Below are 56,212 nucleotides of genomic sequence, written 5' to 3' on the forward strand. Positions count from 1 at the left end.
CGCTACGCCTTCTGGGCTGCGATGCCGCTGCTGTTCGCGCTGCTGGCCATGCTGCGCGAGCTGCGCCGCTGGCGCGTGGCGGCGCTTGGCGCCGTGCTGCTGGTCCAGGGTGCGGCCATGGCCCACGCCGTACGCTACGAATACAATGAATTCAGCCCGCTGGCGACACTGGTGCTGCGCCACCTGCCCCGGCACTACTACCCCGAGCCGGAAATCTTCGCCGAGCGCATGGCCCACCACGACAACTGGGTCGAGCCCGACCGGGTCCACAGCTTCCATCTGGACGGCTGGCGTTTCCGGACCCTGGTCAACGACAGCGACCCGCATGCGGCGACGAGCCTGTGCGGCCCCGGCGCGCAGCTGGCGCCCGACAACGCGTTCACGCGCAGCTCGCGCGGCTGGCGCTACATCGACGGCCAGGTCGTGTGCCTCGCCAATGGCGTGCGCCAATATACGTGGCTGGTGGACGACATCGTCGCCGGCGGCCCGGTGCAGCTGGGCGCCGGCTGGCGCGGCCGCGAAGCTACGGGAGTCCCGTCCGACGGCGCACGCTCGCAGCTGCGGGTGCGTGCGCCTCAAGGCATCCGGCCCGCTGTCCTGGTATTACGCGGCAGTGGTCGCACGCACGTGACCGCCGGCGGCGTCGACCTCGGCTGGCACGCGCTCGATGCGGCGCCCGTCATCGCTCTGCCCGCGGCCGCGCAAGCCGCCGTACTGGACCTCACGCTCGAACATGAAGCCCCCGGCGCTGTCATCCTGCAGGAAGTCAGCGTCCGGCCATCCACCGGAAGTACCCCATGAACGCACCTTCGACCACCCACATGAACCTGTCCGCCGCCGGCGCCGACGCGAGCCTTGCTGCCCTGGCGGCGGCCGGCGCGATCGCCGTCGTGATCCCGAGCTACAAGGTCACCCGCCACATCCTGGGCGTCATCGCCGGCATCGGCCCGGAAGTCACGCGCATCTATGTGGTCGACGACAAGTGCCCGGACAATAGCGGCGCCTTCGTCCGCGAACACTGCCGCGACCCGCGCGTCGTGGTCCTCGAGCATGCCGAGAACCAGGGCGTGGGTGGCGCCGTGATGACCGGCTACCGCGCCGCGATCGCGGACGGCGCCAAGGTGATGGTCAAGATCGACGGCGACGGCCAGATGGACGGCGCCCTGATCCCGAACTTCGTGGCACCGATCCTGGCCGGCGAAGCCGACTACACCAAGGGCAACCGCTTCTTCAACCTGGAACGCATCGGCAGCATGCCGCCGCTGCGCCTGTTCGGCAACGCGGTGCTGTCCCTGATGACCAAGCTGTCCTCGGGCTACTGGGACCTGTTCGACCCGACCAACGGCTACACCGCGATCCACGCCGACTGCGCCCGCTTCCTGCCCTTCGACAAGATCAGCAAGCGCTACTTCTTCGAATCGGACATGCTGTTCCGCCTGAACATCCTGGGCGCGGTGGTGGCCGACGTACCAATGGACGCCGTTTACGGCGACGAGGTCAGCAACCTGAAGATCTCGAAGATCGTCACCGAATTCCTCAGCAAGCACATCCGCAACTTCGGCAAGCGCATCTTCTACAACTACTACCTGCGCAACATGTCGGTGGCCTCGATCGAGCTGCCGCTGGGCATCCTGCTGACCGCCTTCGGCACCATCTACGGCCTGTCGCACTGGATCGCCTCGGCGCGCTCGGGCGTGGAAACGCCGGCCGGCACCGTGATGCTGGCGGCGCTGCCGGTGATCATGGGCGTGCAGCTGATCCTCGCCTTCCTGGCGCACGACGTGGCGTCGGTGCCGCGCTACCCGCTGCACAAGAAGACCCTGTTCCGCAGCAAGCCGGCCGTGCCTGCGGCGGATCCGGCTGCATGAGCATGTCCGCACTGGCTTCCAAACTGCTCAGCCGCCAGTTCGCCGTCTTCCTCACCGGCGGCCTGCTTTGCGCCCTGACCGACATCGGCCTGATGCAGCTGCTGCTGCAGTACGGCGTGCAGGCCACCGCTGCGGCCAGCGCCGGCTTTGCGGCCGGCCTGCTGGTCAACTACGCCTTCCACAGTCGTGTTACCTTCAATGCTGCGGCCAACCCGGCCAACTTCGCACGCTACCTGTGCGTGGTTGGGGTCAATTATCTGTTGACCATTGCCTGCGTAGCTGGCGCGGAAGCCGCCTTTGCCAACCCGCTGGCCGGGAAGCTGCTGTCGCTGCCGCTGGTGGCGGTCAACGGCTACCTGCTCAGCAAATACTGGATCTTCAAGTGATGCAAGCCCTGCGTTTTGCTCCCGTCCGGAACGACCCCGCCGCCCTGGCCCAGTACGGCGCCCTGTTCGCCGCCTGCTTCCCCGGCACCGACAAGTTCACGCCGGCCTACCTGGACTGGCTGTACGTGGCCAATCCGGATGGCGCCGCCGTCGGCTACGACGCCTGGGACGGCGAGCGCCTGGCCGCGCACTACGTGTGCGTGCCGGCGCGGGCCTGGATCGAAGGGCAGGAAGTGCGGGTGCTGCTGTCGCTGAACACGGCGACCCACCCCGACTACCAGGGCAAGGGCCTGTTCACCAAGCTGGCGGCGATGACCTACGAGGCGGGCCTCGAGAACGGCTTCGACGGCTGCTATGGCGTGGCCAACGCCAACAGCACCCCCGGCTTCGTGCGCAAGCTGGGCTTCCAGCTGGTGCGCCCGCTGGAAGCGCGCGTCGGCCTGGGTGCGCTGCGCCATGCGCCGAAACCGGCGGCGAGCGCGCTCTCGTTCGAGCGCCGCTGGAGCGCGGAAGCCCTGGCCTGGCGCTGCGCCAATCCGCACAACCGCGTCTACCGGGGCCATAGCGGCAGCCGGCTGCAGTTCCACGCCGCCGCCGAGAAGGGCGTGCCGGCCTATGCCGAACTGGACAAGGCAAGCCTCGACCTCCAGCTGGACGGCCGCGACCCATCCGCCTTCCCGCTGCGCCTGTTCATCGGCCTGGCGCCGGACGCGACCAGCAATTACTGGAACTACGCCAGCATCCCGCAGCGCCTGCGTCCCTCGCCGCTGAACCTGATCTGGCGCGCCTTCAATGGCCGCGTGCCCCAGCTCGACCCGGCGCGCATCCAGTTCACCTTCCTCGACTTCGATGCCTACTGACACCGCGCACGCCGCGCTGTTCCTGTTCGCGCACCAGGACGACGAGTTCGGCGTGTTCCAGCGCATCCTGGACTGCCGCCGGCGCGGCCTGCGCGTGGCCTGCGCCTACCTGACCGACGGCCAGACCGCCAGCGCCAGCGCCGCCCAGCGCAACGGGGAGTCGCTCGCGGTGCTGGCGCGCCTGGGCGTGGCGCCGGACGACGTGTTCTTCGCCGGCGCCGAGCTGGGCATCGGCGACGCGCGCCTGCCCCTGCACCTCGGCCGGGCGGCGCAGTGGCTCATGCGCTGGCTGGACCGCTACCCGCTCATCGACTCGCTGCACGTGACGGCCTGGGAAGGCGGCCATCACGACCATGACGCCCTGCACGCGCTGGCCGTGAACATCGCCAGCGAACGCGGCCTGCTGGGCCGCACCCGGCAGTTTTCGCTGTACCAGGCCAAGGGACTGCCGGGCCCGCTGTTCCGGGTGCTGGCGCCGCTGCCGGAAAACGGCCCGGCGGTGGCGATCCGCATCCCCATGCGCGAGCGCCTGCAGCACCTGAAGGCCTGCCTGTCCTATCCGTCGCAGCGCACGACCTGGATCGGCCTGTTCCCTTTCGTGCTGATGCACTACCTGCTGCGCGGCGTCGAGCAGCTGCAGCCGGTGAGCGTGGAGCGCCTGCGGGAACGTCCGCACGCGGGCGCGCTCTACTACGAAAAACGCAAGTTCTTTAGCTGGGACCAGATGAAGCAGGCGCTCGACGCCTGGCGCTGCTCCCCTTCCCTCCAATAATAACGACCCGATGATGAAGACCGACGCATTCATTCACAGCGCCCATAGCGGCGCCGACAGCGCCGACAGCAAACGGCAAAGCCTGTGGCTGGGCGCCCTCCTGGTGGCCGTGCTGGCCTGGCTGCTCTACCGCAACCTGGGCCTGAACCCGGCCATCTTTGCCGACGAGTGGTACTACAGCAAGATGGCGCGCCTGATGCCGCTCAGCGAAGCGATCGTGCCGTCCTACCTCTACCTGTGGCTGGCGCGCGGCTCCCTGTCCTGCGGCACCGAGTTCCTCGACTGCGTGCGCGTCGGCAATGCCGTGTTCTTCGCCGGCGCCGGCGCCTTCCTCTACCTGGTGGCGCGCGCCTACCTGCGCCCGCTGCTGGCCCTGCTGGTGACGGCCATGGCCCTGCTGGCGCCGGTCAACATCTACACCGCCTACTTCATGCCGGAAGCCACCTATTACTTCGGCTTCGCGGTACTGGCCTGGGTCGCGCTGTCGCCGCGTCCCTGGACGCCCTTGCTGCGCGCGCTCATCGCCGGCGTCGTGCTCGGCCTGATGAGCCTGGTGAAGGTGCACGCCCTGTTCCTGATGCCGGCCGCCAGCCTCTACCTGGCCGCGAACGCCTGGATGGCGCGCCGCGACGGCGCCGCCGGTCCGGCGCTCGGCATGGCGCTCGCGTGCGCCGTGCTCGCTCCGGCATTGGCGCTGGGCATCAAGTTCGGCCTCGGCTACCTGATCGCCGGTGAATCGGCACTGAGCCTGTTCGGCAGTTTCTACAACGCCACCGCCGCCGGCAGCGCCCCGCGCTCGCGCCTGGACCTGATCGCGCCCGCCCTCATCAACGGCCGCGGCCACCTGATGGCGCTCGTCATCCTGCTGGCGCTGCCGCTGGCGCTGCTGGCGCACGCCATCGTCAGCCCCACGGCCAGGCGCGAAGCCAGCCCGGCGCTCAAGCGCCTGCAGCTGTTCGCCTTCCTGATGCTGGGCTCGGCCGCCGGCATGACCATCGCCTACACGGCCTCGATCGTGGCCCAGGGCCCGCACGAGATCTTCCGCCTCCACCTGCGCTACTACAGCTTCGCTTTCCCGCTCCTGATCATCCTCGCCGCCACGCTGCTTGGGCGCCCGGCCGGCCAGGCCAGGCCGCCGCTGGGCTGGCTGGTCGCGCTGCCGCTGGCGGCGGTGCTGCTGTTCGCCCTGTCGCGCCTGCCGGGCTTCTCGACCAACCCGGTCGACGGCCCGGAAATCTCGTCCATCAAGCTCAATGAATGGACCGGCTGGCTGGTGATCGGCCTCGACCTGGCGGTGCTGGGCTTGTGGGCGGCCGGCAACCGGCTTGCCGCGCCGCTGTTCGTGTTCCTTGCCGTGCCGCTGATGCTGGTGCTGGGCACCCAGGAGACCAACCGCTTCCTGGCCCAGCTGCGCCCGGGCTGGCCGACCGACCACGGCGCCCGCTTCGCGCGCGACTATGTGCCGAAGGCCGAGCGCAACGACATCACGGTGGCCACCACCGGCATCCAGGAAGTCATGCGTGCGCAGTTCCACATCGACGCGCCGGATACCGCCATGCTCGACCTGCCGGCGGATGCGCCGATTCCGGAATACCAGATCCCCATGCGCAAGAAATGGCTGCTGGTCGTCGGCAACCATGCCCTGCCGCCGGGCCTGAGCCCGGTCAAGCAGGGCGAGGGCTACCTGCTGGTGCGCCTGCCCAACGCCACCGACCGGCCGCTCGGCACCGCGCACCTGTCGCAGCCCTACGGCAGCGGCTTGCTGCGGGACGCCGAAGGCATGTCGGACGCCGAAGGCTTCGGCCGCTGGTCGGACGCCAAGCGCGTGGTGCTGCACCTGAACCGGCCGCTGCCGAAGCAGGCGCGGGTGATGCTGACGGCGATGGCCTACGGCATCAACACCACCCTGCCCTTCACCATGCACGTGGGCGAAGCCAGCAAGGAATTCCGCCTGGGACCGTCGCCGCAGGAAATCAGCCTGCGCTTCGAGACCGACGGCACGCAGCGCAGCCTGGTCATCGACGTCCCGCAGCCGGATTCGCCGTCCACCCGCGGCAGCACCGACAAGCGCAAGCTCGGCATCGGCCTCACCGACATCACCATTGCTGACGTCGGCGCCGCCGAAGCGCCCGCCCCGGTCCAGGTCCAGGCCGCACGCTGATCCACCAAAGGGCTGAGCCGCGTCAAGCGCGGCCAGCCCTGTGTGCGCTCACGAACGGAATCCCGCACGCCATCCCGATACAGTGAATCCCAACGCGGCCGCCATTGCGGCCGCATGATCGGGACACCATGGCAACTGGATCGGAAAAAGACGAACATCTCGACAAACCGCTCGATGTACAGGGCGGCGGCCAGAGCATGGGCGTGCAAGCGGTGGGCGAAGTCGACGGCAACACCGTCTCGCCGACCGGCGGACCTGGTGTCAACCACTGGCAGGCCGGCTACATCGGCCAACGTGGCCTGGACGACCGCGCCAACGTTTTCTTTGCCGCCGTCGAGATGACGCGCATGCCAATGCTGGTCACCGACCCCAACCAGGAAGACGACCCCATCGTGTTCGTCAACGGCGCCTTCCTCGACCTCACCGGTTACGAGGAAAAGGATGTCCTGGGCCGCAACTGCCGTTTCTTGCAGGGACCGGACACCGACCGCGCGACCGTGGACGAGGTCCGCAAGGCCTTGCGCGAACACCGTGCGGTTTCGGTCGACCTGCTCAACTACAAGGCCAACGGCGAGCCCTTCTGGAACGCGCTGTTCATCGGCCCGATCTTCGACCAGGACGGCAAGCTGCTGTATTTCTTCGCTTCGCAGATGGACATCACCGAGCGCCGCAGCATGCTCGAGTCGAACCTGCAAGCACAGAAGATGGAAGCCATCGGCCAGCTGTCGGCGGGAATGGCGCACGATTTCAACAACCTGCTGCAGGTCATCAACGGCAACCTGGAACTGGCCCTGCTCACCGCCGGCAAGCTCCCGGCCGCGGCCGACCCGATCCGCCGCGCCCAGCGCGCGACCATGCAGGCAGGCAAGCTCACCCAGCAACTGCTGAGCTTTGCGCGCAAGCAGCGCCTGGAGCAGAAGCGCGTCAGCCTGAATTCACTGGTGGTGGATTTTTCCGACATGCTGGTGCGCACCCTCGGCGACAAGCTCGAGCTGCGCCTCGACCTGCGCCCCGGCCTGCCCCCGTGCTCGCTCGATCCGACCTATCTGGAGATGGCGCTGCTCAACGTCGTCATCAATGCGCGCGACGCCATGCCGAACGGCGGCACGGTCACCGTCGGCACCGCCGTCGTGAGCGAGGAGCGGCGCCTCGCCAACCGGCTGGCGCCGGGCGAGTATGTCGCCATCTGCGTCAACGACGAAGGCGAAGGCATGCCGCCCGACGTGCTCAAGCGCGCCACCGAACCCTTCTTCACCACCAAGGGCCTCGGCACCGGCCTCGGGCTGGCAATGGTGCACGGCTTCGTCCAGCAGTCACACGGGCGCCTCGACATCGAGAGCGAAGCGGGGCGCGGCACGCGGGTGCGCATGATCTTCCCGGTGGCGCAGCAGCTGCGCGACGAGGCAGGCGGCGCCGACGGCATCGCGGCGGAAGCCGAGGAAGCCGGCCGCAAGTGCCGCATCCTGGTGGTGGAAGACAACGAAGACGTGCGCGAACTGGCCGAGGCCATGCTGGCGGCGGCCGACTACGAAGTGGTATCGGCGCCCAGCGGCGAGCGCGCGCTGGAACTGCTGGAATCGGAAAAGGTGGACCTGCTGTTCACCGACGTGATCATGCCGGGCGGGATGAACGGGCTGCAGCTGATCGAACAGGTGCACGCGCGCCGGCCGGGGATGCCGGTGCTGGTGACCACCGGCTACATGGACGAACTGCCGGCGCGCGGGGCGCGCGACAAGTCGCTGGACGTGCTGGCCAAGCCTTACCAGCACCAGGATTTACTGGATCGGGTGCATGCGGCATTGCATGCAAGACGCGCCGCTTAATCACCGCGTGGGCGGGGGACCCGCCCACCCTACAAAAATCAGTTCGACCGTGGTCCGCCACCGAGCAGGAAGGCCAGCTTCTGCTTGCCCGGCTTGGCTTGGGCCGGCGTCGGCGTCACGGTTTCCTTGCGCGCCGCGCTCGACGGCTCGTAGGGCTTGAGGAACCACGGATCGACCTTCTCGCGGCGCGGCGTCGGGCTGTAGCCGCTGCTGCGGGCCGGGCGCTCGCCGCGTTCGCCACCGCGCGAGCCGCCTTCTTCGCGACGGCCACGGCGTTCGCCGTCGCGGCCGGAGTCGCGGCTGCTTTCGCGTGCGCGCGCGGACGGCGCCACGAAGCCGGCCAGCTCGCCGCGCGGGATGGCCTGCTTGATCAGCTTTTCGATGTCGGCCAGCAGGCGCTCGTCCTTGTCCGAGTACACCGACAGCGCATCGCCCGAGGCGCCGGCGCGGCCGGTACGGCCGATGCGGTGCACGTAGTCTTCGGCGTTGTACGGCAGGTCGTAGTTGATCACGCAGGGCAGGTCCGAGATGTCGAGGCCGCGCGCGGCCACGTCGGTCGCCACCAGCACTTCCACCGCGCCGCCCTTGAAGGCGTCGAGGGCGGCCATGCGCTCCTGCTGGGTCTTGTCGCCGTGGATCGCGGATGCCTTGATGCCCTTCTGTTCGAGGTGGCGCGACAGGCGCGAGGCGCCGATCTTGGTGTTCGAGAACACGATCACCTGCTTCAGGTTGCGCTCGCGGATAATGTGCTCGACCACGTCGCGCTTGAGCTCCTCGTCGACCTTGTAGACGATCTGCGTGACCTTCTCGGCGGTCGCGTTGCTGCGCGCCACTTCGATCAGTACCGGCTGGTTCAGGAAGCTGTTGGCCAGCTTCTTGATCTCCGGCGAGAAGGTGGCCGAGAACATCAGGTTCTGGCGCTGTTTTGGCAGCAGGTTGATGATGCGCTGCAGGTCAGGCAGGAAGCCCATGTCGAGCATGCGGTCGGCTTCGTCCATCACCAGCATCTGCACCTGCGACAGGCTGATGTTCTTCTGCTCGACGTGGTCGAGCAGGCGGCCCGGGGTGGCGATGACGATCTCGACGCCGCCCTTCAGGACCACGGTCTGGCCCTTCATGTCCATGCCGCCGAACACGACGGTGGAGCGCAGCGGCGTGTGCTTGGCATAGGCCTTGACGTTGTCGGCCACCTGCACCGCCAGTTCGCGGGTCGGGGTCAGCACCAGCGCGCGCACCGGGTGGCGCGCCGGCGACATGCTGCTGTTGGCATGCGCCAGCAGCAGCTGGATGATCGGCAGCGAGAAGCCGGCGGTCTTGCCGGTGCCGGTCTGGGCGGCGCCCATCACGTCGCGGCCCTGCAGCACCAGCGGGATCGCCTTGGCCTGGATCGGGGTCGGATGCTCGTAGCCCTGGTCGGACAGCGCGCGCAGGATTTCCGGCGCCAGGCCGAGATCGGTAAAGCGCACGGTCGGCGCTTCATCGGCCTTCACCTGCTCGACCGGTACATTCAGGTCCAGGTCGGCGGTATCGGTGCTGGGAGTATTCTGGATATCAGACATATTCTTGTTGGACAGTATTTCGTTAGCTCTACGGCTGCGCCTGCGGGCACGCATCTGCCTGCACAGGAAGCTTCCAGATGGGACGGCGGGCCGGCAACCGGACCGCAGGGACCGCGGAGAGCGCCGGGCAGCGGCACGGGCAGGGGCGGACGTAGAGGCACTTTAGCGGGCTACACGATACCTGAAATCCACCCCCCTGTATATAAGGGCCTGTTTTCCGGGTATTTTCCCGTGTAAATACCCGGCATCATGCGATTCAGGGTGTCCAGCCGCGCTGCTGGGCCGCCCGTTCGGCTGCCGGGTCGAGGGTGGTGCCGACGATGCGGGCGTCGATCGCGGCCTGCACTGACGGCGGCAGGGTGGCGCCGTCGAGCCAGGCGGTGCCCGCTTGCGGCTGGGCCAGCACGGGAACCGTCCAGCGCCCGCCGCCGCGGCAGGCCAGGCCGGCCGTCGTGTCGACCACGAAGCTGCGGCAATAGCTGCCATCCTTCGACACGAAGGTGACGCCGATGCGCACCCCGGTCTCGGATGGACCGGGACTGGCCAGCTGGCCACCGAGGGCCTCCACCAGGCGCCCGCGCGCCACCAGGGCACCATCGCTGGCTTCGAGCATCACGATGCCCGGCTCGGGCTGCAGCTGCTGCCAGCCGAGCGCGCCGCCGACGGCGCCAAGCACCAGGGCGGCGCCCAGCGCCAGCCAGTGGCGCGGGGTCCAGCCTGCCTCGGCTTTCGCAGGCGGCGGTGGCGGCGGGGCCGTGCGTCCGGGACGGATGGCGTCGAGGTGGACCACCTTGCCGGTGGGTACCGGCGCCTGGCGGTGGCGGCTGCCGCCGTCGTGGCCATTGGCCGAGACGCTGAAGATGTGTGAGCGGCTGTCGCGTCCGGCGCCTTCTCGCCGGTGCTGGGCGATGCGCGCGGCCAGCACCGGATCGGCGCGCATGGCCCGCTCGACCGCTGCGCGCGCCGGCTCGGCCAGCTCACCGTTGATATACGCAATCAGGAGGTCGTCCGAGAATTTCATGCCAGCACTTGATGAGGTCTCAGGAAGTGATCAGGCCGTGTTCGTCCAGGACATCGTGCAGCAGTTCCAGCCGGATCACGGGATTGTCGAGCATGAGCATATGGTGCTTCTGCTGGTTGGGCAAGGGCAGCAGTTCGCACCAGCGGTTCGCCACCCAGCCGCAGTCGTCGAGACGGAACGGCGGCTGCACCGGCCAGCGGTGGCGCGGTACGTCGTGCAGCGAGGACAGCACGCGGTCCAGGGCGTCGGAGGCGCCCTGCAGTTCGGACGGGACGCGCACCTCGTGGTCGTCCTCGACCAGTTCGGCCTCGGCCATCCACAGTCCGTTCAGGCGCTGTTCGGCGGTCACCACCGAAAAGCGCGAGCCGCCGCGGCACAGCACCTGCAGCAGGCCGGGCGAGGTGGTGGTGGTTTCGGTGACGGAAGCGATGGTGCCGGCTGCGGCGAAGCGCTCCGGCTCGCCATCCGGCTGGCGCACCTCATGTCCCTGCGTGAGCAGCACCACCCCGAACGGCGTATCGTCCGTGAGGCAGCGGCTGATCATGTCGAGGTAGCGGACCTCGAACACCTGCAGCGGCAGTACCCCGTCCGGAAACAACACCGTACTGAGCGGGAACAAGGGCATGGTTATCGTGGACATGATGCCCATCATGACAGAATCGAGGGCGAAACGGGAGCACGATTGGGCTACCGCAGCGCCCGTAGGGTGGGCGGATTCCGCCCACGCGGTGATGGTTGACAGCAAGATCATCCGGCACGAAAGCGAAGCCGTTTCGTATCACCGCGTGGGCGTTCGTAATTCCGGGCATTGCCCGAAATTACCCCGCCCACCCTACTCCGGCCCCTGCAGCGGCAGCGTCCGGATCGCATGCGAGAAATTCCCGAGCCGCCAGCGCAGCCGCTCCATTCCCGGATCCGGCATCGGCACCACGCGCAGCCGCAGCACCCCGCCCGGCAGCAGCGGACAGGGAATCGCCTGCTCGCCCGCCGCTTCCACCGGCAGCCTGAACTCGCCGCCCGGCGCCAGCTGCACCGGCCCGAACACGAGAGGCGCGCGCGTCGCGTTGCGCAGCAGCAGCACATCCTGCACGCCCAGGGTCAGGCGCACCGTGGCGGGCGTTTCCGATCCCCGGATTTCCAATAGCAGCTCGTGGCTGGCGCCCCGCAGCGGCGCAAGCATGCCCCACAGCAGGACCAGCAGGATGGCGCCGCTCAGGGCCGCCAGCGGCCAGTGGCGGCGCAGGACCAGTGGGAAAGCGTGGGAATGTTGCATGAAATAAATTTTAAGCGATAATGCTGTTGTCAGACGCGCATGGTGGCGTGCGCCCCAGCACAGCAAGGATGCGTATCCTACCTTCTTCCGCGCGTTTCCGATCAACCAGCCTTCCGGCGCTCCGCGCGACTTACCCGATGCCGCAGTCCCAGCCCGCCCGCCCGTCCAGCCGCCTGCCCCTGCCCGATTCCGGACAGATGCCGCTGCTGCTGGCGATGCTGGTGCTGCTGGCGACCCTGGTGGTGACCTTTACCGCCTGGAGCAGCGCCAAACGCAGCGCCGAAAGCCAGCTGCTCGAGACCTTCGACTACCGCACGCGCGACATGGTGTACAGCATCAGCCGGCGCATGGCGATCTACGAACAGGTGCTGCGCGGCGCGCGCGGCTACCTGCGCGGCTCGGTCGAGCTCGAGCGGCGCGACTGGGAAGAATACTATCGCGTGCTGCGCCTGGACCAGTCCTTCCCCGGCATGGAAGCGCTCGGCATCGCCAGCATCGTGCCCCCAAGCGAGGTGGCCAGGCACGAAGCCCTCATGCGGCGCCGCGGCCATCCCGACTACACGCTGCACCCGCCCGGCCCGCGCGAGCTGTACACGGCAATCACCCACATCGAACCTTTCGGCGGGCGCAACCTGCGCGCCTTCGGCTACGACATGTTCAGCGAACCGGTGCGCCGCGCTGCGATGGAACGCGCGCGCGACAGCGGCCAGGCGGCCCTGAGCGGCAAGGTGGTGCTGGTACAGGAAGGCCTCTCGCACGAGGGTCCGGGCCGGCAGCAGGCCGGGGCCCTGATGTACCTGCCGGTGTACCGCGCCGGCGAGCTGGCCGGCACCGTCGAGCAAAGGCGCAGCGCGATCGTCGGCTGGGTCTATGCCCCGTTCCGGATCAACGACCTGATGCGGGGACTGGGCGGCGCCCATTCGCTCGACCTCGAGGTCGAGATCCACGACGGCGAGCCGGTCGACGGCGCCAGCTTGCTGTACCGCTCCCCGAACACCTGGAATGGTCCGAGCGACCGCGCGCGGCTGCGCACCAGCGCCCAGATCATCCCGGGCGGGCGCACCTGGACCATCACGATGCGCTCCAGCGCCGCCCTCGAGGCCAGCCTCGACACCACGCGTCCGCTCCTGATCGCGGCGACCGGCATCGGCCTCAGCGTCCTGCTGAGCCTGGTTGTCTGGCTGCTGGCCAGCGAGCGCCGCCGCGCGCTGCAGCTGGCGCAGGACATGACGCTCGAGCTGCGCCAGTCGCACGACCGCATCGCCAGTGAGCAGAAGCGCATCCAGGTGATCCTCGAGAACGCGCCGGACGCATTCGTCACGCTCGATGCGCAGGGCTGCATCACCGGCTGGAATACCCAGGCCAGCCGCCTGTTCGGCTGGAGCGCGGCGCAGGCGATCGGGCGCAACGCAGAGGAACTGCTGCCGGAAGAACGGCGCGCCGCCTTCCGCGCCGGCTTCGCGGTGTTCGCGCGCGGCGGCAGCTGCGCGATGCTGGGCGCGCCGACCGAACTGCTGGTCGTCGACCACGAGGGACAGCGTATCCCGGCCGAGGTGACCGTGGCGCAGCTGGTGGTGGAAGGCGGTTTCGGCGCCACCGCCTTCGTGCGCGACATCCGCCAGCGCAAGGAAGCGGAAGCGCGCGAGCAGCAGCGCCAGCAAGGCCTGGTCGAGGCGCGCCGGGCGCTGGCTCGCGCCCAGAAGCTGGAAGCGGTGGGCAAGCTGACCGGCGGCGTGGCGCACGACTTCAACAACATCCTGCACATCATCAGCGCCAACGTGCAGCTGATGCTGCGCGCCGACAACACCAACCGCAAGCGCCTGCTCAGCATCCTCGACGCGGTCGAGCGCGGCGCGAAGCTCGCGGGCCAGCTGCTGGCCTTCGCGCGGCGCCAGCCGCTGCACCCGCAGGAAGTGCACGTGGACGCGCTGCTGGAACGCATGGACAGCCTGGTGCAGCGCGCCGCGGGCGACCACATCACGCTGGAAAAGCGCGTCCCGCCCGGCCTGTGGGCCACCCTGGTCGACCCGAACCAGCTGGAAAACGTGCTGCTCAACCTGGTCATCAATGCGCGCGACGCGATGGAAGGCAACGGCCGCATCGTGCTGGCCCTGGACAATGTGCACATCGGCGAAGACCCCGACCTGGCGCCGGGCGACTACGTCACGGTGGCGGTCGCCGACAGCGGCCACGGCATGCCGCAGGACGTGATGGAGCGCGCCTTCGAGCCCTTCTTCACCACCAAGCCCGAGGGCAAGGGCACGGGCCTGGGCCTGTCGATGGCGCATGGCTTCGCACGCCAGAGCGGCGGCGACATCCGCCTCGCGAGCGAACCCGGCAAGGGAACGACGGTGACGATCTACCTGCCGCGCCACGTGACTTGACAGGATTGCATTTCCGTAGGGTGGGCGGGTCTCCCGCCCACGCGGTCGACCGAACGATTCCCGCCGCGCCCTTATTCCAAATGCATCCCTTCGCAGCATGGATTGCCTCCCCAATCCACTGCATAGATTCCGTCTCGCACATACCGTGCAAACGTCGAATACGGCCATTCCGACACTGCACCCACCAAGCCATGCTTCACCGGATTGAAGTGGATGTAATCGACGTGGCGCTCCATGTCGATTTCGTCCCGGATCCGATGTTCCCAGAAGCGCCGCTGCCAGATGGGAGCTTCACGCTTTTGCCGGCGTGATGTGGAAAGGCTTAACTCGTATGCATCGCGGCATGCGTAGGACACGGCATGCTTGATCTGAGACCAGCGTGTCGAGAAATTCGTGTCTCCGTCTGGTAGCGTCCAGATGCAATGCAAGTGGTCGGGCATCAGGACCATGGCGTCGATCTCGAATGGCAGACGGACACGGACCCGTTCGATCGCGGAGCGTAAGGCAACCCGTACCAGCTGATCGCACAAGATGGGCCGGCGCTTGTAACTGACGACCGTGAAAAAGTACGAAGTGCCAGTAGTGGCGCGGCGATAGCGGGACATCGGCGCATGGTACGGTAGAGCCGGACGTAAGCCGTGTGAGGGATCAAACGTGCGTTGACCGCGTGGGCGGGAGACCCGCCCACCCTACGGGAGAAAGCAGCCGTTGATTCAGGTTTGGTGGGCCGCCGTCACGCGGTTGCGCCCGTGCGCCTTGGCGTCGTACATCGCCAGGTCGGCCGCGTGCAGCAGGGCTTCGGCGTCCATGCCGTCGTCGGGGAACAGGGCGATGCCCAGGCTGCCCGAGATGCGCAGCACCAGTTCGCCGTCCTCGAAGGGCTGGTTTAGCTGGTACAGGATGTTTTCGGCCACGGTGGATGCATCGGCCAGGCTGTCGCAGCGCGGCAGCAGCACGACGAATTCGTCGCCGCCCACGCGCGCCAGCGTGTCGGCTTCGCGCAGGCCGGCGCGCAGGCGCCGCGCCACCAGCTGCAGCAGGCGGTCGCCGACGGCGTGGCCGTGGGTATCGTTGACCGGCTTGAACTGGTCGAGGTCGAAATAGATCACCGCCACCTTGTGGCCGTCGCGGATGGCGGTGCGGATGGCCTGGCGCAGGCGGTCGCCCAGCAGCACGCGGTTGGGCAGCCCGGTCAGCGCGTCTTCGTGCGCCAGGCGGCGCATGCGCGCTTCCTCGTGCTTGCGGGCGTCGATGTTGGAGAAGGTGCCGACCATGCGCATCGGCATGCCCAGTTCGTCGCGCTCGCTGACGGTGCCGCGCGCGTCGGTCCAGCTCCAGTCACCATTGCGCAGGCGTACCCGGAACTCGGCCGCGAAGTCCTCCGTCTTGCCCGCCAGGTGGCCGCGCAGTTGCGCACGCAGCTCCGGCAGGTCGTCGGGATGGACAATGGCGTCGAGCGCGCTGCCGTACCAGGAGATCACCGAGCGCTCGGTGTCCAGGATCTTGCGGGCGCGCGCCGACAGGGTGGCCAGGCCCGTCACCACGTCGCAGTCCCACACGCCGTCGCCGGTGGCGCTCAGCGCCAGCTTCCAGCGCGCCTCGGCCGCAGCCAGCGCCTTCAGCGCCCGGCGCCGGCGGTCGGTGGCGCCCAGGGCGGCCCAACCCAGCAGGGTCAGGACGAGCGAGACGGCGGCGCCGACCCAGGTCAGCACCGCGCGCTGCTGGGTGAAGCGGGCCTCGGCATCCTGCACCGCTTCACCGACCGTCACCACCATGCCGTATTCGGGTAGCTTGTGCCAGGTGTAGAAGCGCTCGATGCCGTCGATCTGGCCGACGCGGCGGAAGCTCCCTGTCACCGGGCTGTGCGACGCATGCGGATTGTCCTTCAGCACCTGGCCAGTGCCGTGGTTGATGCTGCCGCGGGTGCTGCGCGCGATGACCGTGCCGTCGGTGCGCATCAGCGACACCGAGGCGTTGGGACCGAGGTCGATGTCGTCGTAGAAGCGCACGAAGTAATCCGGCGCGACGGTGGCCATGACCACGGCCTGCAGGCGGCCTTGGGCGTCGCGGACCGAGCGGCTGAACTGCACCGCCCAGGCGTGCGTGAGCGGACAGATCACCGGCCGGCTCACGTAGATGCGGTCATCGCTGATTCCGAGGTGGGCCTGGTAGCTGATGGCCTGCTGCATGTCGCGCCCGCCATGCGAGGGGGCGGCATTGGTGTAGGCCACCCTGCCCTGCGCGTCGAACACGGTGACCATCAGCGGCACCCGCTGGCGCAGGTGGCGCGCATGTTCGCCGACGGCCTTGGGAAAGTCGGCGCGGTCGTTCTGCCAGATGCTGCGCAGCTGGATCAGCGACAGGTCGACGATGCCGACGGTGGCGCGCACTTCCTCGGTGAAGACGCGGGCATAGTTGCGCAGGTCGCGCTTGCTGCCGGCCTGGGCCAGGCTGGCGAAGCGCGACTGCTCGACCGCCACCAGGCCCCAGACGATGGGCAGCATCAAGGCCAGGTAGATGGCCAGGTCGCGCAGTACACGGGGCCGGAAGAAATCGCCCAGGCGTACGCGGGATGGGGGCTTGGCGGAGGGAGTAAGCGAAGGCATGGACGACGGACTGCGGCAGCGGAACAATGGCGAAGGAGGCGAAGCCGGGCGTCTTGCTTGCGCCTGCTATAAGTTCTCGATCGCGCCCGTCGTGATGGAGTCGATTATACCTGTCGTTTCCTTGTGGAACTTATTGTTGGCTTAAATTTGATGGATTTGATGCCGCAAAGCAACGCTATTCCCGGCCAGGAGCTGCATGCTAGAGTGCGAGCATGAAACCCTTCTATAACGCGGCGGGGGTGCTGGCGCTGTTGCTGGGCATCCTCGGCATCTTCCTGCCGCTGCTGCCGACCACGCCCTTCCTGCTGCTGGCGTCGTGGTGCTTCGCGCGCGGCTCGGAGCGCCTGCACGGCTGGCTGCTGTCGCACCGCGTATTCGGCGAATACCTGCGCAACTTCGAGGCCGGCCGCGGCATTCCGCTGAAGGCGAAAATCGTGGCCACGGCCATGTTGTGGACGTCATTGCTGCTGGCGATAGGCCGCCTGCTCGAGTCGGACCGCCCGCTGCTGGTCGGCGTGCTGCTGCTCACCGGCGCGGGCGTGAGCATCTACCTGTGGCGCTACCTGCCGACGCTGCGGCTGGAGCGCCCGGGGCGAGGCTAGGCTGCCTCAGGAACAGCCGCGCTTGAACCGTCCGCGGCTGTCGGCCGGATAGCTGAGCACAATGGTATCGGTGCGCTCGCCCGGCAGCCAGGTCATCTGGACATCGCCCTCGCGCGAGGCGAACCGGTGCGGGCCGACTTCGTCCAGCCGCACCCGGCTCCATTTGCCGAAATCGGCATACACCTGCTGGTCGAGGTCGATCAGCTCGAGCCGGCGGCCATTCGACAGCGCATAGCTGCCCTCGACTTCGCTGGCAAGCTGGGCGCCGGTGGCGATGAAGCCGTTCGGGCCGGCGACGGTGGCCCGTTGCGCGGTGACGTTCACCTTGCCTCCCGGACCGCACTGGGCGGCCGAGGCAAGGGGTGCGGCCAGCAGGCATGCTGCCGCGACGAGCGGATAAATGCTGCGCATGACATCTCCTTTGCATGGTCAGAAGGCAGCCGCACCATGGCGGCCGTCCTGCCAATTCAGACAGCGCAAGCACCTAGGAGTGCACGCGGTTCCCGTGGTTGCGAAAACGCTTTGAGACCGATCAAGGTTCATGACGTTTGCACGCCGCAAGCAAGCTGACGCCGCATTGGCGCGATTCCGGATAATGTCCTTACTTATGGAAATCCAATTCCTCGGAACCTCCTCCGGCACACCCACCCGGTCGCGCAACATGACGGCGATCGCCCTGCGCACGCACGGCGCAAAGCACTGGTCGCTGGTCGACTGCGCCGAAGGCACGCAACATCGCCTGCTGCGCACCAGCATGTCGCCGATGAGCCTGCGCGCCATCTTCATCACCCACCTGCATGGCGACCACTGCTACGGCCTGCCCGGCCTGCTGGCTAGCGCCGGCATGCTGAATCGCACGGCGCCGATGGCCATCGTCGGCCCGGCGCCGCTGCGCGGCATGATGGAATGCATCATGGAAGCGACCCAGCTCACGCTCCCCTACCCGATCGACTGGGTGGCGATCGAGGACCTGGCGCACACCGACATCCTTCCTGACCTGCGCGTGCACGCCACGCGCCTGTCGCACCGCATCGATTGCTGGGCCTACAGCTTCACCGAGGCCGCGGTCGAGCGCAAACTCGACATCGGCAAGCTGAAGGCGGGCGCCATCCCGGCGGGACCAGCCTGGGGCGAGATCCAGCAGGGCCGCAACGTGGTGCTGGCGGACGGGCGCGTCGTGGTGGCGGAGCAGTTCCTGCTGCCGCCGCGCCGCTCGCGCAAGGTGATCATCGCGGGCGACAACGACAGCCCCGAGCTCCTGGCGAGGGAAGCGATTGGTGCCGACCTGCTGGTGCACGAGGCAACCTATACCGAAGCGGTCCTGCACAAGGTCGGCCCCGGCCCGCAGCACAGTTCGGCCGCGATGGTGGCGCGCATGGCGCAAGAGGCGGCGCTGCCGAACCTGATCCTGACCCACTTCAGCCCGCGCTACCAGGACCGCGAAGGCGCGCTGACATTGAACGACATCGAACGCGAGGCGCGCGAGCACTATACCGGCACGCTGTTCCTCGCGCGCGACCTGGCCAGGTACGAGCTCGGGAAGGACGGCAGCCTGCATGCGCTGCAGTAAAGCGAGCCCGGCTACAATCGCCCCATGCCCAAGAAGACCCCCATTTTTCCCGGACCCCAGACCGCGCGCGGCGCCGTGCTCGCGGTGCTGCTGTCGAACGAAGACCAGCTGGGCGCCGAACCGCTACGCGGCCGCATCACCCTCGCCGCCATCGTGCGCGCGCTCAAGCGCAAGTACCACTGGCCGATCGAGACCGAAAGCTTCCCCTCGAACAGCGCCGACGGCCGCGCCACCTGGGCCACCGTCTACAGCCTGCCGCCGGAAGTTATCGCCAAGGCCCTGAAGGCGGGCGGGAGCGACTGGCTCAGGAGCCGCCGGTCGGGCGGCGGCGACGACGCATAGCATGGACAAGCGGCCCTTCGACATCGACCTCGCGCTCGAGCGCATCGAAGCGGCCGTGCAGCCCTGGCCCAAGGCGGCCCTGTTCCAGCTGGCCGAAGAAGGTTTCACGTCGACCTTCGAGCAGCTGCTGGCCTGCATCATCTCGATCCGCACCTACGACGAAGTGACGCTGCCGGTGTCGCGCCGGCTGTTCGCGCAGGCGCGCACGCCCTCCGCCATCGCGGGGCTCGGCTGGGAAGAACTGGATGCCCTGATCAGCCCTTCGACCTTCCACGAGCGCAAGGCGCAGCAGATGCTGGCGATCGCGCGCGAGGTGGTCGAGCGCTTCGGCGAAACCCTGCCGGGCGAGCGTGAGGTGCTGCTGTCGTTTGCCGGCGTCGGGCCGAAGTGCGCCCACCTGGTGCTGGGTGTGGCCTGCGGGACGCCCGTCATCAGCGTCGACATCCACGTGCACCGGGTGACCGGGCGCTGGGGCTATGTGAAGGCAGCGACGCCCGAGAAGACACTACTGGCGCTGGAAGCCACGCTGCCGCAACAGCACTGGATCACCATCAACCGGCTGCTGGTCCCGTTCGGCAAGCACATCTGCACCGGGACGAAGCCCAAGTGTTCGACCTGCCCCGTGCTCGACATGTGCCGGCAGGTGGGCGTGACGGAGCATCGCTAAGGCTGGCGAATCAGCGGCAGCTGCCCCAGCTCTTCCACCGCGAAATCGACGAAGGCCCGCACCCGCGGCGCCATGTGCCGCGCACTTGGGAAGACCAGGTGCACGGGAAGCGCCTCCGGTTCGTAGGCACTTAACAGGCGCACCAGGCTGCCCGCCTGCAGGTCGGGCGCCGCCTGGTAGGACAGCGCCTGCGCAATGCCGAAGCCCGCGCGCGCCGCGTTCAGGACACCCTCGATGTCGTTCAGCCGCAGGCGCGGCGTGAAGCGCACGATGTGCTCGCGCTCGCCCGTGCGGTAGCGCCACTCCGCCAGGCCCCGCACCGCGGTGCCGAGGATCAGTTCGTGCCGTCCCAGGTCCTCCGGCGTGGCCGGCTCGCCGTGCTGCGCCAGGTAGGCCGGACTGGCCACCGTCATGCGCCGCACCTCGCCCACCCGGCGCGCCACCAGGCCGGAGCTGTCGAGCGGCCCGATGCGCAGCGCGACATCGATACCGTTCTCGATCAGGTCCATGTTGCGGTCGCCCAGGACCAGCTCGACCTGGATTTCGGGATAGCGCATCAGGAAGCGGGTGACGACCGGCGCCATGTGACGGCGGCCGAACACCATCGGCGCCGTCACGCGCAGCAGGCCGCGCGGTACCGCCGCGTCGTGCTCGCTGATCGCCCCCTCGTAGTCCGCCAGCAGGCGCCGCGCCTGCTCGGCCAGGCGCAGTCCCTCGCCGATCGCCGTCAGGCGGCGCGTGCTGCGCTCGAACAGGCGCAGGCCGACGCGCTCTTCCAGGGTGGCGAGGCTGCGGGTGATGGCCGAAGGCGAACGGCGCAGCTTCTGCGCGGCGGCCGACATGCTGCCCGCGTCCAGGATGGCCAGGAAGACCTGCAGTTCGTCCAGACGGTCCATGATTCTTGCAAAGTTCGAAAGAGTGAATTGCGATTATACCCCATTCCGCAACGACGCTGCCGTGGATAGCATGACTCCACCTTCAATCACCTGGGCTCACCCATGACCACGACTGCCATTACCCTCCACGGCACTGCCCTGTCCGGCCACACCCACCGCGTCCAGCTGCTGCTGCACATGCTGCAGCTGCCCTACCGCTTCATCGACGCGCCGGCTTCGGTGCGCCAGAGCGAAGCGTTCCGAGCCATCAATCCGCTCGGCCAGATCCCTGTCCTGCAGGACGGCGAGCTGGTGCTGGCGGACAGAAATGCGATCCTGGTCTACCTGGCGAAACGCTATGCACCCGGCAGCGGCTGGCTGCCGGAGGATCCGGTCGGAGCGGCCCAGGTGCAGCGCTGGCTGTCGCTGGCGGCCGGCGAGATTGCCTTCGGTCCGGCCAGAGCGCGGGTGACGGCGCGCTGGGGCGATACCGGCATGCCCCAGGAGCTCATGCACAAGCTGGCCGGCAAGGTGCTGGGCTTCATGGAAGCGCACTTGGCGCGGCAGGACTTCCTGGCGGGACCGGCGCCGACGCTGGCCGACCTCGCCTGCTATTCCTATGTCGCGCACGCGCCGGAAGGCGGCGTGTCGCTGGCGCCCTATCCGCAGCTGCGTGCCTGGATCGCACGCGTCCAGGCGCTGCCGCATTTCGTGCCGATGCCGGAGAACTGAGCATGAACGACTACCGCATCCCGCAACCCTTCCACGCCGGCGAACTGCGCGCCCAGCAGCTGGCCGGCGGCGGGCCGCCCGGTGCGCCGATCCGCTCGCAGATGCCGGACCAGCACCGCCAGTTCTTTGCCCTGCTGCCTTTCGTGTGCGTGGCGCTGGCGGACGGCGAAGGCTGGCCGCTGGCCACGCTGCTGCATGGCGAACCCGGCTTCGCGAGCTCGCCCGAACCCGGCCAGCTGCGCATCGCCGCCCTGCCGGATGCCGCCGACCCGGCCCATGCCTGCCTGCACGCAGGTGCCGACGTCGGCCTGCTTGGCATCGACCTGGGCACGCGCCGCCGCAACCGCGAGAACGGCGTCGTCGCGCAGGTCGACGGCGGCGGCCTGCTGGTCGACGTGCACCAGTCCTTCGGCAACTGCCCGCGCTACATCCACGTGCGCCGGCTCGAGCGCGTGCAGCGCCAGGCCGGACCAAGCGAGGCCTTCGGTGCGCAACTGCCATCGGATGCCGCACGCCTGGTCGCCGCATGCGAGACCATGTTCGTGGCCACCTCGAGCGGCGCCACCGGGGAAGGCGCGGCGCGCGGCCTGGACATCTCGCACCGCGGCGGCGAAGCCGGTTTCCTGCGCCTGCAAGGCCATGTCCTGCACGTGCCCGACTACGCGGGGAACCGCTACTTCAACACCCTGGGCAACCTGCTGCTGGAGCCGCGCGCCGCGCTCGTGATGATTGATTTCGACAGCGGCGACATCCTGCAGCTGCAAGGCATGGCCGAAGTCGACTGGCACGGCGATGCTTCTCCCGATCCCGCCGCCGAACGCTGGTGGAAATTCAGCATCGAGCGCGGCTGGCTGAGGCGGGGCGCCTTCCCGCTGCGTGAGGCTTGGCCGCAGGCGTAAAAATCGGCTATCGTTCGGTGTTTGCAGCAGCCACCGAATGCCCTCATGATCAAGCCGCCGATTCCCGACAACGAGCAGGAGCGCCTCGCGCTGCTGTATGACATGCTGCTGCTCGACACGCCGCCCGAGGAGCGGCTCGACAAGATCGTGGCGTTTGCCGCGAGCGAGTTCGACGTCCCCATTTGCCTGATCAGCCTGGTCGACAGCGAGCGCCAGTGGTTCAAGGCGCGCGTCGGGCTGGAAGCCTGCGAAACCTCGCGCGACATTTCCTTCTGCGCGCATGCGCTGCACAGCAACGACATCCTGCTGGTGCCGGACGCCCTGCTCGACCCGCGCTTCCACGACAATCCGCTGGTGACGGGCGCGCCGCACATCCGCTTCTACGCCGGCGCGCCGCTGGGCAAGGACGACCTCGTGATCGGCACCCTTTGCCTGATCGACACCCGCCCGCGCACGCTCGACGCGGTCGAACTGTCGATCCTGAAGAGCTTGCGCGAACTGGCGATGCTCGAACTGGCTTCGCCGGGGGTGGAGACCGATGCATAAGCCGGGGGCCTTCAACCTGCTGCTGGTCGAACCGGCGAACCTGCTGCGCCGCACGGTGTCCCTCACCCTGCGCGACCTCGGCGCGGCCGACGTCACGGAAACGGCCACCTATCCGACCGCGCACCAGATGTGCGAGCTGCGCCGCTTCGACGGCCTGGTCATCGCGCTCGAATGGCCGGAGCCGAGCGATGCCTTGCGCGGGCTCACCCTGATCCAGCAGATCCGCTCCGGCAAGGGCGCGTGCCCGGCCACGATCCCGATCGCGGTGCTGGTGGAATCCGCCAATGCCGAGCTGATCCAGGTGCTGCGCTCCTGCGGGGTCAGCCGCATCCTGATCAAACCCTTCCGCGTGCGCGATGTGATCGAGACGGTCGAGAACATGAAGGGGCTGGCGCGCGCCGTCGCCACCAGCTAGACGGGCCCTGCGCTGTTACGCCGGAATCAGCCCTTGGCGCCGGTGGCGTTGAGCATGCACTGCGACAGCCTGTCGAAGTGCTGCAAGGCCGCCTGGGTCAGGTCGACCTGCTTGCGGCGGCTGTCTTCGGTATCGGTGAGCACGATCCAGCCCTTCTCGCGCATCGATTTCAGGCGGTTGTGCACGGTAGCCGGAGAACCCAGCTGGTCCTTGGCCATCATGTCGCGCACCGACAGGCGCTCGTTCTCCTGGCGCGCCCGCGCCACCAGGGCCAGGATGCGTTCTTCGAGGGGATCGAGTTCCGGCAGCGCAGGCAGGCCACGCAGTGCTTCGGTGAGCTGCAGGAAGCGTAGATAGATGTCGGCTGGGCGGGTTGGCTTCATCTCAGGCAGTTGCAAGTTGGTGAACAGATAAGCTATGCTCGGGTCCCTCGTCGCGGCTGGATTGGCCATTTTACTGTAGCGCTGTTCACAATGAACCAATTCAAGTTGCATACTGCCATGGTTGCGGTGACCATGCTGCTGTTTTTTGCGGTACTGAAGGTCAACCAGCTGCTGTTTGCGGCGCTCGAGTTTGCTCCCGGGATTGCCTGGATCTACCTGCCGGCCGGCGTGCGTCTGCTGGCCATCCTGCTCTTCGCCGAAGCCGGCGCCATCGGGCTGCTGTTCATTTCCTGGATCGTGTGCGTGGTCGAGTTCTTTCCGAACGATCCGGTGCGCTCCTTCGCGGGCGGGATCCTGGCCAGCGCCAGCCCCTACCTGGTGTACCGCGCGATGCAGCACTTTTCCGGCTTGCAGCCTTCGCTGCAGAACCTGACACCGAAGCGCCTGCTCATCCTGTCGCTCATGTTCTCGCTGGCGAGTCCTTTCCTGCACCACCTGTGGTTCGCGCTCTACGAGCAAAAGGAAAACCTGGGCGCCAGCTTTGTCGCGATGGCGGCGGGCGACCTTGGCGGAACGCTTGTCGTGCTCTACTTTGCGAAGTTCATGCTGTGGTGCCTGGCAGGCCGTATGCGTAGCAAATAAATTATGGTTGGTTCTTTACAGAAATATTGCAGTCCTGTAACTTGAACGCTCTAAAAACCATAACAGTTCAGCTGCCATGTCCAAAACCTTCAATGCCACAGTCCTCGCACTGTGCTTCGCTATTCCCCTCCTCTCCGCTTGCGACAAGAAGGCCGAGCCCGCCCCGGCCAGCGCGATCGACAGTCCTGCCGCACCAGAAGCACCGGCCGCTCCGGAAGCGGTGACGGCAACCGCCGATGGCGTGCAGGCCCAGGCTGCAGCAGCGCCCGCGGCGCCTGCCGCCAGCGCCAGCGCCAGCGTCGGCGCCAAGGGCGTGGAAGCCAGCGCCGGCGACGTCTCGGTCAAGCTGCCGGACTGATTCGCCCACATCCCACCTTCTCGCAGGACACAACATGAAGAAAACCCTTATCGCATCGGCGCTGTTCGCGCTCGGGCTCAGCATGGCACATGCGGAGCCACTTTCCGCCAACGGCTCGATCGAAGTGAGCGTCAAGGCGAACAACGGCGACCTGATCAAAGCGCGCCGCGTGGCACGCGAGCAGGCCGAGAACGACGCTGTCCTGCGCCTGCTCAAGCTGAGGCTCGGCGCCGACCCGTCCAGCGCCAAGGTGCGTGACGGGCTGGTGGACCTGCGCAAGCAGCTCGCCGACAACATGAAGACCAGCTTCAATGCCGAAGGCGACGTACTGACCGCAAAGACCGCGCTCGAAGTGGATGCCGCCCAGTTCATGGACATGGCCCGCGTACTCGGCATCACCTCGACCGCGTCGTCGGCCAGTGCGAAAGTGCTGTTCCTGATCGACGAATACTACGGCGTCGGCACCAAGCTTGACCCGTCGCAGCCCCTGGTGACGGAGATCGACTACTCGCACGACAAGAGCTCGATGTCCGACTACACCGCGACCAGCTCCGGCGCGAAGAGCGCATCGAGCAGCTCGGCCAGCGCCCAGAAGTCCAGCTTCGCCGCGGCCTCGTCCGAGAAGTCGGCCTTCGCCGCAAGTTCCCAGTCGGCCGTTGCAGCGCGCGACAAGTCCGCCTTCGCGGGTTCCGACAAGGCATCCTTCTCGGGCTCGGACCGCAGCTCGGCCGCCCTGCAGGATGGCTACGGCGGCGCGGCCGCGGGCGCACGCAGCACCCAGGTCGCCGGCGCCCGTGACACCCGCGTGGCAGGCTCGAGCGACTCCAGCTTTGCCGCTTCCCAGAAGTCGGCCGCGGCAGGAAGTTCGTCGTCCCAGGCCGCAGTGAGCGCCTCCTCGTCCAGCGCGAGCGCCGCGAAGTCCGCCAGCGCCTCGAGCTTTGCCACCCGCCAGAACGCCGTCGAGAAGCAGAATGACGTGGTGAACCTCAAGGTGCGCCAGGTGTTCCCGGGTATCGACAACGCCAAGCCATCGGACGATTCGGCTGCGATGATCAACCAGAAGCTGCAGCAGGTGGTGCGCGAATACAACCTCTCGTTCACGGACGAGAAAGACTTCCGTATTGAAAACGGCCGCCGCCTGACCAACTCGGAAATCGCGCGCCAGCAGAAGTTCGACATGTATCTGCAGAAGGCCGCCCAGGGCAACTACAAGGCCAAGTACCTGGTCTACGGCACCGCCGTGATGAACTCGGAAGGTACGACTTCGAGCGGCCACGTCTCCTGCGCCGGCCAGCTGATGCTGACTTCGTCCGACGTGGATACCGGCGAGGGCTTCATCTCCGGCACCATCGTCAAGCGCGCGTTGGGCTCGTCCGACCAGAACTGCCGCGCCAACCTGTCCGAGGCGATGGCGCGGGCCTTGGCCGACAACGTCGGCACCAATGCGCAACGCGAACTGCAGGTGGCGGCAAGCCGTGGCCGCACCTACGTGGTGGCGCTCTACAGCGACTCGCGCGTGCCGGCCAAGCTGCGCCGCGACTTCTCGGCCAAAATCAAGGACGCCGCAGGCGTGGTCGAAGTACAGGCCGACGATAACGCATCCGAAGGACTGCGCCGCTGGACCGTCGTCGCCAAAGGTAATTTTTCCGAGACGGTGGAAGACCTGATCGACGAGATCGCCGAGGGCGAGGGCTCGGTCTACAAGAACGCACGCTTCGAGCAGCGCGGCAACCGCATGGTGTTCTGCGTTGAGGGCAAGTGCCCGGTGGAGATCTGATGCGTCATGTGGCCCGCGGTATCGCTGCGGCCTGTGCGCTGGCGCTGAGCGCCGGCGCATCCGGTGCGCAGTTCTACCTCTTCCCCGTCAAGGAAATCGAAGGCGTCTCCAAGGAGGCGCGCGACAAGTACAAGCTGCTTGACCAGAAGCTCATGGCCAGGCTCTTCGACGACGAGGCCGGACGGCAGGCCCAGCGCCAGCTGATCAAGGGCTTCGTCGGGCGCCTGAACGCTGCCTATCCCGAATCGCTGGTGCATCCGCGCCAAGTGGCCGACGTGAAGGTGGTCGGCACGCACAAATTCATCGACGACGATAACCTGCAATGCAAGGCCTCGCCTTCCGTCGCGGTGGGCGACACCTATGCGGTCATGCTCGGGATTACCCGCGCCTCGGTCTACGAGGTGCCGAAGGGCGAGAACATCGACGTCCTGATCCCGATCACCCTGAACGTGCAGTTCGTCCGCCCGAGCCTTGGCAAGGTGGTCTACACGATCAGCGAAACGGTCTATTCGCCCTTTAGCCTGGGCCGCAGGGAATACGAGTCGGGCGCTGCCGACGCCGTTATCCGCCAGACCCTGATCCGCAACCTGGAAACCCAGGCCGCCAGCCTCGTCGCCAGCGCGCGCCAGGCCTTCGATCCGAAGGACGTGAACGTCAAGATCGTCGGGCGCGACGGCGACTTCTATGTGACCGACCGCGGCGCGGAAGCCGGTTTCGTCAAGGGCGAACAAGTCGAGGCGCGTGACGCGGCGGGCAAGGAAGCGATCTTCGACGTGCTGTACGCGGACACCGGCTACGCCGTCATCAAGGCCGCGGCCGGCAGTGTGTCGGTCGGCAGCAGCCTCAAGTTCATCTTCGAGAGCGCTGCCGACGCCAGCACCAAGCCGCGCATCATGCCGGTCGTCTCGCAGGATGGCAGCGACAGCTGGGCCAGCTCGGTGGCGGCGCTGTTCGAGAAGGATATCGGCTTCAAGGCATCCTTCCAGATGGCGCCGGTGGACGTGAACTTCGCCCAGACCAAGGAGCTCCTGACCCGCTCGGCCAACTGCGTGACCTGGCAGAAGATCGCCGGCATGGCCGAGGCGACCGGCTCGCCCAAGGATGCGCCCGACTACTTCCTGCGCTTCACGCCGACGGTCAGCCCGTCCGTAACCCTGGCCGGCGCCGGCGGCACCAAGACCGAGGAGATGTTCCGCACGCTGGTGACGGCGCAGGTGATCGATCGCCACGGGCGCGTCATTTATTCGGGGCTGGGCGACGACAACTACAGTATCAAGCGCATCGACGGCGAAGGCCTGGGCCTGGCACAGGCCAAGGAAGTGTCGCTCAAGAATGCGACCGCCAAACTGGCGCAGAACTTCCTGGCCAACGTGCGTTTCGCGCCACGCGACTACAAGATCGAGCGCGTCGACAAGGAGAAGGTGTGGGTGAGCGGCCTGTCCGGCATGCCGGCCGGCGGCAAGGTCGCCTTCGACATCCTGCACCCGCTCGACGCCAAGGTGGGGGGCAAGCCTGCCCTGCTCGACCTGGAAGCCGGCAGCGGCTCCGGCGGTGCCGCCACCGACGGCGAGCTGGTCGGCTTTCCCTACGCTGCCGTCAACCCGGCCTTGCCGCGCCCGCGCAGTGGCGACCTGCTGCGCCTGTACACCGAGGTGCCGCCGAATGCCACGCGGGTGATCGACTGCGACGAACCGGTCTATGTGGGCAAGGACAACCTGATCGACGTAGGCTACTTCTCGCCGCTGGCGCGCCATGCGCAATACCAGTCGAAGAAGTTTGCCTCCTACGTCGGCGATCCGAAATTCTACGCACAGGCCAACTCGCTGCTGAGCCTTGGGCTGTTCGACACCAAGCTCGAGCGTCCATCGGTGGACGTGTGCAGCCAGCCCGGCTATACGGTCCGCGAGGTGGCGGCGCCCCAGTGCGACGGCCCGCAGAGCTGCAAGGTGACGGTACAGACCGGGATGCTGGTGCACCTGAAAAAGGATAGCCAGGTACAAAAGACCTTTGTCTCCGGGCTGCGCACGGATTTCGGCGGCTTTCCGTCGTCGGAAAAGAATGCTTTCTACGGATATAGAGGGCTAGAAAACGGGCTGTCCATGCAGGCAGACCTGATCAACAAGATGAACTCAAACTAGGGAAAACCATGAATATGATTCGCAAAGCAATCGTCGTTGCCGCCTGCCTGATGGCAGCCGGCGCAGCCAATGCCCAACTGGGCGGCCTGGGCTCGATGCTGGCCGGCGCCAAGTCGCCTGTCGCCTCCGGCGGCGATATCGGTGCCGACGTCGGTACCTTCGTCGCGAAAAGCGCAGCGCTGGGCGAGCTGGCCGGCCAGTCGGTCACCGCCATCAATGCCGCTTTCGCGAGCGACCAGGAAATCGAAGGCAAGCGCGCCAAGCTGGCCGACATCAAGAAGATCACCGACCCGGCCGAGAAGGCAGCCAAGTTTGCTGAACTCTACAAGTCGGAGCAGGCGGCGGCACAGACCCTGCTGGATTCGGGCGAGATGGAAAAGCGCATCGGCTCGCTGAGCAGCGACAAGAAGAAGATGATCGGCCAGGCACTGCTGAACTTCGGCATCGGCGGACTGCAGGCGGTCGACCTGACCAAGACCGGTCAGTCGCTGATCGCGAAAGCCAGCGCAAACCCGCTGAGCCTGCCGAAACTCATCCCCGTGAAGGACTCGCTGCCGGTGCTGGGCAAGGTCGTGACCGATTCCGGCTCCTTCCTGGTCGGCGTGCTGAAGGTCGCCAAGGGCGCCAACATCGCGGTGCAGCCGGCAACGGCTTCGTCGAAAGCGGCTGACTTTACTTTCTAAGTTTCTGCCCTCGCTGATGAGAACCGGCCTTCTGGCCGGTTTTTTCGTTTACCTGTTCTGTCATCGGTCTGCTGTTATGCTTGGTTCATTCGTTGATGGGTTCTTTACCGAGGGAGCGTATGAAACGGTTGGTCGTCGGATTGCTTGCATGCTTCGCCTTCATTTCCGCCAGCTGGGCGGAACCGCAGTTCAAGCTGCTGGTGCTGGGAGGGCCCAACAAATACCACTACGAATACATCCCGGTGGCGCGCGACAGCCTGGAACAGATGGGCAAGCTGCATAACTTCGACGTCACCTGGGCCACTCAGATGCAAGCCCTCGAGGGCGAGCTGAAACAGTATGCGGCGATCGTGCTGATGAATTCTTCGGGCGAGGAGTTCAACGAGAAGCAGCGCAAGGCTTTTGAAGAGTACGTAAATGGCGGCGGCAACGTCGTGATTGTGCACCGCGCTGTCATCTTCAATCCGCCCGGCGCCTGGCCCTGGTATGAAAAGCTGGTCGGGCGCTCCTTCCGGATTCATCCGATGCTGCAGACGGCCGTCATCGATACCGTCGACAAGAACTTCCCCGCCACCTTCGGCGTCCCCCAGCGCTGGATCTGGAGCGACGAATGGTATGAGCTGACCAATCCCTACAACGTGAAGATCAATACCGTACTGGCGGTGGACGAGGCCAGCTACGACCCGACCAAAATCTGGAAGGGGCAAGTCGCGAACGGCATGGGCAAAGACCATCCGGTGGCTTGGTATCACCAGGTCGGGAAGTCGCGCGTGTTCGTGACGACGCTTGGGCACGATGTGCGGGCGTATCGCGATCCGCAGTACTTGGCGCACCTGCTGGGAGGGATGTATTGGGCGACGACCGGACGCGGGATCCGGTGAGCGCGATCGGGTCGCAGGATGAATTGGTAAGCCTCCCCGGAGTCGAACCGGGCACCAACGGATTATGAGACCTTGGAACGCGACTCGTGCGTGGGAGAGCACCTAAAGAATTTTCCTTTTGATTTCAGTGTGTTAGGACCTCGAACTCCGACATCAGTAGTTCACGATTAGCCGATTGATGAGGACCAGAACTGGACCAGACGAGCGCCGAAGACCGACGAAGACCATCCCAAACTAGTAGTCGGAAAAAGCTATCGCGCCGTAGATGTAACTTGCTCGTCGGGGAAGCATATACCGCAAAGTTACAGTGAACTCTACCTGGGTGACAGCAATCTGCCCCTACGCTGGACCTTTAAATCCTAATCAGCCATCTTCCCCTACTTGCGTAAGGCCAACAAAATTTATCATGGGGCTTGGCATAGCGATCTTCAGAACCGAGGCAATCATAACTGAGCTTATGCAAGAATTGAGCGGTAGTCTTATACCTTAGACCAATCAGTACTTTTCCTCACGGAAGATTGGGGGATAATCCCGATATCGGTATCAAAGGGAAGCATATGAAATTCGTCGCAAACGTTCTCAACGGCTGTCACCTTGGCGACGTCCTTCCAGGTCCAGAAGACGATGTTGACGGAGTGCTCGCTGCCATTGCCTATGGGTCTAACTCCACGAACGAAAAGGATGACTTCATTGGCAATTGCATTAAGCACCGACTACGTCTCGATCTGTGGATGCGTTACGACCACACTGTACCGGTCGCGGTCCCCCTGCTAGAACGCTTGCTGCGGCATGAACGCGATAACATCTTCTGTAAGTTCATCCCAGACCGCTTACATAGCAAAGTAATTTGGTGGAAGGGATACGGCGCTTACATAGGCTCTGCAAATCTTACAAGCAGCGCTTGGTTTACCAATATTGAAGCTGGCATCTTTTTTAGCGAAGATGATTTGCAATCGAATGGGATGGATGTCGAACTTGACGGATTTTTCGACGAACTCCGAAATTTGAACGTGGCCATTCCGCTAAGTCCTGCTCTGATTACGGAAATGAAAGCAATCGAGGCAAAGCGTGGAAAAACCTGGGACTTAGGAAAAGACATGAGAAAGACTCCAGTATGGGAAGGTCCCGTTTTCTTCGAAAAACGCAAGGCATTTGACAAACGGCGTGAAGAGTTTAAGAGAGAATGGCACGCGACACTAACGCATCTCGCACAAATCGGTGAGAGACTTGCACAACATCGCCCCAACTGGATCACAGAAGATGTTCCGTTAGGATGGCAGATCGACCAGTTTCTGCATGCGTATTACTACAATCATGTCGGTGAACGCAATGAGAAGCCGTACGAAGACTTCTTTCGTCGAAACTACCGAAATCCAAGGGCGGCTGTCGATGCTGCATTAAAGTGGTGGAAAAACACGCCCTCAGCACCGTCAAAAGAAGATGAAATGCTGTACGTTAATGCCCCCTTCATTAAGCGCCATCTTTCCCGAGAAAATCTTCAGAGAATAAATGAAGATGAGTTGGCAGGCGTTTGCATTCGAACTCATGCTACACGGGATCACGTCATCAAGATGAGTCTTGCGACGTTAGGCAAACCGGGAATCAAAACAATGACCCGCGACGAGCGGGTCCCACTCTACGCCAGTTGGTTGCTTCAACAAAGGAACGAAAAAGGATGGGGCGTTTTGGAACTGCTCGATTTCGTCTTGTACGGAGGGAAAGATGCCGACACTTGGGAACGCCTTTACATCGCTGCGCGAGACAAACAATTCCAATTGCCACACTACGGGCTGAATACTATGGCCGAGTTGGTAGGCTGGGTTCGTCCAGATGTTGCTCCACCACGTAACGGCCGAACAAGTAAGGCCTTACGTGCGCTCGGATATGACGTCAGAGTATATTAGAAAAAGATCGACGTTTATCTCTATCCTTTATCGCATATTCCTCAACTGTGGACTTACAGAGACGTATTCCGTTTAGCTAGTCCACCTATTTCTTATCACGCCAATCTTTGGTATAGAGCAGATCATTGTGGCCCAGCTTTAAACTTTAAATTGCTTTAGCATCTGCTCGGTTTTCGATCCAAATTTCTTTGCTTCGTCAAATAACAAAAATATTTGCTTCGATTTAACTGCGACAGATGCGAAGGATCCTTTTAGTAGCTGGGACTTCAATATTTTTATATATGACTAAGTCATGAATGACGAAAGGCAATCTAGTCAAAGACAACATAGCCAAATCAAATCCAATCAACCCGGCATATGACTTTCCAATGCCGGTATCCTGAGGCGACGTGAAGCTGTAAGAGTTAGCTGTTTTGAGCCGTAGTTCTGAGCTATTTCTGGATGGGCCGTACACCACTTTATTAAACTTTCTCAACTTAGAGTTGATCTTGCTTTTCCAGCATGACGCGATGAAGGCCGACACCTGTTGGGGGGACTGCGCTTGGTAAGGCAGCCCGCCCCACCCTCGCCAGTTGCAATAGTCGCAGGCTTTAGGGCAGCCAAAGCCACGCGGGTTTTGCTTTCCGAGGCCCCAGTTGACAAGAATGGTGTAGTTCGGATTTTGATCATACATATGAGCTCGAAATTATTTAGTAGGGTTGACAGGCTTCTGCGGCTTAGCCGCTACCGCCTTGTTATCCGCTGGACTGCCTGGTGCATCGGCTGACTGCGCAGACGGCGCATCCGTTTCGTCCTGAGTTGCCTCCAAACCCAGCACGGAGGCTTTCCATTTTGTCCAGGCCCCTGTGCACACGTGTTTGGTTTCGCTGTTGGCGGCGCGCGCGAGCAATCCTTCCGCAAGAAGAATGGCGGCTCGAAAGCCGGCGTTGTTGCTGCTCCTGCCAGTGAAGACGGGCTTGAGCGCCTTCGACGGGAAGTCCGATCGGTCGAGGTTGGCGAGTAGCTTCTCTATGCGAGCGACAGGGACGTATTCCCGGCTGAAGTAGCTGCCGCTTGAGTTGTTTGTGATTGCTAGGAACAGTGTTGTTCGCTCAAAGTCGCAAGCCACCTTGTAGCTGATCGTGCCGTCAGCGTGCTTCCCGAGCTTCGAGGCGGTCGCATTTTTCTGCGTGATGTACTGTGGTCCGGATGCTGACGCTTCATTGGTTGCAGTCTCGCTTTTCATTGGTAATTCAAGAATTGTTAAGCCCGCCGAAACGAGCGCAAATACGAAAAAGCCTATGACATCGGAATGTCATGGGCTCTGCTAGGACGCGGCATTAACTACCGCGAAGGGATGCGATTCCAGTTAGCGACGATATTTAAATTCGATAGACACATCGAGGTTGCGCGGGAGAAGCGTTTGCCAGATCGTCATCGGACCGGCGTTGACCGTAATCGGTATGCTGCTCTTCGAACTCAGCGGGTTACGCGAGCTCGTCAGTTGTTATTTAGGTACTGCTGTAATTTTCATCATGATGCGGCGATTCCTTCGCTTGAGTGTTCAGATATTGTTAATCAATTTGCATGGTAGGCGGTACCAGCAAATTCATAATGTGCCTGAAATTTCATCAATTCGGCCTTCTGGTGTCTCGATTCCGGTTAGTACCCCGGCGTTACATCGAAATACTGGTAGGAAAGCAAAAAACGCAGTACATTCGCAGCACATCAGTATCAGGATCAACTATGAAGCGCCCAAAAGACGAAACTCTGTCGATTAGAACGTCGTCGGAGGTGAAACAGCTGCTGCGTATGGCGGCCGAGAAGGAGCGCCGCTCCATTGCATCAATGGTGGAGGTGCTGATCCTAAAGTATGCGCAGGAGCAAGGTTGGGAATTCGATAAGGATGCTCTTGGGAATCAAGCAATGGAGTCAGCAGCGATCATTAGTTGATTACATCATAGAACTTAAGCAAGATCTGAAGTGATGCACCCCAGTCGGGTACGATATCCGGCGCTAAACGTATTACAAGCGAGTTAAGAACACGATGGCACAGAACGACACGACAAAGAACAACAATGGAGGCAACCTCGGTTTCGAGGCAGAGCTCTTCCGAACAGCCGACAAACTGCGCGGTAATATGGAACCCTCCGACTACAAGCACGTCGCACTCGGACTCATCTTCCTGAAGTACATCTCCGACGCCTTCGAGGCAAAGCATAAGGCGCTCTTAGCCGAAGACATCCAGGCTGCCGAGGACAAAGACGAGTACCTTGCCGACAACGTGTTTTGGGTGCCGAAAGAGGCACGCTGGTCACACCTACAGGCCAACGCAAAGCTGCCCACCATTGGCACCTTGATCGATGACGCGATGCGCGCCATTGAGAAGGACAACGAGTCGCTCAAGGGCGTACTACCCAAGGACTATGCCCGGCCCGCGCTAAATAAGGTGATGCTGGGCGAGCTGATCGACCTGATTTCCGGTATCGCACTCAACGAAGAAGGCGACCGATCTAAAGACATCCTCGGGCGTGTGTACGAATATTTCCTAGGCCAGTTCGCCGGAGCTGAAGGCAAGCGTGGCGGCGAGTTCTACACGCCGCGCTCCGTAGTGCGCGTGCTGGTTGAAATGTTGGAACCGTACTCGGGCCGCGTGTACGACCCGTGTTGCGGCTCGGGTGGAATGTTTGTGCAGTCGGAAAAGTTTGTTCAGGAGCACGGCGGCCGCATTGGTGACATCGCAATCTACGGACAGGAATCGAACTACACCACGTGGCGGCTGGCCAAGATGAACTTGGCCGTGCGCGGCATTGACTCTGATATTCGCTGGAACAACGAGGGCAGCTTTCATAAGGACGAACTGCGCGACCTCAAGGCCGACTATATCCTCGCCAATCCCCCATTCAATATCTCTGACTGGGGCGGCGACCGCCTGCGTGAAGACGTACGCTGGAAGTTCGGCGCGCCACCCGTGGGCAACGCCAACTACGCATGGCTCCAGCACATCTACCACCATCTTGCACCCAACGGCACGGCGGGCGTGGTACTGGCCAACGGCTCGATGAGTTCCAACCAGTCCGGCGAGGGCGATATCCGTAAAGCGATGATCGAGGCCGACGCGGTAGATTGCATGGTGGCGCTGCCTGGGCAGCTTTTTTACTCCACGCAGATTCCCGCGTGCCTGTGGTTCCTGGCCCGCAACAAGAATCCTGGCAAGGGACTGCGCGACCGACGCGGACAAGTATTGTTCATCGACGCCCGCAAGCTCGGCATGCTAGTGGATCGCACCCGGCGCGAACTAACCAACGAGGACGTCCAGAAGATTGCCGACACCTACCACGCTTGGCGAGGTGAAGAAGGCGCGGGCGAGTACGCCGACGTGGCGGGCTTCTGCAAATTGGCATCGATGGACGATATCCGTAAGCACGGGCATGTGCTGACACCCGGGCGCTATGTAGGCGCGGCCGAGCAAGAAGACGATGGCGAGCCCTTCGAGGAGAAGATGCTGCAATTATCTGCGCAGTGGCGTGAGCAGCGGGCAACTGCCGCCAAACTCGATGTCGTGATTGAGGCCAACCTGAAGGAGCTTGGGTATGGCGAATGAATGGCTGACAGTTCGCGTTGAAGACATCGCAGAAAAGATTGCAATGGGGCCGTTCGGCTCAAACATCAAAGTTGAAACGTTTGTAGAGAAAGGTGTTCCCGTTATCAGCGGCGCACACCTGCGCGGCGTTCGATTGGAAGATGGCGATTTCAACTTCGTCACCGGCGAACATGCCGAAAAAATGAAGAATTCGAACGTGTTCCGTGGTGATGTGATCTTCACGCACGCAGGCAATATCGGTCAGGTCGCCTACATTCCGTCCAACTCTCAATACGAGCGATATGTGATTTCGCAACGCCAGTTTTACCTGCGCTGCGACTTGGCTAAGGCTGACCCAGCTTTTGTTTCCTACTTCTTCCATAGTGCCGAAGGGCAGCACAAACTACTCGCCAATGCGTCACAAACCGGCGTTCCATCAATCGCACGGCCATCTTCCTATCTGAAGACGATTGAGTTATCACTCCCCCGACTTACAGAACAGCGCGCTATCGCTCATATCCTCGGCACGTTGGACGACAAAATCGAACTCAACCGGAAGCAGAACGAAACGCTGGAGGCGATCGCCCGTGCCTTGTTCAAGGCGTGGTTTGTAGATTTCGAGCCAGTGCGCGCCAAGCTGGAAGGCCGCTGGCAGCACGGTCAATCCCCGCCCGGTCTACCTGCACAAATCTACGACATCTTTCCCAACCGGCTCGTTAAGTCTGAGTTGGGGGAGATTCCGGAGGGCTGGGAAGGCGTATCGGCGAGCCGACTCATCGAGTTCAATCCGTCCGAGCCATTGCGGAAAGAGACGGAAGCTCCGTATCTCGAAATGGCCGCATTGCCAACGTCTGGAAGCTGGCCTGAGCCGCCGATATTGCGGCCGTTCGGTAGTGGCATGCGTTTTCGCAACGGCGACACCCTGTTAGCCCGGATTACACCTTGCCTGGAGAATGGCAAGACGGCTTTCGTCCAGTGCTTGCCGGATAATACAGTAGGCTGGGGTTCCACTGAGTACATCGTGATGCGCCCTAAGCCGCCAGTGCCACCGGAATTCGGATACTTGTTGGCACGCGATGCGACCTTTCGAGAGCAGGCCATCCGGAGCATGACTGGCACTTCCGGTCGACAGCGTGTTCAGGCGGACTCAGTGGCTACGTTTAAGCTCGCGGCCCCTAGGCACGAGGCGGTATGGGATGCTTTCTCACGTGTTGTCGGGCCTATATTTATAAGCATTAAAGACAACGCGGAGACAATTGCAACGCTCGCCAAACTCCGCGACACCCTGCTGCCCAAGCTAATCTCAGGCGAGCTGCGCGTACTGGACGCCGAACGCATCCTCGGGGCTTGACCAGATGAAGCTTCAGCTTGATCCCAACAATTATGAGGCTTGTCCGTCATACAACGAATGGTTGGATGAGCAGTATTCAGAACAGTCGGGCGGATCACTCGACATTCTTGGTTATCAGCCAAGACCAAGTTTTGTTCTTTTCACCATGAGTCCAGACACTTATGAAGCTGCTTTTTCAGACTTCACACAACAGCGCGAAGAAGCAATAAAGGAATCCGTATGTAATCAATTTCCATCGCCAATTGCCTATTATTTCTACCGATTCGAGAACGGATACGAGAGCGACCTGCAACGCTTACACCTTCTTCGAGATACCTGGGAGTCGGTCATCGATATTCTTCATGCGCTAGCCGTGGCGGAATGTCGCCATCGAAATATTGCAGTCGTAGATCCACTGAAATTTAAGGACTTGTTCACTGATAGCGCCGCAAAGAGGCTCGAGAACATTGAAGGGATCACTAGCCAGTTGAGTGCTGCAGGAATTTTTCCCACCGTTGGGAAAATCTCACCGGCGGCGACACTTGCTGCAATCAAGGAGCTCAACCAGTCCCGAAATGCCTTCTCTCATAGCGCAGCGCAATCTGAGGCGCAGGCTCGAAGTTGGATTAGCGAATGCTATGTGGATGTGGTGGAAGTTCTTGCAGATCTTGACGGCCTAGAAGACGTCCAGATTGTTCGATATTTAAGCCAGGTTGATGGAACAACTCTGCGATGTGAAATATTCAGGGGACATAGCTCCACCAGAACAATCCAGAACATCAAAATTAGCCATCAGCAAATGATGGACTCAGCGAAGTATTTTCAGCAAGGACAGATGCTTGTGATTGCTGACGGACTTATTTTTGGTCTTCGCCCGATGATTTACTTTCGCGAGGACGGCGTCGGCCATACGACTCGTCTTTGTATTTTTAGGAAGACGAGGGGTGAAGCCCCAGATCGGCGGCTTGAGTACGAAATTATTGGCGAAGCCGCTCGTCATGAAGAAAATCGGAAAAACTTCGCAACAGAAATAAACGAGCTGCGGGGGCTGTTTGGATTAGAGGTGGAATAGAAATGCACGAATCGACAAATGGCAGGAGACAATAATGGCGTTTCTATCTGAGGCCGCAGTGGAGCAAGCCTTGCTGGATCAGCTGCGCGCTCTCGAGTACACCATCGAACGCGAGGAGGACATTGGCCCCGATGGACATCGACCGGAGCGCGAAAGTCACGATGAAGTCGTGCTCAAGAAGCGGTTAGAGGACGCCGTTGCGCGCTTGAACCCTGGCCTCCCATTGGAGGCACGTCAGGATGCAATTCGGAAGGTGACGCAGTCCGAACTGCCATCGCTGTTAGAAGAGAATCGTCGTCTTCACAAGCTGATGACAGAAGGTGTAGATGTCGAGTATTACGCGGACGACGGCACGCTGACCGCTGGCAAGGTCGCGCTCATCGGCTTCGAACATCCGGAACTGAACGACTGGTTGGCGGTAAGCCAGTTCGTGGTAATCAACGGCCAGAAAAACCGACGGCCCGATGTGGTGGTGTTCGTGAACGGCTTACCGCTGGGGGTGATCGAGCTGAAAGCACCGGGCAGCGCCGGGGCACATCTGCTGGGCGCATTCAACCAACTGCAGACCTACAAGAAACAGATTCCGGCGCTGTTCAACACCAATGCTTTGCTGGTCACGTCGGACGGCATTGCGGCTCGGGTGGGATCACTATCGGCAGACCTTGAGCGCTTCATGCCGTGGCGCACCACGGACGGGACGGACGTTTCCCCGAAAGGTGCGCCAGAACTCTCGACACTGATCGAAGGCGTTTTCGAGCGCCGCCGTCTGCTCGATCTGCTATGTAACTTCACGGTCTTCGGCGAAACCGGTTCCGGGCTGGCCAAGATCATTGCAGGTTACCATCAGTTCCATGCGGTGGCCAAGGCAGTGGAATCTACCGTGCGTGCCGCAGCGCAATGGCAAGGCGCGCAGGAAGACCCGGCGGACTACGGTCTGTCGAGCGTGAGAACACAGGGTAAGGGTGATAAACGCGCAGGGGTGATCTGGCACACGCAAGGCTCTGGCAAGAGCCTGCTGATGGCGTTCTACGCCGGGCAGCTGGTCAAACATCCGGCGATGGCCAACCCGACATTGGTGGTGCTGACCGACCGGAACGATCTTGACGACCAGCTTTTCTCCACGTTCTCGATGTGCCGCGACCTGATCCGGCAGACGCCGGTTCAGGCCGAGAGCCGCGAAGATTTGCAGAAGATCTTGAGCCGGGCTTCAGGTGGCGTAATTTTCACGACTTTACAAAAGTTCGGCGAGATCGCGGAGCCGCTCACCACGCGCCACAACGTGGTCGTCATCGCGGACGAAGCGCACCGTAGTCAATACGGTTTTAAGGCCAAAGTGGATGCGAAGACCGGCGAAATCTCCTATGGTTTCGCCAAGTACATGCGCGATGCCCTGCCAAACGCATCATTCATTGGCTTTACCGGTACGCCCATCGAAGCAGACGACGTCAACACTCCAGCAGTGTTCGGCAACTACATCGACGTTTACGACATCAGCCGTGCAGTCGAGGATGGCGCGACCGTACCGATCTACTACGAGTCGCGGTTGGCGCGTATCGAACTCAACGAGGAAGAAAAGCCGAAGATCGACGCCGAGGTCAACGAATTGACAGAGGAGGACTCAGAGGCCGAACAGGAACGCTTCAAGAAGAAGTGGTCAACGGTCGAAGCCTTGGTTGGCAGCGACAAGCGCCTAGCTCTAGTGGCCAAGGACATGGTCGTCCACGTCGAGGATCGCGTGGCAGCCCTCGACGGCAAGGCGATGGTAGTGTGTATGAGTCGACGAATCTGCGTAAAGCTTTATGACGAAATCGTCAAGCTGCGTCCGGATTGGCACAGTGCGGATGACAACGCGGGCGCGGTCAAGATTGTGATGACGGGAGCTGCTAGTGACTCCCAGGAATGGCAGCAGCACATCGGCAACAAGGCCCGCCGAGATTTGCTCGCCAAACGCGCCCGCGATCCCAAAGACCCGCTTAAGCTGGTAATCGTTCGGGATATGTGGCTAACCGGTTTTGACGCGCCGTGCATGCACACAATGTATGTGGACAAGCCGATGCAGGGTCACGGGTTGATGCAGGCGATTGCGCGAGTGAACCGTGTGTTCCGGGATAAGCCGGCCGGGTTAATCGTGGACTACATCGGCATTGCGCAAAGCCTCAAGTCGGCGCTGCAGCAGTACTCCAAGAACGACCAAGAGAACACTGGCGTCGACGAAGCACAGGCCATCGCGGTGATGATCGAGAAGTACGAGGTCGTGCGGGACATGTACCACGGCTACGACTACGGCTCAGCACTGAGCGGCGCGCCACAAGAGCGCCTGGCAATGATGGCGGGAGCCGTCGAGTGGATCCTCGACCTGCAACAGCAGTTGGCTGCGAAAGAGAAATCCAAGGAAGGCAAGAAAAACGCCCACCGTCGATACCACGATGCCGTGCTGGCGCTAACCAAGGCGTTCGCCCTGGCGTCTGCTTCCGACGAGGCCCACAAAATCCGAGAGGAAGTCGGATTCTTCCAGGCCATCCGCGCTGTACTGGCCAAGAACAGCACGGGCTCCGGCGTGATTCAGCAAGAGCGTGAGTTGGCGATCCAGCAAATCGTCAGCCGTGCGGTGGTCTCAACGGAGATCGTGGACATCCTGGCCGCTGCGGGTATCAAGAGCCCGGATATTTCCATCCTCTCCGACGAGTTCCTTGCCGAAGTTCAGCAGATGGAGAGGAAGAACCTTGCGTTAGAAGCCTTGCGCAAGCTGATCAACGATGGCATTCGCTCGCGCAGCAAGGCCAACGTGGTGCAGACCAAGGAGTTCTCGGAACGATTGGAGGACGCGGTAGCGCGCTACCACGCCAACGCCATCACCACCGCCGAGGTACTGCAGGAGTTGATCCAACTGGCCAAGGACATCCGTGCAGCGCGTCAGCGTGGCGAAGAGTCCGGCCTGTCGGACGAAGAGATCGCCTTCTACGACGCCCTGGCCGAGAACGAAAGCGCCGTACAGATGATGGGGGACGACAAGCTCAAGCTGATCGCGCATGAGCTGCTGATGAGTCTGCGCGAGAACGTTTCGGTCGATTGGGCCCACCGGGACTCTTCCCGTGCCCGGATGCGGGTGCTAGTAAAGCGCATTCTGCGGAAGTACGGTTACCCGCCTGACCTCCAGGAAACGGCCGTTCAAACGGTGCTGCAACAGGCTGAGGCGTTGTCCTCAACTTGGTCAGGGTTGCGTGGGAAGTCTGCCTACGCTTGAATCTGGACCAGAAATGGACCAGAAACAAAAATGGCTTACGCGGAAAATTCGCGTAAGTCATTGTTTTATTGGTAGGCCTCCCCGGAGTCGAACCGGGCACCAACGGATTATGAGTCCGCTGCTCTAACCAGGCATGAGCTAGAGGCCCAGAAATCGGGACAGTGGCTAGAAAGAGTTCTCGCCACCCGCTTCAGCGGCGCGGTATCGTGAAGCAGAGTGGCGAGAGGATATTGCTTTTAGTGCAGGTCCGTCAAGGCTCGATTACAACAATCAGCTGCTGCCCTCGAGGAAGCTCTTCAGCTTGTCCGAACGCGACGGGTGGCGCAGCTTGCGCAGGGCCTTCGCTTCGATCTGGCGGATGCGCTCGCGGGTGACGTCGAACTGTTTACCCACCTCTTCCAGCGTGTGGTCGGTCGACATCTCGATGCCGAAGCGCATGCGCAGCACCTTGGCTTCGCGCGGGGTCAGCGAGTCGAGCACGTCCTTCACCACGCCGCGCATCGAGGCGTGCAGGGCCGCATCCGACGGCGCCAGCGTGTTGTTGTCCTCGATGAAGTCGCCCAGGTGCGAATCGTCGTCGTCGCCGATCGGCGTCTCCATTGAAATCGGTTCCTTCGCGATCTTCATGATCTTGCGAATCTTATCTTCCGGCATCTCCATCTTGATGGCGAGGGTGGCCGGATCCGGTTCGGCCCCGGTCTCCTGCAGGATCTGGCGCGAGATCCGGTTCATCTTGTTGATCGTTTCGATCATGTGCACCGGAATACGGATCGTACGTGCCTGGTCCGCGATCGAACGGGTGATGGCCTGGCGGATCCACCACGTCGCATACGTCGAGAACTTATAGCCGCGACGGTATTCGAACTTGTCCACCGCCTTCATCAGGCCGATATTCCCCTCCTGGATCAGGTCGAGGAATTGCAGGCCGCGGTTGGTGTACTTCTTGGCGATCGAGATCACCAGGCGCAGGTTGGCCTCGGTCATCTCGCGCTTGGCCTTGCGCGCCTTCATTTCGCCGGCCGCCATCTGGCGGTTGATGTTGCGCAGGTCCGGCAGCGGCAGCACGACACGGGCTTGCAGGTCGATCAGGCGCTGCTGCAGTTCCTTGATGGTCGGGATGTTACGGCCCAGGATGGCGCTATAGGCGTGGCCGGCGTTGACTTCGCCGTCGACCCATTCCAGGTTCGTCTCGTTGCCCGGGAAGACCTTGATGAAGTGGGCGCGCGGCATGCCGCAGCGGTTCACGGCCACGTCGAGAATCTGCTTCTCGATATGGCGCACTTCGTCCACCTGGCCGCGCAGGGTGTCGCACAGCTTCTCGACGACCTTGGCCGTGAAGCGGATGCCCAGCAGTTCGTCGGAGATGGCATCCTGGGCCTTGACGTAAGCCTTGGAGTTGTAGCCGTCCTTTTCGAAGGCCTTGCGCATCTTGTCGAACTGGTCGGCGATGTTGTTGAACTTCGTGAGGGCAGCCTGCTTCAGCGCCTCCAGCTGTTCGACCGAGTAGCCGGCCGCGCCCGATGCAGCGCCGCCTTCTTCTTCCTCTTCCTCGGCTTCTTCCGCTTCGTCCTCGTCCTCGTCTTCGTCGTCGGTCGTGGTCGGGGCGACCGCCGTCGGCGAGGTGTTTTCGTCCTCGTCCGGGTCGACCATGCCGTCGACGATCTCGTCGATCTTGATCTCGTCCTTCTCGATGCGCGACGCGGTGTCGATGATCTCGGCGATCGTCACCGGGCAGGCGGAGATGGCCTGGATCATGTCCTTCAGGCCGTCTTCGATGCGCTTGGCGATCTCGATCTCGCCCTCGCGGGTGAGCAGCTCCACCGAGCCCATTTCGCGCATGTACATGCGGACCGGGTCGGTGGTGCGGCCGAAGTCGGAGTCGACGGTCGAGAGCGCCGCTTCGGCGGCCGCTTCGGCTTCGTCGTCGCTCGTGACGGTGGCGACATTGTCGGACAGCAGCAGCGTTTCCGCGTCAGGGGCATGCTCGTAAACGGCGATGCCCATGTCGTTGAAGGTGCCGATGATGCCTTCGATCGCTTCCGGATCGACGATGTTGTCCGGCAGGTGGTCGTTGATCTCGGAGTACGTGAGGAAGCCGCGCTCCTTGCCCGACTTGATCAGGGCCTTGAGCTTGTTGCGGCGGATCTCGAGCTCTTCTTCGCTCGCTTCGGTATCCGACGAGAACGCGTCTTTCAGCAGCGCTTTTTCCTTGGCCTTGCGGTCCTTGGCCTTGGCCTTGTCCGCGGCCTTCAGTTCGGCGCGCTCGACCGCGTTCAGCGCGGCGATCTCATCGTTCTCGGGCGTGAATTCCTTGGGCTTGCGGCCACGGCGTCCGGGGACCTTGACGGATGGCAGGACGTAACCGGACGTATCGATGGCGGCCAGTGCGGCCGCATCGGTCGTCGCGTTAACCGGTGCCGGGCTCGCCGTACGAACCTCGGCCTGGTCTTGGCCTTTGTCCACCTTGGCGGACGCTCGCGTGGTCTTTGCAGCCACTTTGGTTTCGGGTTTCTTGGTTGGCACAGGCGCTTTCGAAGTCACAACGACTAACTTTACGATGGTTAAAGATAAAGTTTTGTTACCTTACATCACCCTGCAGGCAACAATCTGTTGCCTCGCTAACTGAAACTCCACGCCGCGATTGAAACGAAAAATGGTTTCAAAGGTTGCAATAGTTAGCGTTTTATTATAGCACGCACCCCTGCTTTTTCCAGTCGCGAACACTGGCCGTCGAGGCCGCGGTGCCAAGGCTTATCGGGGCGACATATCCGCGGCAGCTTCTCGGGCCAGGAGGTCCTGCTGAGCGGTAATTTCGCGGTAGCGAGTACTCACCTGATCTGGGGTCAGGCCCGAGGAAAACAACTGGTTAAGTTCTTGTTTTAACGCGTCCATCTTGATTTGGCGCACCGCACTGAGCAGCCAGACACGGTCTGCGTCAACGTCCGACTCTGGCTCAGCGGCAATTTCCGAGATCAAACTGTCGTATTCTGCCGTCACTTCCTTTAACTGTTGTGACAAGGCTGCAAAAGTGCCGTACTCGCCCAGGCTTTGGGCCAGGTGCACCAGGTGGCGCAGCGCGTCCGCGGCTTCCTGGCCGAAGTAGTCGAAGGAGGCCAGCGCCTCGTCGTTCAGCAGGTGCGCCAGGTGCGGGTGCGAGACCAGGATGCGCAGCATCTGCAGCTCGAGTCCCACCGGTTTCGGACGGCCCTGGCGCGGCGGCGCGCGGCGCACCACCGATACCGGCTTGGACAACTCAAACAGCGATTCGATCTCGGCCGATGTCGATTCGGTGAGGTTCGCCAGGCCGCGCACGATCTGCAGCCGCAGCGCGGTCGGCGCCATCGCCTGCAGCATCGGCTTGGCCTCGTGCTGGGCATGTGCCCTGCCTTCCGGCGTATCGAGGTCGTGCTCGGCGCTGACTTCGCGCAGCAGGAACTGCGACAGCGGCATGGCGTCGTGAATTTCCTGTTCGAAGGCTTCGGCGCCGCGTTCGCGCACGAAGCTGTCCGGGTCGTGTTCCTGCGGCAGGAACAGGAACTTGATGGTCTTGTCGTCGGTCACCTGCGGCAGGCAGGCTTCCAGCGCACGGCGGGCGGCGCGGCGGCCGGCCTTGTCGCCGTCGAAGCTGAAGATCACGGTGTCGGTCTGGCGCAGCAGCTTTTGCACGTGGGTGCTGGTGCAGGCGGTACCGAGGGTCGCCACGGCCTGCGGGAAGCCGAGCTGGGCCAGGGCGACGACGTCCATGTAGCCTTCCGTCACCAGCACGTAGCCGGCGTCGCGGATCGCTTGCCTTGCTTCGAACAGGCCGTACAGCTCCAGGCCTTTCTGGAACAGCGGGGTTTCGGGCGAGTTCAGGTATTTCGGTTCGCCGCCGTCGAGCACGCGGCCGCCGAAGCCGATCACCTGGCCCTTGGTATTCCGGATCGGGAACATCACGCGCTCGCGGAAGCGGTCGTAGCGTTTCTTGTTGTTGCCGTCCTCGTCGACCTTGTCGATCACCAGGCCGGACTCGACCAGCGCCAGCGCGTCGTAGTCGGAGAAGACCGAGCGCAGGTTGTCCCAGCCGCCGGGGGCGTAGCCCATGCCGAAGCGGGCGGCGACCTCGCCGGTCAGGCCGCGGTTCTTCAGGTAGGCGATGGCGTGAGGGGCTTCGCGCAGCTGGGCACGGTAGTAGGCGCAGGCCTGGGTCAGGGCTTCCGTCATCGCCAGCGACTGCGCCTGCTGGGCGGCGCGCTGTTGCGGCGGGATCTTGTCGTCCTGATCCGGGACCACCATGCCCACGCCCTGGGCCAGGTCCTTGACGGCATCGACGAAGCCCATGCCCGAGTATTCGATCAGGAAGCCGATCGAGGTGCCGTGGGCGCCGCAGCCGAAGCAGTGGTAGAACTGTTTCGTTGGGCTGACCGTGAAGCTGGGGGATTTTTCGTTGTGGAACGGGCACAGGCCCATGTAGTTGGCCCCGCCCTTTTTCAGCTGGACGTAACGGCCGACGATGTCGACGATGTCGACACGGTTGAGCAAATCGGTAATGAAGGATTGCGGAATCACTAGGAGGTACTCAGTGTTTGTCTCAACTCAGACTATACCGCAGCGCTGACTGCAAATTGATTTATGACAAGGCAGAAGGCCTTGATGGGATCGCTGTCGTAAGCGTGCACCGGAGTGACGCTTCGGTTGCTTGACCGCGTGGGCGGGAGACCCGCCCACCCTACAACGGCGATTCCGTAGGGTGGGCAAGTTTCTTGCCCACGCGGTCAACGGACGTCGAATCAACCGCCCGACAACGCCTTCTTCACCAGACCCGAAACCACGGTCATGTCCGCACGCCCCGCCAGCTTCGGCTTGAGCACACCCATCACCTTGCCCATGTCCGCCGGACCAGCCGCGCCGGTGGCGGCCACGGCCGCGGCCACTTCGGCGGCGACTTCCTCGTCCGACAGCCCAGCCGGCATGTAGGCCGACAGGATCGCCAGTTCCGATTTCTCGATATCGGCCAGGTCGGCACGGCCGCCTGCTTCGAACTGGGTGATCGAATCCTTGCGCTGCTTGATCATCTTTTCGACGATGGCCAGGGTCTGGGCGTCGTTCAGTTCGATCTGCTCGTCGACTTCCTTGCGCTTAATTTCCGCCAGGATCAGGCGAATGGTCGCCAGGCGGGCGCTTTCCTTGGCGCGCATCGCGGTTTTCATGTCCTCGGTAATCTGGGCTTTCAGGCTCATGTCATCTCCATGCTCGAATGATATAAACGACAAAACCCGCCGCGGTAACAACCGGAGCGGGCTTGCGGACGCTCAGCGACTCGCCGGGACAGTGCTGTCACCGGACCAAGCCGTGGATGCAGTCGGATTAGTACAGCTTCTTCGGCAGCTGCTGGCTGCGGATGCGCTTGTAGTGACGCTTCACTGCGGCGGCCAGCTTGCGCTTGCGCTCTGCAGTTGGCTTCTCGTAGAACTCGCGAGCGCGCAGTTCGGTCAGCAGACCGGTTTTTTCGATAGTGCGCTTGAAGCGACGCATAGCGACTTCGAACGGCTCGTTTTCTTTAAGGCGGATAGTGGTCATGTAAAAATGAAACCGTTGGATTTGGGAAGAACGAAAGTGTAGCACCATTTGCGGATCAGTGGAAGCTTTTAACAACGTGTGCCGCAATTGCTACAGCTTATACACTGCTGCCCGCCACATAGCCGGAAGCCCATGCCCACTGGAAGTTATAGCCGCCCAGCCAGCCGGTGACATCCACCGTTTCGCCGATGAAATACAGCCCCGGAACCTTGTTCGCCATCATGGTCTGCTGCGACAGTTCGCGCGTGTCGACGCCGCCCAGGGTCACCTCGGCCTTTTTATAGCCTTCCGACCCGGTCGGCACAATGGCCCAGCGGTTGATGGCGTCGCCCAGCTTGCGTAGTTTGGCGTCGGCTATGTCGGCCAGGCGCGCGTCAGGTGCGAAACCGTTCGCCACCAGCAGGCCTTCGGCCAGGCGCGCCGGCAACCATTGGGACAGCACGTTGCCGAGCTGCTTCTTGACCGTGGTTTTTGAGGAGATCAGTTCCTCGGCCACGTCCATCTCGGGCAGCAGGTCGAGCACGATCGGAGTGCCCGGCTCCCAGTAGCTCGAGATCTGCAGGATGGCCGGGCCCGACAGGCCGCGGTGGGTGAACAGCAGGTCTTCGCGGAAGTGGCCGCCGCTCTTCTTGCCCTTCCCTTTGCCGCCGCCGGTGCTCACCTCGACTTCCAGCGCGATGCCGGCCAGCGGGGCGAAGGCTTCCCAGCTGGGGCCGTCAAAAGTGAGCGGCACCAGGCCCGGACGCGGCTCGACGATCTGCAGATCGAACTGTTTGGCAATGCGATAACCCAGGTCGGTGGCGCCGATCTTCGGGATCGACAGGCCGCCGGTGGCAATCACCACGCTGTCGCATGCGATGTCGCCACCTTCCGCCGTGATGTGGAAACCGGTGTCGCTCTTTTCGATGCTGCCGATCTTGCAGGGCATGCGCCAGCTGACCTCGCCCTGCTCGCATTCCGCGCGCAGCATGCGGATGATCTGCTCGGACGAGTCGTCGCAGAACAGCTGGCCCTTGTGCTTCTCGTGGTAAGCGATGCGGTGCTTCCTGACCAGGGCAAGAAAGTCCTGCGCGGTGTAGCGTGACAGCGCGCTGCGGCAGAAGTTGGGGTTCTGCGACAGGAAGTTGGCCGGACCGGCGCCCACGTTGGTGAAGTTGCAGCGGCCGCCGCCGGAGATGCGGATCTTTTCCGCCAGCCGCGTGGCATGGTCGAGCAGCACCACGCGCTTGCCGCGCTGGGCGGCTACGGCCGCGCACATCATGCCGGCGGCGCCTGCGCCGATGACCGCTACATCGTATTGTTTTGCCATGCTTGAGGGTGTTCGAGAATCGCCAAACCGGCCATTGTATACGGTTCAGAGGGTGGGGTGAAAGCCCAGGCTGGGCCCATCCTGCGCCCGCACATCCAGATCGCGCGCGTTGAGCACCGTGCCATCGCGCCCGATCGTGATGATGTGCATCCCCGTATCCGTCAGCCCCAGCCGCTTGAGCTGTTCCGGCGACACTCGCAAAAAGTACTCGCCAGGGAAGATGCCGGAAATGACGTAATAGCCATCCGCCGCGCTGCTCATGCTTGCCACCACCTTGCGCGAGGCATCCACCAGCTCCAGCTTCAGGTCGCCGACGGCGCGCCGCTTGCCGTCGGCGTACAGGTAGGTGGTGCCGTCCACTTCCCCCGTCAGGTTCACGGCGAACTCGACCTGGTTGACATTGCCGGGACGCGGCACGATGCGCACGCCGGGTGTGCGCGGCTGCCATTGCGGGTCTTCCAGGGTGTCCCGGTCGAGGGCGATGTCGGTGTAGTGGTGGGTCAGCAGGCGCGGCAGGTAGGCAATGCCGCTGGCGTCGGTGCGTACCGCGGCGTAGGAGCCGTTGACGGTAAAACCGGCGCCGGGGATGGCTTCGTCAGCGCCGTCCATGATGCCGTTCAGGTCCTTGTCGAGGAACACGCGGATCGAGGCCGCGCCCATGTTCGCCATCGGCTGGGCGTCGGTCACCATGCGGCCGCTCCTGGGCTCCAGCCCCATCGCCATGAAGAACTGCATGCCGAGCCCGTACTCGCCGCGATTCGAATAATAGCCGTTGATGCCGAGACCGTAGCTGCCCAGGCTCTTGTTCAGCGCGCCGGTGGCCCGCAGTTCGCGGTCCTTGAAGCTGCGCGCCAGGCCAAAGGTCAGCAGGTAGCCGCTGTGCAGGTAGTAGTCGGCAGACACCGCTGCTCCGCCCAGCGTGGTCTCGGGCGACAGCAGGTACTGCAACTGCCCGGTCAGGCCGACGCCGGCGACGCGCCGGCTCACCTGGAACTGGCCGTCGGCCAGTTCGTCGACGCCCAGCCGCTGCCAGCGCAGCGCGTTGGTCAGCGCAAAGCCATTGCGGTAGGCCGAGATCCGCCCCTGCACCTCGAGGTTGCGGGTGCTAGAAGCCAAACGGTCATGCCGCAGCTGCAGCGACAGCGGAAAGAACTGCGCTCCGCCGCCAAGCACGCCATCGGCGCGCACTTCGTCGCGCGAGCGTACCGGGTCCGGGCTCCGGTGGAAGAAATCGCTGGTGAAGCCATCCAGGCGCGCGTGGCTGGCCGACACCGACACAGGGCCGAGGCGCGTCTTCAGGCCCAGCTGCGCCAGCGTGCCGCCGTCGTCCGCCCTGGCCGCATCGGCTGTTGCAATGAAACTGTTCCAGTAGCCACGCAGGCCGAGGTTGGCGTAGCTGCGCTCGGCGCCATCGAAGGACGGCACGCGCTGCCAGCCGGCAACGGCGTTCAGCTGGTCACTTAAACCCCACTCGAATTGCGCGATGGCGCGCTTGCGCCCGAACCCGTCGCGGTGGGCGCCGACGTCGTAATACAGGGCGCCGCGCGGCACGGCCGACTGCTCCAGCAGGAAGTTCTGGCGCTCGACGCGCAGCTGGCCCAGCGGGCCGTGGAACACCAGCCTGAACTCGTTGGGACCGTAGGCCAGCGGCTGGTCCTCGAAGCTGTACTTGCCGTCCGGGCCCGACTGCCGGACCCCGACCAGGGCGTCGTTGTAGTACAGCTCGACATCCCAGCCTGGCGGCAGCGCGCCCTGCAGGGTGTGGCGGTCGAAACTGGTCGGCTGGTTGAGGGGACGGTTGCTGAGCACCACGCCGTTGCCGGTCGGGCTGCTCGAGGAAATATTGCTCACACCCGGCAGCGGCACGCTGCCGAACAGCGCGGTACGCGCATGGAGTGGGCCCAGCAGGCCGGCCTCCGGGTCGTGCCGGCCCAGCGTCAGGCGCAGCCTGGACGCGGCATCGTAGCGCTCACTGCTGGCATACAGGGCCGCCTCCATCCCCAGCAGGTCGGTCGTCAGGTAGGCGGTGTAGCTCGCGTCCGCCTGGCGCCGCCCGCCGCCGTTGCTGGCCGTGAGCCCGAGCGTCTGGTCGATGACGGGCACGCCGGCCAGCCGGTAGGGTGCGGCCAGGCGCGGGTAGCCCGGATCGACATAGGCCGAGCCTGGGCGGTTGCCGTGCTTGCGCCGCTCCAGCCTTGCCTGCAGCGGCAACTGCTCGCGCGGGCGCACCTTGAGGGCGAGGCTGGACATGTCGAGCTCGAGGTCCAGCGGCAGCCAACGGGACAGCAGCTTGCTGGCCACATAGATCTCGTCGGCCTGCAGCTTGAACTGCGAACGGTCGAGCTCCTCGTGCTTGCCGTCGATATCGGCGACGCCGCCGGGGACGTCCAGGCTGAAACCACGGCTTTCCGAGATGATATAGCCGCTGGCACGGCCTTCCCCGGGCGTCACCCGGATGGCCAGCGTCAGGAGGCGCGCCACCTCGCCGAGCGGCAAGTAGACGTCACGCCCGATTTCGTAGCCGGTGACGGCGTCGGACAGGAGCTGGTTGCCGAGCCGGACTTCAAGCAGGATGAGGTTGTCCTCGGATTGCTTCGACGACGCTGCGGCCGCCTCCGGCTGTAAGGCCGGCAGCAACATCAATCCTGCAACAAATAACCCCGTTCGGAAAACCTGCATGGTGCCTGGATGCGCATATTGCCGGCCAACCGGCGGTCGGCCCGGCAATATGATTATTGCTCAAAAAACATCTATTGGGGAAGCTCAGCCCGCATCACGGCAGAGCGAGACTGGCCTGTGCCAGCAGCTTGCCGCCCGCTTCCGGACGATCGCGGTAGGCAACCTCGATCATGCCGCCGGCCAGCGCGACGCCTGGCGGCACCTGCAGCGGCAGCATCGCCTTGCGCACGCGGTTCGGCGTGAACACGGCGATGCCGCTGACCTGCGCCAGGGTCTGCGGCTTGCCGCCGCGCGGCGTGAACGTCACGCTCAGGTCGCCGTACACCGAGCTGCTGCCCTCGCGCTGCAGGCGCAGCGCCAGCAGCGGGCGCTTTGCTTCATCCTTCTGCAGGGCGAGCCCGTCCAGGCTGACGTTGGCGCTGAGGTTCCCGTGGCGGACGATCACCGGCATCGCGGCGCCGACCAGGGTCTGGATCACCACGCCAACCTGGCCGTCCCCGGCGCTACGGTTCTCGATGCTGGCGCTGCCTTCGACATCCGGCAGCTTGTCGAACAGCAGGTGCGAGCGGTATTCGCCTTCGGCCAGTTCGGCGGGCTTGCGCAACATGACGCGCACCGTCTGCGCGGTGCCCGGCTGCAGCGTGACCTGGCGCGGCGAATAGCGCAGCATGTCGTCGGCGAAGCGTTCGCCTTCCATGGCGGTATCGGCCGGCTCGATCTGGCCGGTCTCGGTCATGCGGCGGTTCACCACCGAGATCCGGTAACTTGCCGGCTTGCTGCCGTTGTTGATCAGTTGGACCTGGGCCGCGCGCGCGTTCTTGTCGAAGACGATGCGCGTCGGATGCAGCATGAGGTCGGCAAACGCAGGCGAAGACGGGCCCAGCAGCAGGCAGGCGAGCACCAGGGATAGCGCCCGGCGCAGGCGGCCGAAGGAAGCGGATGCGAACGTGGGGTAAAACATGGTGGTTTTCTGTGCCTGTTCTAATTGACGGACACGATGAACGTGCCGGTGTACCTGCCCGCCGGCTGGTTGGGCGTCACGACCAGGGTCGCGCCGATCGCCAGGTCCGTACCGACGGCCGGCACTGAAGCCATGGTCGGCGCAGGCGGGTTGCTGTTGAAATCATTGAGCGCCATGCTGCTGGCGCCACTGCTCAGCCGGACACTGCCATTCGTAGGCAGGGAAATGATGGCGCCCTTGTCCTTGGCGCCACTGTTGTTCCGGCGCACGTTGACGCTGGCAGCCTGGCCGAGCGAGGAATTGAGAAGGATGACGCCGCCGGAACTGCGACGTTCGCCGTTCGGCAGGAGGGTGACTGTGCCGGCGCTGGTGACAACGAAACTTCCGAAGTCCAGGCTGCGGCTCGGGGTAAGCAGGAGCTGCTGGGCCTGGGCCGGATGCTGGCCAAACAGGACCAGCGCCGCCAGCACGATCGTGCTGGCGGCGCGTAACGCGTGGTAACGGCGTGCCGACATGATGCGGGTGGAGACTGCGCCGCTACCGCTGCGATCAGCTGCCGTAGTTGACGGTTGCGGTCACGGTGCCGGTGTATACGCCGCCGACCTGGGCCGCGTCAACGGTCAGGACACCGCCGACGTAGATCTTGGTGCCGCTGGCGCCGATGGTGCCGCCAGTGACCGTTCCCGAGGTTGCAGCCGTTTGGGTCAGGGTGCTGATCGGGGTGAAGCTCATCGTCTCGGTACCGCTGGTGCGGGTCAGGACAGTCGGGGTGACGCTGACCGTGAAGTTATCGCCCGTGTTACCCGTCACGTCGAACTCGGCGACGGTTGGCGCACCGGCGCCCGCTGCCACCACGCCATTGAGGGTGCGGGTGCCGTCCGTGGCGAGGGTGACCGTACCACCAGTACCGCGTCCGAAGCTGCCGAAGGCCAGGTCGTTCACTTTGTTGATCGCGATCGGGACGATCACGGTGGCGGAGGTATTGGCGACGCCGTCGGCGGCAACGGCACTGCCGGTGGCAGCGGCGATCGCCAGTGCCAGGGTGGCTAGCGAAAGATGGGTTTTGGTAAAGCGAGCTTGCTTGGTCATTCTGGTCTTCCTTCAGATGGTGATGGAGCGGCAGCTAGCCGATGTGTTCTGACGATCCGGACCGCACTTGCATCCACAGAAACCATAAATCTTGCAGTTCGGTATCGTTTTGCTATGTTGCAAGAAAATAATAGCGGCTTTTTGCACTAGATCACTATTTCCTTAAACCAACGGCAAGAAAAACTTTGTCAAATTCATCAATAATTGTTAATAGATTACTTGTCTGTACAAATGTGCGGAGGTTGATCACCTTACGTTCGCGGCATATAACGAAAATTCATGCGATATCGGGACAATTTTGGGGCAATCGGGTTTCTGATATGCGCGACATATAAAACCAACAAACATTTGTTTATGGCAACCAAATGTTGTTCTGATCCAACGTTGCTATTCGCTCTGAAAACAACAAAGCCACCGCGAAGGTAAGCCGGTCAGTTAGTGAGTACTGTAGGGTGGGCGGCTTGCCCGTCCACGCGGTGATAGTTGTGATATGAACAGCCGCACAGGCTGCAGTACTGTGATTTGACCGCGTGGGCGGAATATAGTCCACTGGACTATATTCCGCCCACCCTACGGATGAGCGATGGCCTTAAGTGACTGGCATTAACCGTGAAGGTGGCTTTGGCAGGCATGCAAACCCGGCGTGGGCCGGGCCAGCTGTCAGGATCGGAGGGAACGGGCGACGCGCACGCAGTGGGCGACCTGGGCCACGATCGGCGGCGGAATCGGCACTTCGCCGCGTAGTGCGGCCGCGATCCAGGCAGCCGTGGTAGCGGCATCGCGCGCTTCCGGCACCTCGGCCAGCAGGTCGGTCGGCGCATCGCGTTCGACCAGTAGCGTGCGCTGGCCGCCATGGAACCAGTCGATCTGCGGGGCGCGATGCGGGTTGGCCACGGTTTCGCCTTCGGTGCCGCGCATCAGGAAGGCGTCGCCGCGGGCCGGCGGCGCGGCCGTCGTGAAATATTCGCCCAGGGTCTGCAGGTATTCCGGATGGGTGTAGGACACCAGGCGCAGCGCCGGGCCATCGTAGGGCTGCAGGATCTTGACCAGGGTATGCGTCGAGTTACGCACGCCGAGAATGCGGCGCAGCGACAGCATGTGGGCCAGGCTCGGGGCCAGAAGTTCGATCGGGATGAATACGGGGCGGCGGTTGGCTGCGGCATCCAGAATGTCGCTTGAGGAGGCCGCCTCGGCCAGGCCGAGTTCGGCCAGGATCTCGCTGGTCGTGATGCGGCCCGGGTCGGTGCGCACGCCGTGCACCAGGGTTGGCACGCCCTCGCGCGCCAGCAGCAGCGCCAGCAGCGGGGTCAGGTTGGCCAGCTTGCGCGCGCCGTTATAGCTCGGGATCAGCACCGGGGCAAACTCCCCCGGCGGGCTCGGCAGGGGCGCGAAGGAGGCTTCCGCCGCATCCATGAAGCCGGCCAGCTCTTCCACGGATTCGCCCTTGATGCGCATCGCCAGCAGGATGGCGCCCAGTTCGAGGTCGGAGACCCGGCCTTCTAGCATCGCTACATAGAGCGCGCGCGCATCCTCGCGCGACATGCTGCGCGCGCCTTTCACGCCGCGGCCGATTTCCTTGATAAAAGGGGCGGCGGCAAATCGTTCGGTGTTCTTGTCCAGGTCTTCGTTCATCATGCAAGCATACAACGCTTGCGCCGGCCGTGAGCGCGCCTTGCAATTTTTGGGCACCATTGTGCAAGTGCAGCATTTTCGGTCTACACTGGATAGTTCCTCCAGAACTTATCGCGCCATGATTAACACGCCAGCCATTGAAAACACCAACGTCAGTTCGTTCGCGCAGATGCCCACGCCGAACGAGCTGCACGCCACCCTGCCCCTGAGCGACCGCGCCTTTGCCACCGTGATGGGGGGCCGCGAGACGCTGCGCAATATCCTCGACCGTAAGGACCAGCGCCTGTTCGTCGTGGTCGGGCCCTGCTCGATCCACGATCCGGAAGCCGGCCTGGACTATGCGCGCCGCCTCAAGGCGCTGCAGGCCGAAGTTGCGGACACCATGGTGTTGGTGATGCGCGTGTATTTCGAAAAGCCGCGCACCACCACCGGCTGGAAGGGTTATATCAACGACCCGTTCATGGATGATTCCTTCCGCGTCGAGGTCGGCATGGAACGCGCGCGCCGCTTCCTGCTCGACGTCTGCGAACTGGGCCTGCCGACCGCGACCGAAGCACTGGACCCGATCTCACCGCAATACCTGGGCGACCTGATCGCCTGGACCGCCATTGGCGCGCGCACGACCGAGTCGCAGACGCACCGCGAGATGTCGTCCGGCCTGTCGACCCCGGTCGGCTTCAAGAACGGCACCGACGGCGACGTGAGCATCGCAGTGAATGCCGTGCTGTCCTCGGCCAATCCGCACGCTTTCCTCGGCATCAACGGCCAGGGCACGGTGTCGATCGTGCGCACCAGCGGCAACGCTTACGGCCACGTGGTGCTGCGTGGCGGCGGCGGCCGTCCGAACTACGATTCGGTGTCGGTGGCGATCGCGGAGCAGGCGCTCAAGAAGGCCGGGCTGCCGGCCAACCTGGTGGTGGATTGCTCGCATGCAAACAGCTACAAGAAGCCGGAACTGCAGCCGCTGGTGATGTCGGACGTGATCCAGCAGATCAAACACGGCAACCGCTCGCTGGTGGGCGTGATGATCGAATCGAACATCGTCAGCGGCAGCCAGGCGATTCCGGAAGATTTGTCGCAGCTGAAGTATGGCTGCTCGGTGACGGATGGCTGCATTGGGTGGGAAGAGACGGAAGAGATGCTGCGCAGTGCGCATAAAGAACTGTTGCAGCGTCCGTAAGCTGTAGGGTGTTCGGCTATGCCGAACGCGCGTTCAAATCACGGATGAATTGACGCATCGTCCATTTTCACTCAGGTTGAACGCGCGGTCGGCGAAGCCGACCACCCTACGGTAAAATCTCCCTTTTCCTCCCTGCTGTTTCCCCCCATGATTGTTCTCGGCGTCGAATCCTCCTGCGATGAAACCGGCCTGGCTCTGTACGACACCGAGCGCGGCCTGCTGTCCCATGCCCTGCATTCGCAGGTAGCCATGCACGAAGAGTACGGCGGCGTGGTGCCGGAGCTCGCCTCGCGCGACCACATCCGCCGCGCCCTGCCGCTGCTGGAAGAGGTCTTGAAGCGCGCGGATATTCCGGCTACCAGCATCGACGCCATTGCCTACACCCAGGGCCCGGGCCTGGCGGGCGCGCTGCTGGTCGGGTCCTCGGTGGCCTGCTCGCTGGCCCTGGCGCTGGACAAGCCGGTGCTG

51 protein-coding genes and 1 tRNA gene (2 of these 52 running past the window's edge) are annotated in these 56,212 nt (G+C 63.6%); 30 read left to right on the forward strand and 22 right to left on the reverse strand.

Annotated features, from left to right (window positions below):
- From LK539_RS04290 to LK539_RS04320, 7 genes are all read left to right on the forward strand, one after another.
- Positions 1-801, forward strand: partial view of a hypothetical protein gene (locus LK539_RS04290; protein ID WP_227799662.1) — the end only. The gene continues 1,047 nt to the left of window position 1, outside the view; the window shows 801 of its 1,848 coding nt (coding positions 1,048-1,848); the start codon falls outside the window, past its left edge; it ends in the stop codon at positions 799-801.
- 20 nt (positions 802-821) lie between these two features.
- Complete coding sequence (locus LK539_RS04295; RefSeq protein WP_227799780.1) at positions 822-1,868, forward strand: glycosyltransferase family 2 protein; 1,047 nt, start codon at positions 822-824, stop codon at positions 1,866-1,868.
- Positions 1,865-2,254, forward strand: a complete 390-nt coding sequence (locus LK539_RS04300) for a GtrA family protein (protein WP_227799663.1) — start codon at positions 1,865-1,867, stop codon at positions 2,252-2,254. The genes LK539_RS04295 and LK539_RS04300 overlap by 4 nt, the downstream gene beginning before the upstream one ends.
- Positions 2,254-3,114 carry a GNAT family N-acetyltransferase gene (locus tag LK539_RS04305; RefSeq protein ID WP_227799781.1) on the forward strand — a complete coding sequence of 287 codons (861 nt, stop codon included), beginning with the start codon at positions 2,254-2,256 and terminating at the stop codon, positions 3,112-3,114. Before LK539_RS04300 ends, LK539_RS04305 begins: the two co-directional genes overlap by 1 nt.
- A complete protein-coding gene (locus LK539_RS04310; protein ID WP_227799664.1) occupies positions 3,104-3,886 on the forward strand; it encodes a PIG-L deacetylase family protein in 783 nt (260 codons plus the stop codon). Before LK539_RS04305 ends, LK539_RS04310 begins: the two co-directional genes overlap by 11 nt.
- A gap of 10 nt (positions 3,887-3,896) precedes the next feature.
- Positions 3,897-6,047, forward strand: coding sequence for a glycosyltransferase family 39 protein (locus tag LK539_RS04315; RefSeq protein WP_227799665.1), 2,151 nt, complete (start codon positions 3,897-3,899; stop codon positions 6,045-6,047).
- 128 nt (positions 6,048-6,175) lie between these two features.
- Complete coding sequence (locus LK539_RS04320; RefSeq protein WP_227799666.1) at positions 6,176-7,870, forward strand: response regulator; 1,695 nt, start codon at positions 6,176-6,178, stop codon at positions 7,868-7,870.
- Between the two features lie 38 nt (positions 7,871-7,908).
- Here LK539_RS04320 and LK539_RS04325 read toward each other — a convergent pair whose 3' ends face one another.
- The 4 genes from LK539_RS04325 to LK539_RS04340 all read right to left on the reverse strand — a co-directional run bounded on the left by LK539_RS04325 (position 7,909) and on the right by LK539_RS04340 (position 11,723).
- On the reverse strand, positions 7,909-9,429 hold the full coding sequence (locus LK539_RS04325; protein WP_227799667.1) for a DEAD/DEAH box helicase: 1,521 nt from the start codon (positions 9,427-9,429) through the stop codon (positions 7,909-7,911).
- A 256-nt stretch (positions 9,430-9,685) separates the two neighbouring features.
- Positions 9,686-10,450 carry a hypothetical protein gene (locus LK539_RS04330; RefSeq protein ID WP_227799668.1) on the reverse strand — a complete coding sequence of 255 codons (765 nt, stop codon included), beginning with the start codon at positions 10,448-10,450 and terminating at the stop codon, positions 9,686-9,688.
- Positions 10,451-10,469: 19 nt separating this feature from the next.
- The gene (locus LK539_RS04335; RefSeq protein ID WP_227799669.1) at positions 10,470-11,090 is read right to left on the reverse strand and encodes an LON peptidase substrate-binding domain-containing protein; all 621 of its coding nucleotides are present in this window, start codon (positions 11,088-11,090) and stop codon (positions 10,470-10,472) included.
- A gap of 192 nt (positions 11,091-11,282) precedes the next feature.
- A complete protein-coding gene (locus LK539_RS04340) occupies positions 11,283-11,723 on the reverse strand; it encodes a hypothetical protein (RefSeq protein WP_227799670.1) in 441 nt (146 codons plus the stop codon).
- A 137-nt stretch (positions 11,724-11,860) separates the two neighbouring features.
- On the opposite strand from LK539_RS04340, the gene LK539_RS04345 reads away from it, so the two are divergent.
- A complete protein-coding gene (locus LK539_RS04345) occupies positions 11,861-14,107 on the forward strand; it encodes a CHASE domain-containing protein (RefSeq protein WP_227799671.1) in 2,247 nt (748 codons plus the stop codon).
- Positions 14,108-14,178: 71 nt separating this feature from the next.
- Here the strand turns inward: LK539_RS04345 and LK539_RS04350 are convergent, their stop codons facing one another.
- Complete coding sequence (locus LK539_RS04350) at positions 14,179-14,712, reverse strand: transposase (RefSeq protein WP_227799672.1); 534 nt, start codon at positions 14,710-14,712, stop codon at positions 14,179-14,181.
- Positions 14,713-14,820: 108 nt separating this feature from the next.
- Complete coding sequence (locus tag LK539_RS04355; RefSeq protein ID WP_227799673.1) at positions 14,821-16,713, reverse strand: diguanylate cyclase domain-containing protein; 1,893 nt, start codon at positions 16,711-16,713, stop codon at positions 14,821-14,823.
- Between the two features lie 212 nt (positions 16,714-16,925).
- Here LK539_RS04355 and LK539_RS04360 point away from each other — a divergent pair, with 212 nt between their 5' ends.
- A complete protein-coding gene (locus LK539_RS04360) occupies positions 16,926-17,315 on the forward strand; it encodes a YbaN family protein (RefSeq protein ID WP_227799674.1) in 390 nt (129 codons plus the stop codon).
- A gap of 6 nt (positions 17,316-17,321) precedes the next feature.
- Here LK539_RS04360 and LK539_RS04365 read toward each other — a convergent pair whose 3' ends face one another.
- Positions 17,322-17,726, reverse strand: a complete 405-nt coding sequence (locus LK539_RS04365) for a hypothetical protein (RefSeq protein WP_227799675.1) — start codon at positions 17,724-17,726, stop codon at positions 17,322-17,324.
- A 196-nt stretch (positions 17,727-17,922) separates the two neighbouring features.
- Here LK539_RS04365 and LK539_RS04370 point away from each other — a divergent pair, with 196 nt between their 5' ends.
- From LK539_RS04370 to nth, 3 genes are read left to right on the forward strand one after another with little or no spacing between them, the layout of a single operon-like run.
- Positions 17,923-18,885: an MBL fold metallo-hydrolase gene (locus LK539_RS04370; protein ID WP_227799676.1), complete on the forward strand. Its 963-nt coding sequence runs from the start codon at positions 17,923-17,925 to the stop codon at positions 18,883-18,885.
- 24 nt (positions 18,886-18,909) lie between these two features.
- Entirely contained in the window at positions 18,910-19,227 is a 318-nt protein-coding gene (locus LK539_RS04375) for a hypothetical protein (RefSeq protein ID WP_227799677.1), read from the forward strand.
- Between the two features lies 1 nt (position 19,228).
- Positions 19,229-19,894, forward strand: coding sequence for an endonuclease III (nth, locus tag LK539_RS04380; RefSeq protein WP_227799678.1), 666 nt, complete (start codon positions 19,229-19,231; stop codon positions 19,892-19,894).
- On the opposite strand, the gene LK539_RS04385 is transcribed toward nth, so the two are convergent.
- Positions 19,891-20,790, reverse strand: a complete 900-nt coding sequence (locus LK539_RS04385; RefSeq protein WP_227799679.1) for a LysR family transcriptional regulator — start codon at positions 20,788-20,790, stop codon at positions 19,891-19,893. The two genes, nth and LK539_RS04385, sit on opposite strands and share 4 nt — an antisense overlap.
- Positions 20,791-20,892: 102 nt before the next feature.
- On the opposite strand from LK539_RS04385, the gene LK539_RS04390 reads away from it, so the two are divergent.
- Genes LK539_RS04390 through LK539_RS04405 form a run of 4 tightly spaced genes read left to right on the forward strand, consistent with a single transcriptional unit; the run spans position 20,893 to position 23,361 of the window.
- The gene (locus LK539_RS04390; protein ID WP_227799680.1) at positions 20,893-21,501 is read left to right on the forward strand and encodes a glutathione S-transferase family protein; all 609 of its coding nucleotides are present in this window, start codon (positions 20,893-20,895) and stop codon (positions 21,499-21,501) included.
- Between the two features lie 2 nt (positions 21,502-21,503).
- Entirely contained in the window at positions 21,504-22,400 is an 897-nt protein-coding gene (locus tag LK539_RS04395; RefSeq protein WP_227799681.1) for a pyridoxamine 5'-phosphate oxidase family protein, read from the forward strand.
- 45 nt (positions 22,401-22,445) lie between these two features.
- Positions 22,446-22,946 carry a GAF domain-containing protein gene (locus LK539_RS04400; RefSeq protein WP_227799682.1) on the forward strand — a complete coding sequence of 167 codons (501 nt, stop codon included), beginning with the start codon at positions 22,446-22,448 and terminating at the stop codon, positions 22,944-22,946.
- Complete coding sequence (locus LK539_RS04405) at positions 22,939-23,361, forward strand: response regulator (RefSeq protein ID WP_227799683.1); 423 nt, start codon at positions 22,939-22,941, stop codon at positions 23,359-23,361. The genes LK539_RS04400 and LK539_RS04405 overlap by 8 nt, the downstream gene beginning before the upstream one ends.
- Before the next feature lie 26 nt (positions 23,362-23,387).
- Here the strand turns inward: LK539_RS04405 and LK539_RS04410 are convergent, their stop codons facing one another.
- Positions 23,388-23,744, reverse strand: a complete 357-nt coding sequence (locus LK539_RS04410) for a winged helix-turn-helix domain-containing protein (RefSeq protein ID WP_227799684.1) — start codon at positions 23,742-23,744, stop codon at positions 23,388-23,390.
- Positions 23,745-23,861: 117 nt separating this feature from the next.
- Here LK539_RS04410 and LK539_RS04415 point away from each other — a divergent pair, with 117 nt between their 5' ends.
- The 7 genes from LK539_RS04415 to LK539_RS04445 all read left to right on the forward strand — a co-directional run bounded on the left by LK539_RS04415 (position 23,862) and on the right by LK539_RS04445 (position 32,127).
- A complete protein-coding gene (locus LK539_RS04415; RefSeq protein ID WP_227799685.1) occupies positions 23,862-24,386 on the forward strand; it encodes a hypothetical protein in 525 nt (174 codons plus the stop codon).
- Positions 24,387-24,462: 76 nt separating this feature from the next.
- Complete coding sequence (locus LK539_RS04420) at positions 24,463-24,744, forward strand: hypothetical protein (protein ID WP_227799686.1); 282 nt, start codon at positions 24,463-24,465, stop codon at positions 24,742-24,744.
- 34 nt (positions 24,745-24,778) lie between these two features.
- Positions 24,779-26,521: a hypothetical protein gene (locus tag LK539_RS04425; RefSeq protein ID WP_227799687.1), complete on the forward strand. Its 1,743-nt coding sequence runs from the start codon at positions 24,779-24,781 to the stop codon at positions 26,519-26,521.
- Positions 26,521-28,659, forward strand: coding sequence for a hypothetical protein (locus LK539_RS04430; protein WP_227799688.1), 2,139 nt, complete (start codon positions 26,521-26,523; stop codon positions 28,657-28,659). Before LK539_RS04425 ends, LK539_RS04430 begins: the two co-directional genes overlap by 1 nt.
- A gap of 8 nt (positions 28,660-28,667) precedes the next feature.
- The gene (locus LK539_RS04435; RefSeq protein ID WP_227799689.1) at positions 28,668-29,342 is read left to right on the forward strand and encodes a hypothetical protein; all 675 of its coding nucleotides are present in this window, start codon (positions 28,668-28,670) and stop codon (positions 29,340-29,342) included.
- Positions 29,343-29,461: 119 nt separating this feature from the next.
- Positions 29,462-30,223 (forward strand): ThuA domain-containing protein, encoded by a 762-nt coding sequence (locus LK539_RS04440; RefSeq protein ID WP_227799690.1) that lies wholly within the window; start codon positions 29,462-29,464, stop codon positions 30,221-30,223.
- Between the two features lie 557 nt (positions 30,224-30,780).
- On the forward strand, positions 30,781-32,127 hold the full coding sequence (locus tag LK539_RS04445) for a phospholipase D family protein (RefSeq protein WP_227799691.1): 1,347 nt from the start codon (positions 30,781-30,783) through the stop codon (positions 32,125-32,127).
- Between the two features lie 223 nt (positions 32,128-32,350).
- Here the strand turns inward: LK539_RS04445 and LK539_RS24530 are convergent, their stop codons facing one another.
- Both LK539_RS24530 and LK539_RS04455 read right to left on the reverse strand, forming a co-directional pair.
- Entirely contained in the window at positions 32,351-32,800 is a 450-nt protein-coding gene (locus LK539_RS24530; RefSeq protein ID WP_227799692.1) for a DUF2326 domain-containing protein, read from the reverse strand.
- A gap of 12 nt (positions 32,801-32,812) precedes the next feature.
- Positions 32,813-33,352: a hypothetical protein gene (locus LK539_RS04455; RefSeq protein ID WP_227799693.1), complete on the reverse strand. Its 540-nt coding sequence runs from the start codon at positions 33,350-33,352 to the stop codon at positions 32,813-32,815.
- Between the two features lie 500 nt (positions 33,353-33,852).
- Between LK539_RS04455 and LK539_RS04460 the strand changes: the two genes are divergently transcribed.
- The 5 genes from LK539_RS04460 (at position 33,853) to LK539_RS04480 (ending at position 41,335) form a co-directional block, all read left to right on the forward strand.
- Positions 33,853-34,059, forward strand: coding sequence for a hypothetical protein (locus LK539_RS04460; protein ID WP_227799694.1), 207 nt, complete (start codon positions 33,853-33,855; stop codon positions 34,057-34,059).
- Between the two features lie 94 nt (positions 34,060-34,153).
- On the forward strand, positions 34,154-35,710 hold the full coding sequence (locus LK539_RS04465) for a class I SAM-dependent DNA methyltransferase (RefSeq protein ID WP_227799695.1): 1,557 nt from the start codon (positions 34,154-34,156) through the stop codon (positions 35,708-35,710).
- Positions 35,700-37,040 carry a restriction endonuclease subunit S gene (locus LK539_RS04470; RefSeq protein WP_227799696.1) on the forward strand — a complete coding sequence of 447 codons (1,341 nt, stop codon included), beginning with the start codon at positions 35,700-35,702 and terminating at the stop codon, positions 37,038-37,040. The genes LK539_RS04465 and LK539_RS04470 overlap by 11 nt, the downstream gene beginning before the upstream one ends.
- 4 nt (positions 37,041-37,044) lie before the next feature.
- Positions 37,045-38,091 (forward strand): hypothetical protein, encoded by a 1,047-nt coding sequence (locus LK539_RS04475; protein WP_227799697.1) that lies wholly within the window; start codon positions 37,045-37,047, stop codon positions 38,089-38,091.
- 34 nt (positions 38,092-38,125) lie between these two features.
- Positions 38,126-41,335, forward strand: a complete 3,210-nt coding sequence (locus LK539_RS04480) for a type I restriction endonuclease subunit R (protein WP_227799698.1) — start codon at positions 38,126-38,128, stop codon at positions 41,333-41,335.
- 69 nt (positions 41,336-41,404) lie between these two features.
- Here the strand turns inward: LK539_RS04480 and LK539_RS04485 are convergent.
- The 11 genes from LK539_RS04485 to ybiB all read right to left on the reverse strand — a co-directional run bounded on the left by LK539_RS04485 (position 41,405) and on the right by ybiB (position 54,564).
- Positions 41,405-41,483, reverse strand: a tRNA-Ile gene (locus LK539_RS04485).
- Positions 41,484-41,605: 122 nt separating this feature from the next.
- Positions 41,606-43,798, reverse strand: a complete 2,193-nt coding sequence (rpoD, locus tag LK539_RS04490; protein ID WP_373889512.1) for an RNA polymerase sigma factor RpoD — start codon at positions 43,796-43,798, stop codon at positions 41,606-41,608.
- 288 nt (positions 43,799-44,086) lie between these two features.
- Positions 44,087-45,883, reverse strand: coding sequence for a DNA primase (gene dnaG, locus LK539_RS04495; RefSeq protein ID WP_227799700.1), 1,797 nt, complete (start codon positions 45,881-45,883; stop codon positions 44,087-44,089).
- A 221-nt stretch (positions 45,884-46,104) separates the two neighbouring features.
- On the reverse strand, positions 46,105-46,554 hold the full coding sequence (locus LK539_RS04500; protein WP_227799701.1) for a GatB/YqeY domain-containing protein: 450 nt from the start codon (positions 46,552-46,554) through the stop codon (positions 46,105-46,107).
- A gap of 127 nt (positions 46,555-46,681) precedes the next feature.
- Entirely contained in the window at positions 46,682-46,894 is a 213-nt protein-coding gene (gene rpsU, locus LK539_RS04505) for a 30S ribosomal protein S21 (protein WP_005665410.1), read from the reverse strand.
- A gap of 97 nt (positions 46,895-46,991) precedes the next feature.
- The gene (locus LK539_RS04510) at positions 46,992-48,203 is read right to left on the reverse strand and encodes an NAD(P)/FAD-dependent oxidoreductase (protein ID WP_227799702.1); all 1,212 of its coding nucleotides are present in this window, start codon (positions 48,201-48,203) and stop codon (positions 46,992-46,994) included.
- A gap of 45 nt (positions 48,204-48,248) precedes the next feature.
- Positions 48,249-50,843, reverse strand: coding sequence for a carboxypeptidase-like regulatory domain-containing protein (locus tag LK539_RS04515; RefSeq protein WP_227799703.1), 2,595 nt, complete (start codon positions 50,841-50,843; stop codon positions 48,249-48,251).
- 133 nt (positions 50,844-50,976) lie between these two features.
- Positions 50,977-51,843, reverse strand: a complete 867-nt coding sequence (locus tag LK539_RS04520; protein WP_227799704.1) for a molecular chaperone — start codon at positions 51,841-51,843, stop codon at positions 50,977-50,979.
- Between the two features lie 20 nt (positions 51,844-51,863).
- On the reverse strand, positions 51,864-52,358 hold the full coding sequence (locus LK539_RS04525; RefSeq protein WP_227799705.1) for a DUF4402 domain-containing protein: 495 nt from the start codon (positions 52,356-52,358) through the stop codon (positions 51,864-51,866).
- A gap of 34 nt (positions 52,359-52,392) precedes the next feature.
- Positions 52,393-52,932: a DUF4402 domain-containing protein gene (locus LK539_RS04530; RefSeq protein WP_227799706.1), complete on the reverse strand. Its 540-nt coding sequence runs from the start codon at positions 52,930-52,932 to the stop codon at positions 52,393-52,395.
- A gap of 660 nt (positions 52,933-53,592) precedes the next feature.
- On the reverse strand, positions 53,593-54,564 hold the full coding sequence (gene ybiB / locus LK539_RS04535) for a DNA-binding protein YbiB (protein ID WP_373889513.1): 972 nt from the start codon (positions 54,562-54,564) through the stop codon (positions 53,593-53,595).
- A 118-nt stretch (positions 54,565-54,682) separates the two neighbouring features.
- Between ybiB and LK539_RS04540 the strand changes: the two genes are divergently transcribed.
- Both LK539_RS04540 and tsaD read left to right on the forward strand, forming a co-directional pair.
- The gene (locus tag LK539_RS04540; protein ID WP_229520566.1) at positions 54,683-55,744 is read left to right on the forward strand and encodes a 3-deoxy-7-phosphoheptulonate synthase; all 1,062 of its coding nucleotides are present in this window, start codon (positions 54,683-54,685) and stop codon (positions 55,742-55,744) included.
- A 147-nt stretch (positions 55,745-55,891) separates the two neighbouring features.
- A protein-coding gene (gene tsaD / locus LK539_RS04545; protein ID WP_227799708.1) for a tRNA (adenosine(37)-N6)-threonylcarbamoyltransferase complex transferase subunit TsaD crosses the window boundary here: on the forward strand, positions 55,892-56,212 show its 5' portion. It continues 720 nt past the right edge of the window; the window shows 321 of its 1,041 coding nt (coding positions 1-321); its start codon is at positions 55,892-55,894; the stop codon falls past the right edge of the window.

It is taken from the genome of Massilia sp. IC2-476, assembly GCF_020707295.1.
Taxonomy (GTDB): domain Bacteria; phylum Pseudomonadota; class Gammaproteobacteria; order Burkholderiales; family Burkholderiaceae_D; genus Telluria.

Bases quoted from the DNA above. Each gene is read 5' to 3' on its own strand.
- LK539_RS04295 (WP_227799780.1), top strand. From the start codon at position 822: ATGAACCTGTCCGCCGCCGGCGCCGACGCGAGCCTTGCTGCCCTGGCG.
- LK539_RS04300 (WP_227799663.1), top strand. From the start codon at position 1,865: ATGAGCATGTCCGCACTGGCTTCCAAACTGCTCAGCCGCCAGTTCGCC.
- LK539_RS04305 (WP_227799781.1), top strand. From the start codon at position 2,254: ATGCAAGCCCTGCGTTTTGCTCCCGTCCGGAACGACCCCGCCGCCCTG.
- LK539_RS04310 (WP_227799664.1), top strand. From the start codon at position 3,104: ATGCCTACTGACACCGCGCACGCCGCGCTGTTCCTGTTCGCGCACCAG.
- LK539_RS04315 (WP_227799665.1), top strand. From the start codon at position 3,897: ATGATGAAGACCGACGCATTCATTCACAGCGCCCATAGCGGCGCCGAC.
- LK539_RS04320 (WP_227799666.1), top strand. From the start codon at position 6,176: ATGGCAACTGGATCGGAAAAAGACGAACATCTCGACAAACCGCTCGAT.
- LK539_RS04325 (WP_227799667.1), bottom strand. From the start codon at position 9,429: ATGTCTGATATCCAGAATACTCCCAGCACCGATACCGCCGACCTGGAC.
- LK539_RS04330 (WP_227799668.1), bottom strand. From the start codon at position 10,450: ATGAAATTCTCGGACGACCTCCTGATTGCGTATATCAACGGTGAGCTG.
- LK539_RS04335 (WP_227799669.1), bottom strand. From the start codon at position 11,090: ATGTCCACGATAACCATGCCCTTGTTCCCGCTCAGTACGGTGTTGTTT.
- LK539_RS04340 (WP_227799670.1), bottom strand. From the start codon at position 11,723: ATGCAACATTCCCACGCTTTCCCACTGGTCCTGCGCCGCCACTGGCCG.
- LK539_RS04345 (WP_227799671.1), top strand. From the start codon at position 11,861: ATGCCGCAGTCCCAGCCCGCCCGCCCGTCCAGCCGCCTGCCCCTGCCC.
- LK539_RS04350 (WP_227799672.1), bottom strand. From the start codon at position 14,712: ATGTCCCGCTATCGCCGCGCCACTACTGGCACTTCGTACTTTTTCACG.
- LK539_RS04355 (WP_227799673.1), bottom strand. From the start codon at position 16,713: ATGCCTTCGCTTACTCCCTCCGCCAAGCCCCCATCCCGCGTACGCCTG.
- LK539_RS04360 (WP_227799674.1), top strand. From the start codon at position 16,926: ATGAAACCCTTCTATAACGCGGCGGGGGTGCTGGCGCTGTTGCTGGGC.
- LK539_RS04365 (WP_227799675.1), bottom strand. From the start codon at position 17,726: ATGCGCAGCATTTATCCGCTCGTCGCGGCAGCATGCCTGCTGGCCGCA.
- LK539_RS04370 (WP_227799676.1), top strand. From the start codon at position 17,923: ATGGAAATCCAATTCCTCGGAACCTCCTCCGGCACACCCACCCGGTCG.
- LK539_RS04375 (WP_227799677.1), top strand. From the start codon at position 18,910: ATGCCCAAGAAGACCCCCATTTTTCCCGGACCCCAGACCGCGCGCGGC.
- nth (WP_227799678.1), top strand. From the start codon at position 19,229: ATGGACAAGCGGCCCTTCGACATCGACCTCGCGCTCGAGCGCATCGAA.
- LK539_RS04385 (WP_227799679.1), bottom strand. From the start codon at position 20,790: ATGGACCGTCTGGACGAACTGCAGGTCTTCCTGGCCATCCTGGACGCG.
- LK539_RS04390 (WP_227799680.1), top strand. From the start codon at position 20,893: ATGACCACGACTGCCATTACCCTCCACGGCACTGCCCTGTCCGGCCAC.
- LK539_RS04395 (WP_227799681.1), top strand. From the start codon at position 21,504: ATGAACGACTACCGCATCCCGCAACCCTTCCACGCCGGCGAACTGCGC.
- LK539_RS04400 (WP_227799682.1), top strand. From the start codon at position 22,446: ATGATCAAGCCGCCGATTCCCGACAACGAGCAGGAGCGCCTCGCGCTG.
- LK539_RS04405 (WP_227799683.1), top strand. From the start codon at position 22,939: ATGCATAAGCCGGGGGCCTTCAACCTGCTGCTGGTCGAACCGGCGAAC.
- LK539_RS04410 (WP_227799684.1), bottom strand. From the start codon at position 23,744: ATGAAGCCAACCCGCCCAGCCGACATCTATCTACGCTTCCTGCAGCTC.
- LK539_RS04415 (WP_227799685.1), top strand. From the start codon at position 23,862: ATGGTTGCGGTGACCATGCTGCTGTTTTTTGCGGTACTGAAGGTCAAC.
- LK539_RS04420 (WP_227799686.1), top strand. From the start codon at position 24,463: ATGTCCAAAACCTTCAATGCCACAGTCCTCGCACTGTGCTTCGCTATT.
- LK539_RS04425 (WP_227799687.1), top strand. From the start codon at position 24,779: ATGAAGAAAACCCTTATCGCATCGGCGCTGTTCGCGCTCGGGCTCAGC.
- LK539_RS04430 (WP_227799688.1), top strand. From the start codon at position 26,521: ATGCGTCATGTGGCCCGCGGTATCGCTGCGGCCTGTGCGCTGGCGCTG.
- LK539_RS04435 (WP_227799689.1), top strand. From the start codon at position 28,668: ATGAATATGATTCGCAAAGCAATCGTCGTTGCCGCCTGCCTGATGGCA.
- LK539_RS04440 (WP_227799690.1), top strand. From the start codon at position 29,462: ATGAAACGGTTGGTCGTCGGATTGCTTGCATGCTTCGCCTTCATTTCC.
- LK539_RS04445 (WP_227799691.1), top strand. From the start codon at position 30,781: ATGAAATTCGTCGCAAACGTTCTCAACGGCTGTCACCTTGGCGACGTC.
- LK539_RS24530 (WP_227799692.1), bottom strand. From the start codon at position 32,800: ATGTATGATCAAAATCCGAACTACACCATTCTTGTCAACTGGGGCCTC.
- LK539_RS04455 (WP_227799693.1), bottom strand. From the start codon at position 33,352: ATGAAAAGCGAGACTGCAACCAATGAAGCGTCAGCATCCGGACCACAG.
- LK539_RS04460 (WP_227799694.1), top strand. From the start codon at position 33,853: ATGAAGCGCCCAAAAGACGAAACTCTGTCGATTAGAACGTCGTCGGAG.
- LK539_RS04465 (WP_227799695.1), top strand. From the start codon at position 34,154: ATGGCACAGAACGACACGACAAAGAACAACAATGGAGGCAACCTCGGT.
- LK539_RS04470 (WP_227799696.1), top strand. From the start codon at position 35,700: ATGGCGAATGAATGGCTGACAGTTCGCGTTGAAGACATCGCAGAAAAG.
- LK539_RS04475 (WP_227799697.1), top strand. From the start codon at position 37,045: ATGAAGCTTCAGCTTGATCCCAACAATTATGAGGCTTGTCCGTCATAC.
- LK539_RS04480 (WP_227799698.1), top strand. From the start codon at position 38,126: ATGGCGTTTCTATCTGAGGCCGCAGTGGAGCAAGCCTTGCTGGATCAG.
- LK539_RS04500 (WP_227799701.1), bottom strand. From the start codon at position 46,554: ATGAGCCTGAAAGCCCAGATTACCGAGGACATGAAAACCGCGATGCGC.
- rpsU (WP_005665410.1), bottom strand. From the start codon at position 46,894: ATGACCACTATCCGCCTTAAAGAAAACGAGCCGTTCGAAGTCGCTATG.
- LK539_RS04510 (WP_227799702.1), bottom strand. From the start codon at position 48,203: ATGGCAAAACAATACGATGTAGCGGTCATCGGCGCAGGCGCCGCCGGC.
- LK539_RS04515 (WP_227799703.1), bottom strand. From the start codon at position 50,843: ATGTTGCTGCCGGCCTTACAGCCGGAGGCGGCCGCAGCGTCGTCGAAG.
- LK539_RS04520 (WP_227799704.1), bottom strand. From the start codon at position 51,843: ATGTTTTACCCCACGTTCGCATCCGCTTCCTTCGGCCGCCTGCGCCGG.
- LK539_RS04525 (WP_227799705.1), bottom strand. From the start codon at position 52,358: ATGTCGGCACGCCGTTACCACGCGTTACGCGCCGCCAGCACGATCGTG.
- LK539_RS04530 (WP_227799706.1), bottom strand. From the start codon at position 52,932: ATGACCAAGCAAGCTCGCTTTACCAAAACCCATCTTTCGCTAGCCACC.
- ybiB (WP_373889513.1), bottom strand. From the start codon at position 54,564: ATGAACGAAGACCTGGACAAGAACACCGAACGATTTGCCGCCGCCCCT.
- LK539_RS04540 (WP_229520566.1), top strand. From the start codon at position 54,683: ATGATTAACACGCCAGCCATTGAAAACACCAACGTCAGTTCGTTCGCG.